The following is a 57671-nucleotide window of genomic DNA, read 5'->3' on the forward strand; positions in this document are numbered from 1 at the left end:
ATCTTCTTTGCTAACCGCAACTCTTTTTCTTTCTCGCTCAATTGATTCTGCAAGGCTGTCAATGCGACCTCTTTCTGTTCTTTATAAAAGTCGTAATTTCCACCATACAATGTAATCTTACTTCTTTCCAGTTCACAGGTGTAAGGCAGCAGGTTGAGCAGTGTCCTGTCATGGCTGACAATAAGCATGGTGGCACGGCTCGACTCGATAAAGCTATAAAGCTTCTTTCTGCTATTTACATCCAGATGGTTGGTCGGTTCGTCCATCAGGATGATCTCAGGAGAATGTATCTGAATACCGGCTAAATACACTTTCGTCTTTTCACCGCCGCTCAATGTACTCATCGATTGGTCCAGCCGGATATGTTCCAATCCCCAGGAGGAAAGGGCGGCCAGGCTTCGTTCTTCAATATTCCAGTCATCATCCAGAACAGTAAAATTATCGGCCGACGCATCTCCCGCTATAATGGCATGTAATGCATTGATTTTGGATTCGACCAACAAGGCCTGTACCACAGTCAACTGATCGTATTGACCGAAATGTTGCGGCACATAATAGGGCTTGGAAGAACAGACGACCTCCCCGGAGGAGGGTTTCAGACTTCCTTCAATAATACGTAACAAAGTTGATTTACCGGAACCGTTATTTCCCACTAATGATAATTGCTCCCCTTTGTTTACCGTCAAACTGATATCTTGAAATAGTGGTTCTTTATCCGCATGGATATAGCAAAGCTGTTGTACTGATATGCACATAGTCTATCTGCTTTAAAAATGTTAGAAACTAAAATCTGGAAATAAAAAATGCGCAGGATACAGCGCAGGACATAGCCGGAAGGTTATACAGAAACTTACTCCCATTCGGATCGGGAGCTACTCACAAATATGTTCTGAAACCGGCTTACTTGGATATTTTCATCGGTGTATTTATAAAATTATGGGGCAAAGATAGGTATTTTTTTCAGAATAACCAAATCAATTGTATAGCTATTCGGATTACTGACAAATATCTAAAAATAAAAAACTCAATCAAGTCGTTTTTTTTCAATTAAAATACAATTTTCTAAAATAAATAACTATTTTTATCACCAAGATTCGGGTAATAAATTGAAAAAACAGCTAATTACACCTTAAACACGCTAGTTATCAAAACTTTACTCAATTAGTAAATTTCATACACTGAAACAAATACCGTATATTATGAAAAAGATTAAGGCCAATGACTATTTGTATTCAAAGTGGATTAACCTCTTTTTATTAATAATCTGCTTTATTGTATATTATCCTATCTTGAGGAATAGTTTTCTGACAGGATGGGATGACCAATGGATGGTGTTCAGCCATTATACGGAAAATGGATGGACAATCGACAATCTATGGCATATTGGATGCGTTTTTTTAGTTTTTTACTATGACTACTATGTTATCTCCGTTATATCAAGGGTCAAAAGATCACATATGCAGGAGGTGGTGCCGTTATAATCTATAAAGGAAATACTTGGGAATGTAATGATGGTTGGAATCCATTTTGCACAAAAGACTGTAGAGCTAATTAAATGTAATTTCGAACAAATCAGAGGATGTACAAAAGGAGGATAATACTTTTAGCGCATCCTCTTAAAAATATAACAAATATGAAAAAATGGTATCTACAAAATATGATTTTAGGTTTAGGAATAGGCTTTTTGTGTTTTGGTTGTCAAGAAATCAGAATGAAAAACAGACCTTTCCCTACTGTCAGTTTAGATAGTATAACCGTAATTCCGGTAGAAGAAGATAAATTTGAAATTATAAAAGTAACAAATAACATCAAAGAACCGGTTCCATCGTCTGAATTGATTGAAGAATTCCATTATGTTCCGCTAGAAACAACAGATGAATCTCTATTTGCCTATTGCACCAACATTGGATTTTATGATAATAAAATCTATGCATTCGACAGACTTGGAACAGAGAAGCTTTATATTTTTGATAACAAAGGAAAGTTCTTAAAGGCCTTGGGAGAAAAAGGTGGTGCTCCTTTCGAATTCTATTTACCAAAAGCATTTGCAATCGACACAAAACAACAACAAATTGTCATTTATGACAATCAAAAAAGAAAATGGATGAAATTTTCCCTAGATGGAAATTATATAGCATCCCATGATGTTCCTTTTAGAATAGGACGCAATTTTCAAATTCTTCCTAATGGTGAATATGTAACAGCCACAGATAAAGGGGACCGGAACAACCATTTAGGGCAATATAGCGAATATAAAATTTTATATACTGACAGCTTAGGACACTTAAAAAAAGCAGCCTGTACTTATTCAGAAACAGTTCACTCATCTTTGGGATACGATCCTTTAAGTCGGAAAAGAGATGAAATTTTATATACCCCTATGTATCTCAATGAAGTATATACTGTAACAGATACGGCTTTATACATGAGGTATAAATTCGATTACAGTGATTTTACTCCTTTCGAAAAGAATAAAATGGGAACATTTGAAAGTTACGATGATTTTAACAATTATCTATTAGCTCATACTTATCTATTTATTTATGCTGAGAATGATACACATATTCTGTTTGTGACATGCGACAAACAAGACAGGCGTTTTGTTTCGTTTTACGACAAAAGAAGTAAAAAAACAGTAAATACTGCAGGATTTTACTATGATACGGATTTTTCCATGGAATTTTCAAGCGGCATATACAGTTATAATGATTATTTCGTAGCCTTAGTTCCTCCTACAACCCTGAAAGGATTGAAACAACATATAGATGAAATAACTCATTATTCAGCAAAAGAGGAAAATATGAGATTATTCGAGAATATAAAAGAGGATGATAATCTAGTTTTGGTATTCTTTAAAATCAAAAATTTATGAAAATAAGTTTGATCAATATAATTGTTTCAGTTATCACTTTGGCTATCGCCGCCGGCTTATTCTACAATAATCGACGGCCTTCTGATAATATTGATGATATGATGATGTTCACTCTCTTAAGAAATGCGGAAGCAAATGCCAATAATCAATGGAGAAACTTTGTTCCTGATAAAAAATTTCAAAACGACAGTTTATGTGCTTTCGTTGAAAAATTGAAAAAACCAATTTTAATGCTACGTATCAAAGAAACAAGCTGTCAAACATGCGTATCCAATGAATTAGATAAAATTAAAGAGTTAAAAGAAAATGGGATCAAATGTGCATTATTGGTAACTTATAGTCCATCCATAATAAAAAAATTACTGAGAGCAAAAAAGTGCAACAATATTACGATTTTTCATATACCGAATGATTGTTTATATGATAATTGGTATATAGAACAATATGAAGCTCCTTATTATTTTGTTTTACATCCAAACAAAATGGCTTCTGATTTCTTCCTTCCCGAAAAATCAAAGCCGGAACTTACAGATTTTTATATCAAAAGTGTAGCTCCACTATTTTATGCAGGGAACTCGTTAGCTAACAAAAAATATTTATAATTATGAAGAAGAAAGGCTCAATTATTCTTTGCATCATGTTATGTACAATAGTTTGGTGTTGTTCTCATTATCAATTTAATTTTTGTAGAAATGCAACTATTACTATTGGAGATAATAAAAACGATTCTCTCAATAATAGAATAATACTTATGTTCCCTGAATTGGATTCCATATGGAAACCTACGTATCAATACGCTGTTATTATACCGTCAGATACAACAATGAACATGTATTACCAACTGATACAACTTTTAAATAAGAATGAGTCATACACAAAAAACAATACATTCATAATCTGTCAAGAAGTTGATAAAGAGAGTATGGAAGAAGCTGTTCCGGGATATTCAGTCTTTGTCTCAGACTTTATAGCTGATAACAGATACTGCCAAGAGACTTGTTTTTATATGGTTTGGAAAGAGGATAAGAAATATCTGCTAACAAAGAAAGAGATTTGAACATGAAAATAGGAATATAGTCGTGTTCAATAGTCCGTCAAATCCACAACTGTTACTGGTCAAACGTATTGTACAAGTGATTGAAAAAGGTGATACATTGATAATTAATCGGAACACTCTACCTTTATATCGGTCATTAATCATTCGCGAAGACAATAAAGTTTCTGAATTAAAATCTCATATAATTATTAATGGGAAACATGTTTCCTTTTACACACCTAAACAATCTTTTTATTTCATGGAGGGGGATAATCACGACAATTCACATGACAGCCGTATCTTCGGTTTCATTCCGGAAGAAGCTATTATCGGAAAATCCGACTTCGTTCTATTTTCATTGACTCCCCAAAAAAGTTTTTGGAAATCAATTCGCTGGGAACGCATATTAGGACAATTGAGATAAAGAATAAAAAAACCGTAAAATACACGATATTATCAGCAGGATCAATGCGATTCCTGCTAATATATATCGAAGATTTTTATTTGTCACCGTTGCCCCTAAACAAGCCAATGCGTAGCACTATCGGATATTTTTTACATTCCTCATTACCCTTTCAATGGCATCATCCATCTGGGCGATCGACTCCAGACCAAGCGTCATACAGTGTAAATTGCTCCCGGTAACAGCAAAGCGGATCGAACGTTCGCGTTCATCATCTGCAACATGCTTTCCTTCACCGAATATTTTCATTCCCATGATACCTTTTCCATTCTCCCGGGCCTTCCCTAAAAGAGCATTCACTTCTTCGGGTGTTCCGTCCATATGGCTCTGGAAAGGATTCAGACGGGCCAGAATAATATCGCACCACGGATTATCGGCTGCTTCCTTCATGGCCTCCCAACTATGGCAGGATATTCCGACAGCCTTCACGATACCTTCTTCTTTTGCCTGGGCAAGACCGTCCATATAGAATTTACGTGTTTCAGGCCAGTCACCGCTGGTCATGCAATGCATCAGTAAGATATCGAAATATTCGGTACCGGCTTCCTGACGGAAACGGTCGAGGGTTTTCCTGACCGGTTCTCTTTTCTCCGATCCATCATCATACGTCCACATCTTTGTCATCAGAGTTACTTTTTCACGAGGCAGTTCTTTTAAGGCCTTACCCACGAAAGGCTGGGAACCGTACATATCGGCCATATCGAAGAAACGGATTCCCCTTTCATAGCCGTGATGAGCCAGTTTCAGGAAATTATCCATTCCGATACGGGTTTGGTTGGATTCATAATTCCATCCTTTCGTTCCGGTACCCAAAGCGATACGGGAAACTTCCAGTCCCGTTTTGCCTAACTCCACTTTATCGACCGTCACATCGGAAGGAAGTACCCGCTGCATATCAGCCCAACCAACCTGTGCCAGCGACAAACCGGCTACTCCGGCAACACCTGTCCGGATAAATTTTCTTCTGTTCATCATTTTTATGTTGCTCATGGTAAAAGAATATTGAGTATTATTTTCGTGAATACAGATTAAGGATTTCACAAAAATAATACTATTTACCTAATTACCCGAACTTTAACAGAAAAGAGTGAATAATCAAGATACATCAGGAAGGATTGTGATCAGGTCCTCATTTTCCTCTACCAAATAAAAGGCTGTAAAAACCAACAGTTCTGTCTCCGAAGCGTTATCAAAATGAAGTACCGGCTGATCCCTGGGTTCGAAGAAAGCTTCGCCTGTTTTTATTATCATCGGATCTCCTCCTTTCAACTGGTACAGAAGGGCCCCGGAAACGATACATCCTACCACCGGGCAACGATGTAAATGATAATCAGCTTTTCCTGCAGGAGGAAGAGTTACTTCTTTTATCTCAACTCTCGACACGGCCTGCTTTGAAAAACAGGCTGTCAACAAATCTCTTCTGAATACTTTTTCTTGTACCATCTTTCTATGTTTTTAATTATATGGCAAAGAAAGAGTGAAAGAGCGACTATTTCATTGACCTATGTTAAGAGATTTGATCCGGCTCAAAGATTCCGGTTTGATTCCCAGGTAAGAAGCGATATGATACTGTGCTACATGTTGTTCTATACCGGGATAGTTTTTTAATAACAATCGGTATCTTTCCAAGGCAGAATCCTTCAAAAGAGACGTTTCCTTGACACATTTCTTCACAAACAGGGTATCGGCAATGTGTTTTCCAAACTTAAACCATAAAGGAGATTCATTTGTCAAAAGTTCAAAATTCGCATACGAAAGACTGCTAAGCGTTGTATCTTCCAATGCCTGAATTGCTCCTACGCTCGGTTCTTTTCGCAGAAAACTCCGATAAGAGGTGACAAAAGACCCCGGGACATAAAAGTCACTTATAAACTCCTCTCCATCCTGTTCACGGAATGACCGTAACACACCTTCTTCCACTACTCCGATAAAAGTACAAACCTGTCCGGTCTTCAGAAGATATTCTTTTTGGGGAAGTTGTTTCTCTTCTAATAGGTCTGTCAGTCTATCATAATAGCCAGCCGGAAGAGCTAGTTCTTTTATGATGAGTTCCAATTGTTTCATTCTATACTAAATAGTTATATATATATTATATTATAATGTACACACGTAATCTATAGAGTGAAAAACGATTTGAGAGGATACAGATTATGGATTCGGTCCTAATCAGATTTGGATGTTGCTTTTCTCTTGAAAGAAATGTGACCAAAAGATCAAGACCTCAACTAATAAGCGTCCGCTTTGTCTTTCATTGGAACAGCGAAGCCGGTGCAGTCCTGATCTTTTGACCACTTTTCCATCAAATAAAAAGTAGTTTTATCTTAAAATAACCAAGACATTCATCGGTCCATGTGCACCGAACACCAATGCCTGTTCTATATCGGCTGTTTTGGACGGACCGGAGACAAAAAAGCCATACTTATAATCCGTACCTTCCACCCGCTTATAAGCTTCGTGCATATTATTAACCAAATCTTCCTTATTGATAAGGATCACCAATCCGGTCGAGATGAAATAAAGTGCTTTATGTTTTACTTGCTGCGTAATCCATACGGCACCATTCTCGGCAACCCCGAAACACCCCTCCACAATAGCAAGGTCTGTATTATTCAATTCCCTGGGGTCGGATACCGAATCAGGATCGAAAGTGGCACAAGTTATTTTAGACAGATTCGACGCAATACGTTTCGCATCAGGAAAATGTTTCCGGATCAGCTCATTGATATCTTCCCCCGCTTGCAGAACAACGGCCGCACCACCCGCAGCCTTTAACGATTCGGAAAACTGTCCGGTTTTATCTTCATAATGAATGGCATCCAATGTGATTTCCGGCTGCTCGTAACGAGTACCGGTATGACTACGGATACGGGATAATATAGATTCTTTACTACTCATTCTTTCCTATGTTTTTACAGGCAGGCAAACCCTACCCCTACGGTTTTTGTATCTTGTTTTTCTTCCACATATCATTGAACGATTCTTTGGCAAAGGTCGGTAACTCACGCCCCTTTCCCCAGGCATTCAATCCATTATAGATCATAAAACGAGGTAATTTATTTACCAGAGGAGCAAACTTCAATGCTGTATTGAACAGTGCCGGACGCTCCATCAGGAACTTCATACCGCCCGACATTACTTTCTTCTCCGAGCTGGCCTTTCCAATCTTGTCCAGATCCTGACGCCAACGGTAAATCTGTTCGCCCAGGTCTATCTTTACAGGACAGACATTTGAACAGGATAAACACAGGGAACAAGCCGAAACATTATCAGAATACTCTTCCGGATTTTTCAACATGCCTAAATTGATGCCGATCGGACCGGGTATAAAATAGGTATAGGAATAACCGCCAGTCCGACGATATACCGGGCAGGTGTTCATACATTCGCCGCAACGGATACAATTTAGCGTACGGATATGATCCGGCTTTGCCAGAATATCACTACGTCCGTTATCTACGATGATTAGATGAAACTCACCGCCATCCTGAGGTTTACGGTAATGAGAAGTATAAGAGGTTATCGGCTGTCCGGTACCGGAACGGGCAAGCAGGCGGGTAAAGACGCCCAAAGCCTCCTGGTTGGGAACGATCTTCTCCATCCCGAATGTAGCGATATGGACTTTAGGGAATGAAGTCCCCATATCTGCATTTCCCTCATTGGTACAAACCACAATTTCACCGGTCGAAGCAACAGCAAAGTTGGCTCCCGTCATAGCAACATCAGCCGTCAGGAATTTTTCACGCATATTCTTACGAACAGCATGTGTCAGATAAGTTGGATCTGAATTGCCTTTCTCCGTACCCAGGACACGTTCCATCATCTCGCCCACCTCCTGGCGTTTGATATGGATGGCAGGCATCACGATATGGCTCGGATGAAGGTGCATCCATTGAAGGATACGTTCACCGAGATCACTCTCGACGATGTCATACCCCTTACTGAACAGATACTCATTCATACCGCATTCTTCTGTCAGCATGGATTTACTCTTGATCAGCGTATGCGCATTATGCTGCTGAAGGATCTTTTCGACGATCTCATTGTGCTCCTTCGCATCTTTCGCCCAATGTACAATGGCTCCGTTGGCTATGGCGTTCTTTTCAAACTCTTCCAGCAACGTATCCAAATGGCTGTTGGAATACATTTTGATATCACAGGCCAACTCACGCAAACGCTCCCATTCGGGAAGCGAATGACTCATCTTATCTCTTTTGGCACGTACCATCCAAAGGGTCTCATCGTGCCAGGCTTCCTGTTTCCTGTTAGCTATGAAACGGGCAGCTGCTATTGAATGTTTCGTACTCATAATCCTGCGGCTAATATTTGAGTGATATGAATGGTCTTTATCGGCAGGTGTTCACGCTCGATGACACCCTGCATATGCATCAGACAGGAACTATCGGCTCCGGTGATATATTCGGCCCCGGTACTCATATGGTCTTTCACCTTGTCATGTCCCATACAAACAGAGACTTCCGGCTCTTCGACGGCAAACATTCCCCCGAAACCGCAACATTCGTCGATGCGCTTCGGTTCGAGTATCTCGATGCCTTTTACCAACTGCAACAGATCGCGCAGTTTGGAGAAGTACGGGATATTCATTTCGCTGGGGGATGACAGATGCAACTCGCGCACCCCGTGGCAACTGTTATGAATACTCACTTTATGGGGGAAAACAGAAGGTAGTTCTTCCGGTTTCACTACATCATGCAGAAACTCGCAGATATCGTATATCTTACTGCTGTTCTGACAAACATGTCCGGCCTTTTCCAGGATGCCGGGATGATTCTCTTTTACGAATGCAACACAACTGGCAGACGGTCCGACCACATAGTCGTACTGTTTAAATAAATCTTCCATACGGAGAGCCAGTTTCAGGGATTCGTTTTCAAAACCGGCATTTGCCATCGGCTGGCCGCAACAAGTCTGGTCTAAAGGATAATCGACGTCCAGGCCCAAATGCTTCAAGAGTTTGTAGGAGGCTACGCCAACCTCCGGATACACCGCGTTGATATAACACGGGATAAATAGTCCTATCTTCATATTGGTTGAATTATAACATAAGTATAACTGTTCTCTCTTAAGAGATGTTTTCCAACGAACTACAAAATTAAAATAACTTCTTAACTATTCTCCATATATTTGTGCAACTAAAGCTAATAAATTTAAATGGATATTTTAATTTTATGTGTAAACCCATATCATCGGTTTCCACACCATCCGAAAGGATGATTCAGCTTCCGTAAAGTTATATAAACCATTTGCTGTAATTCTGTTTTGATATCTCATGCAGTGTAAAATATTATACTTACATTTGTCGCATAGTATAAACAACTTAATCTATAATCTTTATGACAACAAAGCCTTACAAAAATGAGAATAAGCCATCCGACAAGGTTTCCGAACCTGTGGTAAGTTATGCCGTAACTGAAAAAATATCCCTTAACGATTTAGGAATATCTTCTAACACATTCAATAATCTGGTTGAAAGAGCAGAAACTGATTTTGCGAATGGACAGTATATCACAGCAACCGATCTGTTACATAAAATCAAACAACAACGAGAATGGTTGTAATTTGGTCTGCATTAGCGGAAGAATAACTTAACAATGAAATCGATTATTATCTTAAAGAAGTCAGTCTCTCCGCGGCTAAAACCTTACTGGAAACACTTATTTGCTCTACCAATCGCCTTACAACATTCCCCTATTTAGGCATACTAATTGTTGAGAATCCTCTATATCGTGTATTGGTAGAAGGTCATTACAAAATAATCTATTCTGTAGAAGAAGAATATATAAGGGTTGCTTTCTTATTCAATACCCGTCAAGATCCTGAGAAATTACAATCTTTTTTACGATAAGATTGTAGGATATAAAAATGGGGCCATAAAAGCCCCATTTTTATATCCTCATAATTATCTGTTACCTATATTCCTGCCAGCTCTTAATCTGTATATCATCTACCGTCAGCGTACAGAACGCTTCGATAAAGGCACTTGCCAGACGGGCATTTGTGATAAGTGTCGTATTCAGGTCGATAGCGGCACGGCGGATCTTATAGCCGTTATCCAACTCACCGGCGGAAAGGTCACGCGGGATATTTACTACCATGTCGATCTTTTTTTCGTGGAGCATGGTGAGTGCCTGCGGCTGTTTACCCTCCTCGCTCGGCCAGTAAACACGGGTACTCGGGATGCCATTCTCTTTCAGGAAACGATGTGTTCCGCCTGTTGCGAAGAGATTGTAACCCTTTGTCGCCAACATCTTGGCAGCATCCAGCATCGCCACCTTCTGTTTCGGCGTACCGGTCGAAAGCAGGATATTCTTTTCCGGGATACGCAGACCGACGGAAAGCATACTCTTCAGGATCGCTTCGGAGACATCATCGCCGATACACCCCACCTCACCGGTCGAAGCCATATCCACACCCAGTACAGGGTCAGCTTTCTGTAAGCGGTTGAAAGAGAACTGGGAAGCCTTGATACCTACATAATCGAGGTCGAACTCATTCTTATTCGGCTTTTCGACAGGCAAGCCCAACATGATACGGGTAGCCAGCTCGATAAAGTTTATCTTCAGGACCTTGCTCACGAACGGGAAGCTGCGCGAAGCACGGAGATTACACTCGATTACCTTGATCTCGTTGCCTTTAGCCAGATACTGGATATTGAACGGGCCGGAGATATTCAATTCCTTCGCAATCTGCTTGCTGATACGTTTGATACGGCGAACCGTTTCCACATACAACTTCTGCGCCGGGAACTGGATCGTTGCATCACCGGAGTGTACGCCCGCAAACTCGATATGCTCGCTGATCGCATACATCACGATCTCCCCATGATCGGCTACGGCATCCATCTCCACCTCCTTGGCATGTTCGATGAACTGGCTTACTACCACCGGATGCTTCTTGCTGACGTTAGCCGCCAATTGCAGGAAGCGTTCCAGTTCCTCCTTGTTGGAGCAGACATTCATGGCCGCACCACTCAGTACGTAACTCGGACGAACCAATACCGGAAAACCTACTTCCTCCACAAACTGATTGATATCTTCCATACTACTCAACTCTTTCCAGCGAGGCTGATCCACCCCGATACGGTCAAGCATGGCTGAGAACTTCTCACGGTCTTCCGCATTATCGATACTCTTGGCCGATGTTCCGAGGATATTGACATGCTGTTCATCCAAACGCATCGCCAGGTTATTCGGGATCTGGCCTCCGGTAGAGACAATCACACCGTGCGGATTCTCCAGTTCGAGAATATCCATTACACGTTCGAATGTCAGCTCGTCGAAGTAAAGGCGGTCGCACATATCGTAGTCGGTCGAAACCGTTTCAGGGTTGTAGTTGATCATAACAGAGCGCCAGCCCTCCTTGCGGATCGTGTTGAGCGCCTGCACACCGCACCAGTCGAACTCTACCGAACTACCGATACGGTAAGCACCCGAACCCAGCACCACGATAGAGCGTTTATCTCCCAGATAATGAACATCGCTTTCCGTTCCGCTGTAAGTCAGGTACAGATAGTTGGTCTGTGCCGGATATTCGGCAGCTAGCGTATCGATCTGTTTCACCACCGGAAGGATGCCGCGGTATTTACGGTCCTGACGAACCTGAAGGATCGCCTTTTCACCGTCTTCCATCTGATCTTTGAAGATAGCACGGGCAATCTGGAAATCAGAGAAACCTTGCTTCTTCGCCAAACGGAACAGATTGTCGGGGATATCGACTATCCGGCTGAAACTTTCCAAAGCTCCTGCGGTCTGGATAATATTATATAGTTTCTGAAGGAACCATTTGTCGATCTTTGTCAGGTCATGGATCTGGTCGATCGTATAACCGGCACGGAAAGCCTTGCTTATTACGAAGATACGATGGTCGGTCGGCTCATTCAGCGCCTTGTCGATATCCGGGATAAGCAGCTCTTTGTTTTCCACAAAGCCGTGCATACCCTGACCGATCATACGCAGACCTTTCTGAATAGCCTCTTCAAATGTGCGGCCGATAGCCATCACCTCTCCTACCGACTTCATGCTGGAACCCAGTTCGCGGGCAACGCCATGGAATTTACCCAGGTCCCAACGCGGTATCTTGCAGACCACATAATCGAGTGCCGGTTCAAAGAAGGCACTGGTCGTTTTCGTTACCGAGTTCTTCAGGTCGAACAAGCCGTAGCCTAAACCCAATTTAGCAGCGACAAAAGCCAGCGGATAACCTGTAGCCTTCGATGCCAATGCCGAGGAACGGCTCAGACGGGCATTCACCTCGATCACTCGGTAATCCTCGCTTTCAGGGTCGTAGGCATACTGCACGTTACATTCTCCCACAATTCCGATATGGTGGATGATGCGGATAGCCAGTTCGCGCAGTTTGTGATAATCCGTATTGCTCAGTGTCTGTGAAGGAGCGATCACGATCGATTCGCCGGTGTGGATTCCCAGCGGGTCGAAGTTCTCCATATTACAAACCGTGATACAGTTGTCGAAACGGTCGCGCACTACTTCGTATTCCACCTCTTTCCAACCTTTCAGGCTCTTCTCAACCAAGACCTGCGGAGAGAAAGAAAAGGCTTTTTCAACCAGCACATCCAGTTCTTCTTCATTATCACAGAAGCCCGATCCCAGACCACCCAGTGCATAAGCGGCACGCACGATCACCGGGTATCCCAGTTCGCGAGCAGCACGGCGTGCATCTACGATGTTTTCTACCGCTTCGCTCTTGATCGTCTTCACATCGATCTCGTCGAGCTTGCGAACGAACAGTTCACGGTCTTCCGTATCCATGATGGCCTGTACCGGAGTACCCAGCACACGCACGTTATATTTTTCAAGCACGCCGCTCTGATAGAGAGCCACCCCGCAGTTCAGCGCCGTCTGTCCGCCGAATGCCAGCAGGATCCCCTCGGGACGTTCCTTTTCGATAACCTTTTCTACAAAGAAAGGAGTAACGGGCAGGAAATAAACCGTGTCCGCAACCCCTTCTGAAGTCTGTACCGTTGCAATGTTCGGATTGATAAGCACCGTCCGGATGCCCTCTTCCTTGATGGCCTTCAACGCCTGGCTGCCTGAATAATCGAACTCGCCCGCCTCACCGATCTTGAGAGCGCCGGAACCTAATATCAGGACTTTTTTTATATCTTCTTTCATATTGACCTTATTTTTCTTGTTAACACTTTTTAGGCGCACCGACTAACCAACGTTGGTGAGCTTGCCTCACTGCCTTCGGAGAGACACTGTCGCTGCCCCCACTTAGGAGGTGTCGCTGCCGTTGGCGAAGATGCTTTGCTTGTTCACGCAAAGGGTCTTTGCCTTACCATGCAAAGATGCATCACCTGCATTCCTCTTTATAGTAACTCGACAAATTTATCGAACATAAACTCCGTATCCGTCGGCCCGCTACAAGCCTCGGGATGGAACTGCGACGAGAAGAATGGTTTCGTTTTATGCTTGATACCTTCGTTCGTACCGTCATTCATATTGATAAAAAGCGGTTCCCAATCGGCACCCAGCGTCGTGTTATCCACCGCGTATCCATGATTCTGCGAGGTGATGAAACATTTCTCCGTTCCAACCATCCGAACCGGCTGGTTGTGGCTGCGGTGTCCGTATTTCAGTTTATAGATGGAAGCACCTCCTGCTTTTGCCAGCAACTGGTTTCCCATACAGATACCACAAATAGGTTTGTCGCCTGCCAGCGCTTTGCGGATATTCTGAACGGCTGCGTCGCAGGTATCGGGGTCGCCGGGACCGTTGCTAATGAACAGGCCGTCATATTCCAGTGTATTGAAATCATAGTTCCAGGGAACCCGGATCACGGTCACATTCCGTTTCAGCAGGCTGCGGATAATGTTATGTTTCACGCCGCAATCCACCAGGACAACTCGTTTCTTTCCTTCACCTTCCCCATAAGTAATGACTTCTTTACAAGACACTTTGTCTACATAATTCACATTTCCGTATTGTCCGAAATCCGTAAGGTCGGTCTTTGCATCACCGATCACGATCTTTCCCATCATGACACCGTGCTCACGCAGTTTCTTGGTCAGCGCACGTGTATCGATTCCGTAAATTCCGGGAACACCCTCTTCTTTCAACCAGCTTCCCAGGCTTCCGACAGCATTCCAATGACTGTATTCATGACTGTAATCACTTACAATAATCGCCTCCGCATGGATCTTTTCACTTTCCATAAACGTGGCGATCCCGTCCGGACCGAATGTACGGGGAGGTACACCGTAGTTACCTACCAGCGGATAAGTCAGAACCATCAGCTGACCGGCATAAGAAGGATCGGTCAAACTCTCCGGATATCCCGTCATGGCCGTGTTGAACACTACTTCGCCGGTAACCTCCTTCTCGCAGCCGAAAGAAAGACCGCGAAAAACAGTCCCGTCGTCTAAGATCAATGTTGCTGTTTTTTCTGTTTGCATAAACTTATGTTTGAGTTGACAGTTGACAAGTGACAGTTGACAGTTAGAGCGAATCTGTCAACTGTCATCTGTCAACTGTTATCTGATTAAATATTCTTCTTCCATATAATTGATGAAAGCCTTGTTCACCATCCGTGCACCGCCCGGTGTCGGATAATCACCGGAGAAATACCAGTCTCCCGGATGATTCGGACAGGAAGCATGCAAGCCGTCCAATGTCTGGTAGACGATCTCTACCTTGGCACGTGTACCCGCCGGAGTAAGCAAATCGACCATCTTGGCCGAAATCTCCTCATCGGTGAACGGTGCGTAAATTTCCTTTACAAAATTCACAATCGTACCGTCCTCCTGTGCCTGTTGTTTCTTGGCTTTCCAATAAGCATCCGTTATCACCGACTCCATTCCCCGCTCTTTCAGCAAAGCCACCGCTGCCCTGAAAGCGATAAACTCGTTCATCCGCGACATATCGATCCCGTAATAATCCGGATAACGCACCTGCGGAGATGAAGATACGATCACGATCTTCCGCGGATGCAGACGGTCCAGGATACCGATGATACTTTGTTGCAGGGTCGTTCCGCGAACAATGCTATCATCTATTACAACCAGATTATCGACGAATGGTTCGATACTTCCGTAAGTAACATCGTACACATGGGCTGCCAGGTCGTTACGGCTGTTACCTTCGGCGATAAAGGTACGCAATTTTATATCTTTAATCGCTACTTTTTCAGCACGAACGCGCATGGAAAGTATCTGATCCAGTTCTTCTTCCTGCAAAAGATGGCTGCGGTCGGCGATCCATTCTTTTTTCAGTTTGTTCAGATAGTTGTTCAGTCCTTCCTGCATACCGAAATAGGCGACTTCCGCCGTATTGGGAATGAAAGAAAAGACAGTATGTTTGAGGTCGTAATCGACAGCTTTCAGTATCGGGTGAACCAGATTCTCCCCCAACTTCTTACGTTCGCGGTAAATATCCACGTCGCTGCCGCGGGAGAAATAGATACGCTCGAAAGAGCAGGCTTTATTCACCTTCGGCTCCACGATCTGCGAAGTGCGGAAACGGCCGTCTTTACTGATAAACATCGCTTCGCCGCGTTGCAATTCCTTTATATCTTCGGCCTGCACGTTCATCGCCGTCTGGATGACCGGACGCTCGGAAGCCAGTACCACGATCTCGTCATCCGCATAATAGAACGCCGGACGGATTCCCCAGGGGTCACGTACGCTGAACGATTCGCCGCTACCGGTCAGACCGCAGATCACAAATCCGCCGTCCCAGGTCGGTACACAACGCTTCAACACGTTCGACAGATCGACATGTGCCTCGATCGCATGGGTTATATCCATCCCCTTCATTCCTTCGTCTTCATACTTCTGGTACAAACGTTCGATCTCCCGGTCCAGACGGTGTCCCATCTGTTCGAGCATGATATACGTATCGGCAAACTTACGCGGATGCTGGCCGATCGCTGTAATTTCTTTAAAGATGTCGTTTACGTTTGTGAGATTGAAATTTCCGCAAAGAGCGAGGTTCTTGGCTCTCCAGTTGTTGCGGCGTAAAAAAGGATGGACGTAGGAAATACCGGACTTACCGGTCGTACTGTAACGGAGGTGACCCATATAAAGCTCTCCGGCGAAAGGAAGATTTGATTTTGCGAAAAGCGGATCATTCAATTTACCGGGCGGTAAATCTTTGTAATGTTCATGAACGGCGGCGAATATCTCGGTTATAGCTCCTGTTCCCAATGCTCTTTCCCGAAACATGTATTCTTCACCGGGGGTTGCTTCTAACTTCACGCAGGCTAAACCGGCTCCTTCCTGTCCCCTGTTATGCTGCTTCTCCATCAGTAAATAGAGTTTATTCAGCCCATACATCCAGGTACCATACTTTTGATGATAATATTCTAAAGGTTTCAGTAACCGGACCATGGCGACTCCACACTCATGTTTAAGTTGTTCCATCTGGTTCTATCTTGTTTATTTCGACCACAAAGATACGCACTTTATCAAACACAATGTTCATATTAATGCAAAATAATTGACACATTAATAGAAATAATCATTTTATCCGGCATTTGGTTAAAATATTATATATTCCCGTATTGTTTCGACAAAGTTACAATTACATAGCCGAAAACCACTCCCGACATAAAATTTGTAAGGAGAACGGGGATATACGATATAATTAATAACACTTATTTATAATAGTTCTTCCCAATCCTTATCTGTCAGCGACTTGAACGGGTCGTTTTCCGTAATAAATGTTTCAGCCAACTCACTCTTGGATTCCTGGAGGTTGCGGATCTTTTCCTCGATCGTATCGGCAGTGATGAAGCGGTAGGCAAAGACCTGTTTATCCTGCCCGATGCGATGGGCACGGCTTTCCGCCTGCATCTCAGCCGCCGGATTCCACCAGGGATCGATAATAAATACATAATCGGCATCCGTCAGGTTCAGTCCTACCCCACCCGCTTTCAGCGAGATGAAAAAGGCGGACACATCCTGGCGAGTTGAGAAACGGGCTATTTCGCCCTCCCGGTCCAATGTACTGCCGGTCAGCATTGCATACTGCCATCCATGTTGCGTAAAAGCATCCGCCAACAATTTCAGGTGTGTGACAAAAGAAGAAAAGATCAAAACTTTATGCCCTTCGCTCACCAGTGTTTCAAAAGCATCCAGCACCTGTTCCATCTTTCCCGAACCACCCGTATATTCCGGTAAAACCATCTGCGGATGATTAGCCAGCTGACGTAAACGGGTGATACCATTCAAAGCGACAAAAGAATTTTTGTAACGTTCCTGCAAGATCGTGTTCCGCAACGCATTCTTTTCTTTCTGATACACTTCGCGTTGCTCCGGTGTCATTTCGCAATATACGACCTCTTCCGTCAATGGCGGAAGTTCCGGTGCCACTTGCTGTTTGGTCCGTCGCAAAAAGAAAGGGCGAATGATTTGTTGCAAACGTTTACGGGCATTCTCATTCCCCTCCCTGGTAATCGGATGGATGAAATGTTTCCGGAAACCATCTGCCGATCCCAATAAACCGGGATTGATAAAATTGAATTGTGCCCATAGATCTTTCAGTGAGTTTTCGATAGGTGTTCCGGTCAGTACCAACCGGTGTTCACATTGCAGACGGACCACCGAATGATAGGTCATGGAAGCCGGATTCTTTATGTTTTGGCTTTCATCCAGTATCACATAAGTATAACGATACTTCTCCAGCAGCTCGATATCACGCCGCAACAGTCCATAAGTGACCAGCACGATATTATACCGGTTGAAGTTTTTACAGGGATCTTTCCTTTTCTGATCTCCGGTATAAGTATAGACACTCAATGTGCTGAACTTACGGATTTCCCGTTTCCAGTTAGGCAATAAAGAAGTAGGCACAACAATCAGGGAAGCGGGAATAGCCACTGATTCTTCCTGTCTGTCCTTCACTTCCTCATAGGGTTTGTCATCCGGCGAATCTGTTCCGAAAAAGGAAAGTTGCCCGCTTTGATCGACTGTAACATTCTCCGGAGCGGATGGAGAAATCGTGGCCTCTTTAGGTTCCTCCGGATCATATATCTGTTGCAGCAAGGTAATAGCCTGCAATGTCTTCCCCAATCCCATATCATCCGCCAGGCAACCACCGAAACCATTCGCCGCCAAATGGACCAACCAGGAAAAACCTTCCTGCTGATACGGACGTAACGTCGTCTTTATCTTTGGTGGAATAGCAACCGATTCTTTCTGCACATACTCCTTCGATACGGATTCATCCTGCTCCAAGGCAGAGACAATTCCCAAATGCATCTTACGGACTCTGATCTCCCCGGGCCGGTCATCGCCGAAAGCAAACAGATCGCTATATTTCTCAAACCAATCTTCTGGCAATAAGGCGACTTGCCCGTCCGGTAAAACAAACTCACGCTTCCCCTCCAGAATATGTTTTCTGAAGCGGATAAAAGGGAATTGAAAATCACCCATGCGAACTGTGATACGAATATCGAACCAATCGGGAGAAGGGGAAATTTCCTGTGTCAGCGAAATATCTCCCAGGTAGAACCGCAAAGAGGTATCGGTCTGCACAAAAGAGAAACAGGCTTCCAACTCACTTTTATGTTGTTGCAGCCAATCGATAAATGTATAACCACCCGCTTCTGTGGTCCGAACGAACTGTACATCGGTTATCTGCTTGAAATGCCATTGTTCAAGTAAGCTGATGTACGTTTGTTCCAATTGCAAATCACGTGTAAAATAATAAATGACCGGTTTCCCTTCGACATGTTCCAACCGGGGATAAGCGAACTGGTTTCTTTTTCCCGGCGTAAAAGAACGTTCTCCATACCTGAAACGCAGTTGAAGTGCCGGTTCATCATTGATAGAACGCTCCACAGATAATTCCGGGACACAAGTGCGGGGTTCATGGATCATATCAAACCCGGAAGAACTTGCCGGATAATCGCTGATCAAAGGAAGTGCCACCAGTTCCAGATATTTTTCAGTCTCAGCCAACGGAACTTCCACGTATTTCCGTGAAAGGAAAGGTGTAACTTTCGCCGCTTCTATACGTTTGAATGCTAACAACTGGTCATCTAGCAGGAATATAGCAGGCTTTGATGACAACAACAGAAACCGCCTCTTTTTCAATAAAGACACTTCCACTCCATTCATGTGACATAAGGCTGTGTACCGAAAAGAATGGTCTGTTATCTCGAAACGAAAAGAGATCTCGGCCTCCTCCCCGGAAAAGCGCACCCGGTCATGTTCATAAAGCAACTTACTTCCTGCTTCCTTTATATATACAGACAAATGGTTTACCTGTATCAACCGGACCATCTCCCTTATCTTCTTATCGATGAACGGTCGGAGTTGTTTCTTCAGCATCTCCGGCGTCACCGAATTCAGAAAGCCGGTAACTGTTTGTTGCCGGGAATACACCTGCATCAGTTTCTTTTCCGAGTAACTCTGTGCGATCGCGATTGCCCGTTTCTCCATATCAGACAACCCCGCTTCATTTCCGGCATGCGTGGCTTGCTCTTCCACGCTGATCACTTCCGGCGATACAGTTCTGGCAAAATAAGGAATAAGCAAAGGTCCCAAAACAGGATGGTTACTTAACGCAATGATCAATATCTGATTTTCGGGCATCAACGGTTCATTTTTATTAAAACTACAAAGTTACAAGAAAAACAATTATCTTTATCTCCCATAACAAACAAAACAGAATTTATGTCCTATTGCGAATACGTAAAAACATCTAAGGATTCAGCCGTCGAGCTTAATAAAGCCTATCATGATACAAGTTACGGTTTCCCTATCGAAGACGATAATGAGTTATTCGGCAGACTTCTCCTGGAAATCAACCAGGCGGGCCTAAGTTGGTCGACGATATTAAAGAAAGAACCGAGCTTCCGTTCTGCTTACGATAATTTCCATATTGAAAAGGTTGCAAATTACACGGAAACAGATGAAGCCAGACTTTTATCCGATTCCGGCATCATTCGGAATAAATTAAAAATAAAAGCAGCCATCCACAATGCCCAGGTCATTGTACAACTGCAAAACGAATACGGCTCATTCAAAAACTGGTTGGACCATCATCACCCTAAAACCAAAGAAGAATGGACCAAATTATTCAAAAAGACATTCAAATTCACCGGTGGTGAGATCGTCAACGAATTCCTGCTAAGTACCGGCTATCTTGAAGGAGCCCATACACCGGATTGTCCCATATATCAAAAGATTCTGGAAAAGAATCCGGCATGGAACAAACGGTAAAAATCAAACAAAGATTGTTTGATTTTCTTTGGAATCTATTGCAAATTCCATATTTTTGTATCTGTGAATTAATGTATTATCTAATTTATGGCATCAATCGACACCATATAGTTACTTCTTCCGGGCTTGTCAGGGAATATCTCCTTGACACAAGTTTTCATGCCCAAATTCCTCCAGAGCTTATTATAAAATGATGAATGTGTTTGCTTGTTAAAAAATGAAAGACATGAAATTTAATCAGATAGATATCGAAAAATGGAATCGTAAGGAATATTACATTCACTACATGAATGAATTACGCTGCACATATAGTTTGACCGTTAATATTGACATTACAAATTTAAAAGCAGTTGTAAGAAAAATGAATAAAAAGATATATCCTGTACAAATATATATGATTGCAAACATTGTAAATCAGTATAAGGAATTTCGAATGGATATTAATTCTTACGGAGAGTTAGGTTATTGGGATGAGGTACATCCAAGTTATACGGTGTTTAATAAGGATAATGAAACATTTTCCAGTATATGGACTAACTATAATCGCGTTTTCAGTCGATTTTATGACAGTTGTATTGCTGATATGGGTAACTATTCACAATCAACTTCCTTAAAACCGAAACAAAATGAGCCTCCTAATTCTTTTACGATTTCGAGTTTACCTTGGGTGAACTTTACAGGATTTAATGTGAATGTATTTAATGAGGGATGTTATTTTCCACCCATTTTTACAATAGGTAAATTTATTGAAACAGAAGATTCTGTTTTAATGCCGCTCTCGATACAAGTTCATCATGCTGTATGTGACGGATTTCACATTGGGAGATTCGTGCAATCATTACAAGATTTATCATCCAATCATAAGGAGTGGTTATTTTAAATCAGATATCCTTTTCAGAAACGCCTCAACTAAAGTCGGTGTCACATCTTAAGGCACAATCCCTTACCACCCGAGAAACATATAAAATGATTACGCACCGCCCGATACAGGTCAGCCGTACTTTCATCTCCGCAGGAACGTTTATCCTCTTCCTGCAACAGCATCTGTCCATAAAAATCTCTTTTCTTCATACTCTTCCTCCATTTTATTCGGATTAATCAAAAAGATAAAGATAAACATTCATCGCTTTCAGAATGTTCGATTTTTACTGATCAGGCTAACAACGGTTTTCACTCAAACAGCTGTTCCGAAAGAAAAGACCACCTTATCACCCTGTTTTCCTCTCTTCATAACCCCTCCTTTCGGAAATCATTGCAATGAATCTTCCTTATCATCACAATGTCCCGACAGAGTCATCACAATGACTTCACGCACTCATCACAATGAAGTGGGACAATCATTGTGATGAAAATTTTAACACTACAAAATATTGGGAAATTATCTTTGGGATTATACTCTAAAACCAGGTTTACGTGTCTTTCTGAAAGCTAGAAGCTCTTTCTGAACAGTTCATTTTCATTTGACAGATTGTAGCAGATTTTGCTTTTTCCCTATCACTAGCCCTGAAATCATCACGATGATTGTTTTATTGTCTTATCAAATTTCTTTTCTATCTCCTACAAAAATCTTTATAATAAACTTCAACCTCTGCTGAGGCTTCCAAAGAGCATTTCTCACCTACCATTCTCCATACAAAGCAAGAAAATGAAGGGATAATTATCAAAATGATAATCTGTAATGATTAGACGAATCGTTAGGACCTGAGATTACTTTAAATTATCTTTGCAGCCATAATCAGAAATAAAAATTTAGACATGATAAAACCTCTTACCTCGTTAAGGTTTATATTTGCATTGATGGTATTTGCCGCACATTGTTATGTGATCGATCCTCATTTCTCCCATTTTTTATATAAAGAAGGGTTTGTCGGGGTAAGTTTTTTCTTTGTATTAAGTGGTTTTATCATCGCATATAATTATCAACGAAAATTTGAATCTAAAAGTATATCTCATCGTGAATTTTGGATAGCCCGCTTCGCACGAGTTTATCCATTGCATATCGCCACTCTTATGTTGTATCCTCTGGTCGGAGGGGCTCTATTGGCTATGAACTGGGACACGGTATTAAAACTCGTGTCACAATTATTTTTGGTTCACCCGTTCATTCCGCAGACGGACTACTTCTTTGCTTTCAACTCTCCCTCCTGGAGTTTGGGATGCGAACAACTGTTTTATTTCTTATTTCCATTTTTAGCTTTATGGCTAAGCGATACCCGTAAGTTGTTTTGGATATTGATTGCAACAGGTTTAATAGTTGCCTGTGGTATGTATTTCACTCCTGAAGAGCAGATACGGGCTTACTGGTATGTGAATCCATTGACTCGGCTACCGGATTTCCTTGTGGGAATGTTGCTCTTCAAACTGTATGACAAGAGTACAGGAAATTGGAGTGTAAATCGGGCGACATGGTTTGAAATCGGAGCGGTAGCATTATTCATTGCGTTTTATTATTGTGGTTCAGCCGGTGTACTACCTAAAGTATATCGGTATTCGGTATATTATTGGTTACCCGTCTCTTTGCTCCTTTATGTCTTTGCAATGAACAAAGGAATGATTTCCCGCTTTCTGAGTAATAAATATCTTGTAATCGGTGGCGACATAAGTTACGCCATGTACCTTATCCACCTGTTTATTATAGAATTATACAAAAGCACCGGTTGGAATTATCCGTGGCAAATAGTAATCCCAATCTTACTCTTGATTACCATCTGTTGCAGCTTACTGTCGTACCGCTATTTTGAAAAACCGGTGAATAAGTATATTCGGAAGCATTTAAAATAAACAACTCCGCAGAAAGTAAAAAAGAGCAGAAGATATCTAAAAATACGCCCCTGATAAGGCAATTATATAAATCAAGGTAACCATCATAAAGAATAATATATGAGAAACAAAAAAGTACTATTATTTCTCGCACAAGGATTTGAAGAATACGAAGCGAGTGTATTTACAGATGTTTTTGGATGGAGCAGAGCGTTCGGAATTGAACCTGTTGATTTGATAACTACGGGACTTAGATCTGAGATTAAATGTAAATGGAATTTTATTGTTCACCCTGAGATTGAATTTAAGGAAATCAATATTGAAGACTATGACGCACTAGCAATTCCTGGTGGGTTTAAAGATTCAGGATATTATGAAGATGCCTTTGACCAACGGTTTCTCCACTTGATACGTGAGTTTGATAAATATAAAAAAGTAATTGCTGCTGTGTGTGCTGCTGCAATACCTGTGGGACAATCTGGTGTTTTAAAGGATAGAAACGCAACCACATACGATTTATCCGACATATATGGTAGAGAGTATCTTGCAAATTTGGGTGCAAATGTTCAAGATAAACACATAGTGATTGATAATAATATCATAACATCGACAGGACCAGCAACAGGTTTAGATGTTTCGTTTAAATTGCTGGAAATGCTAACTTCAACAGAAAATGTAGATGAAGTAAAGAAATATATGAGGTTTACTAACAAAGAATAAAGACCTGCCAACAGAGAAACGAGTATGACTATAATTTTAAATTAGACATCTGGTCGAATGATTATTTCGTTCGACTGTTGGTGTAAAATGAATTGCTTCGTAAAGAGGTTGAGTTTTTGGAACCCTTTATTTTGAGGACAATCCTTTCAACTTACAAAAATAAGGTTGTCCCAACCAAACCTTTCCATCACCTACGGCTACAAACCGTAATTTAGCACGTGTCAAAGCCACATTCAGCAAATTGGGTTTGGATGAAGCCCAAGCAGCAGCGCCTTTTGTCTTTTCATCAAGTCCCAGACATAAAATGACACCTGCAGCCTGTTTTCCCTGGAAAGTATGGACCGTTCCGATATGAGCATCCAGCCATTTCTTCAGTTCATCATCTCCGATCGGTTTAAAGGGGGCAAGTGCTTGCTTTATCGGTTGACGCAATTCTTTTTTCAGGACAGATGGTATTTCCAAAAATGGAGAGATGACAAACAAATCCGGTAAATCCTGTAATTGACGGATCTCATCCATAATCATCAGCTTGATGACAGTTCCTTGTTCCGGTACATAATGACGACCACACACCTGACCCTCAACCTGTACAAATCCGTTCTGCATAATCAAACCAGACGCACCTCCCTGAGTCGAATTATACATCATATTATTATATGCGATCTCATTAGCAATGGAAAACATCGGATCGATACAACGGCGGTGAACCCGTAAAGGTGAACCGGTCCAGGTATCATTAGTAATCCAGCCATACGGATTCGCCCGGTCAGCCATCGACTGAACGGAAAGTGAAGTATGTATCTGCGTCTTATCCAGTCCAAAATAATGGCTAAAATTATTGATGATCTGCTCCGGTATTGTTACGACAGGCTCTATCTGGAAAGGGTCACCTACAATAACGGCCCGTTTCGAACGCCAGATAGCTCCGGCTGCTGCCTGTGGAACGGCCTGTCCTGCCTCATCTACAAATAACCACGGAATAGAACCCGCACCCAACGTACTGGACATACGCTGGATAGATGCAAAGGTGGAAGAGACGACAGGAACAACCAACCAAAACGTATTCCACATCGCCTGTATCTCCTTCTCGGTAAGGTCGCCACCCGTTTTCAGGTAATTGAAGAAACCATCCAATGTCGTTTTTATCCGACTCGATGTTGCATTTGCCCGGAGTATAAACAGCTCGTTCACCTTCATCGCTTCGATGAACAATTCGGATTGCAACTGCTTCAGTTTCTGAGAATACCAGGGAGAGGTTTCTTGTGTTTCCTTCGATTCGATTTGTTTCCAAAACTCAGCATCAGCATAGGCTCCTTTTAACTCCTGACGAGCTTTTTCAGTAGAATCTACCAGCAGAGTATATAATGCATTTACTTTATCATAATCCTTTTTACTCTTCTCCTGTCTCTTTTTCAGCTTCTCTATTTCTGAATAAAGTTCCTGTAACCGAGCCTTCTGCTCTGCAATAGTCTCTGTCTGCCTATTGTATTCCGACAAAACAGAAGCCACAGCCTTTTTATATTGAGTTCGTACTTCCTTACTGAACCAATATGTAAAAAATCCGGGACGAGTAGACTGCAACAGTTGCATTTCACTCTTTATTTCATCCCTTCTTCGCGTACCCTCTTCTATTTCAGCAGACAACAGAGCAGATGCATTTTCCCGTTTATTCAATTCTTCCTTATCAAAAGTCAAACGGTTCTCTGCATCTTCACACTGAATCCGAATCTTCTCTCTGTTTTCCTCATCTTTCATAAAACCAGTCAGACGGGATTTCTCATCCCCGACTTCATGGAGCTTCTTTTTAAAAGACGATACAACATTTAACCATTCTTCTTCTGTGGGTTTATAATCGGCTAACTGTTGCTTTAACGTATAGGTTTCCTTCTCCGAATTCCCATTCCAGATGCTACCGATCAGTTTTCGTTGATTTTCTTTATTTCCTAATACAGCAGCGATTATTCCCCAATATTGTTCATCCAGACATTCCTCACTAACCTGCCGGAAATATCCAACCTGATCAGAATAACCTTTTACTTCTCCTTTTAAGGGTAGTTCTTTTGAGATATTTTCTACCGCTCCGTTATTCGAAGAAGCAACAACAATACCTCCATCACTGATGGAAGGATCCGGTGCATAAATAAACGGAGTATATTTATCACTGACCTGTACCTCACCTATTTTACGGAAAGCCTTTGCCGGATCAGTAAAACCAACCATCTTTTTAGCACGCTTCACCAGAATTGCAGCAATAATATCCCTTAGCAAGGTTGTCTTTCCTGTTCCGGGAGGTCCGTTTACAGAAAATAGTCCCTCTTGTTTCTCGCCGGCCAACTCTTTATTGACAGTATTTACAGCAAACTGTTGCATCAAACTTGCCCCATAAGGAGACGGCCAACAACCATCCGGGTAATTTTCTGGAATCAGACTTTCTTTCAGAATCTCAGGATGCAGGGATAGGTCCGAATGAGCGAAATCTTCATTCAAACAGGCACTCAAATAATTCTTAAATGCTGTATTATAACCTTCTTTTTCATAAGAAGCAATTATCCGCTCCAAATCGTCGATATAGAAACTGTTCAATATATCAGCATTCGATTCATCCGGATCTGAAGGGTTATTTTTCTTGAAAACTTCTTCTGTCCGGATGTATATTTCCGTTTCAGGAGAAGTACTCCACTTCAGTTTCCGTATGATTAATGATTGAATTTCTTGTAGATTTTCGAGTGTCTGGGTATCTGACAAATAACTCAGAAAGTCTTCAACCAGTTCTTTCCGGTTCTCGGTTAATTGCTCAAACATATTAGATTTTAACTGATTAAAATCCTCCGACCAGGTATCGGTTTCCACCTTATCTTCTTCCAACTGTTTCAATGCCCAAGGCATCGTAGAAAGGCCAAATGTATTTTGTATGTATATACCCTGACAATCCAGTTTAAAAGAAGCATAACAAACCTTGGCATTAACCGGATTTGGGTTGATACTTTCATCCTTAAAGAATTTTTTTACAAAATCGGAAACAGATGTCAGAGAAAAGACACCCAGATAAATAGTGTATTGAATCGTCTTTCTCGGATCTTTTGCTTCCAACGGACGCATCCATGGAAGCTCCTCTCCCAATCGTTTTACACTATTATCTTTCGGAAGAAGAGCCGGAGAAAAATGTTCCAGTTTGTGCCAACAGGAAAGTATATGTTTATAATCTGGCATTGTATTATTTGTTAGCTGTTTCAATTAACCACCAACAAAATTACTAAATCATTTTAAATACAATGCATAGAGGTTTATACAATATCAAAATTTCTTTATTCCATCCTGGCTTTTACCTTTCCCCAGGCATGCGTATCAAACAAACAGCTACTCCGCATTGTATCGTACATTTCCCTGAAACGTGACATCGGTATCATAAAACTTAAAATATCCGGTTCAAAATAAGGACGCACGGAAGGGTCGAAGAATCCGATAAAAGTGCGCTTTCCCCCTCTCGCATTCTCAATAACAGCTTGTGTGACTACAGAGCAACAACCGGAGCCAAATAAAGAAGTAACGGCATCCTGTGAATTATTATCGAAAAATGCCCAGGTAGCCAAGCCGGAAAGCATATCGGGTGTTGCCAGGAACAGAATTCCTTCCAGATTATCGAAGTTCTCAACTTTATCCATTCGGGCAAAATTCAGATAATCCATCTTTGCTCTCGGAACTTGCAATTCCTCCAAAAACTCAGAAACGCCTTCAGGGGTTTGTTTGTATTTTTCTTTTAAAGACACAAATCCGGGAATCCGTTCGGGCATCTCTGTAAAACCAGTATAGAATTTTCCACCGCCACAACCGATATTTTCCACACTCAAAGTAACCGTTTGCCCATCCCTGACATCCTTCATACATTTGAATAAACATCCTCCGATTTTATCAACAGAGTTTACCGGTTGCTCTGAATACCAAAAGACGATTGGAAGATCCACTTTTTCACCAAATGCTTCACGATAATTATTGAGAAATACATTTATGTCCATGATCTGATTATTTATTGGTTTTGTCAAATATACGAAAAATTCAATTCTATTATAGTATATTTGAGCAATCATTACAATATAAATCAAAAGCTATGTATGAACTTCAACAAGCAGGAGAACAAAGCTACTATATAAACTCACCGGCAAAGATCGGTATCTATCGGCAAAACGATACGGATATTTATCTGATCGATAGCGGAAACGATAAAGAAGCGGCCAAAAAAATCATTAAGATTGCTGCTGCACAAAACTGGAAAATAAAAGGGATTATCAATACCCATTCCAATGCAGATCATATTGGAGGAAATGCTTATTTACAAACACAAATCGGCTGTCCGGTTTTTGCTAACGGGATAGAAGCAGCTTTTACACAATACCCCATATTAGAACCGTCATTCTTATATGGAGGATATCCCTGTAAAGAGTTACGGAATAAATTCCTGTTAGCGAAAGAAAGCCAAACGTTGCCTTTTGCCGATAAGGATTTCCCTCGTGAACTGGAGATCATTCCCCTACCCGGCCATTTTTTTGATATGGTAGGTTTTCGTACTCCTGATGATACCGTTTTCCTGGCAGATTGCATCAGTAGTGAATCAACTCTGAATAAATACCAGGTCTCTTTCATTTACGATGTTGCCCGTTACCTGGAAACACTGGATTTTGTTGAAAAGATGCAGGCTGCACGATTTATTCCTTCGCATGCAGAAATGACAACTGACATAAAAGAACTGGTATCTGTCAACCGGAATAAGATTTACGAGATAGCCGACACCCTGCTCGAAATCTGCTCCATCCCTCAAAATAGCGAAAACATTCTTCAGATGCTTTTCGACAAATACGGATTATCGATGAACTTTGAACAATACGTACTGGTAGGCAGCACGATCCGCTCCTATCTTTCCTGGCTCAAAGATCTGGGTAAATTATCCGTCAGCTTTGAGAACAATACGCTTCAATGGAAAAGCGTTCATTCACCCCATTAAATACAACCTCATGAAAATTATATCGGTAAAAGAAAATCCGGCATACAAAGACATAGCGATCAACTATCTGCAAAGTAAATGGCCTTCTGTATATCCCGTCATGTATGAGGATAGTATTAATCATTGTATAGATTCTCCGAGTTCTTTTCCACAATGGTATTTGTTGGAAAAAGATGATCAGATCATCGGCTGTGCAGGACTGATCACGAACGATTTTATCAGCCGGATGGATTTGTATCCATGGGTTTGCGCTGTGTATATAGACGAAACTCAACGAGGAAATTTTTATAGCAGCCTTTTATTGGAGAAAGCCAAAGAAGATACGGTTAAAGCAGGTTTTAACAAACTATACCTCAGCACCGAGCATATAGGCTTCTATGAAAAGCTGGGATTCAAATATATAGGACAAGGATACCATCCCTGGGAAGACGAATCACGGATATACGAAATAGAAATAAAAGCATAATTTCTCCGAATAACAGAGATTATGCTGTAACTTTTTCAACCTAATTCATGCTTTGATTTTGAATAAATACATATATTTGCTTCTAATAAAAATAAAGTTTATGAGAATCACGTATTTTATTATCACCCTCGCAATTTGTTTTTGTACTTCGCTTTTTGCGGAGAACAAAGCAAACGATTTAATGAAACAGGCACAGAACAGCCTGGAACAAAAGGACTTTACCAAAGCCCGTTATCTTTATATCCAAGCTTACAAAGCCTTCTCGAATGAAGGAGACTATACGCAAGCCATTGATTGTGGAACAAAAGCGACATATCTTTATTACCGCGAAAACTACTATCAGGAAGCGTTTGAGCTTTGCCGGCAAATGACCCAGTTTCTGTTGACCGAAGAACAAAAAGCACAGAAAACATTCTACGACCAGCGTTTCCAACTGACAAAAGAACGGCTACAAATGTACATCAAGCTCAAAAATGCAGTGCAAGCCCAACTTCAGTTGAATACTCTGGATAACCTGGTCAGTCAAGCCGGTAGCGACAAGCTCGCCGAAGATTTATTATATACCCAGGCAAGCTATTATTATACCTTCGGACAAAACGATCAGGGAGACGCCAGTTTTAACAAACTGATCAACCAGTTCAAAGACAAAAAAGAATACGACAAAGTGAGTGAATGTTACAGACATCTGATCTCCATTGCCCGTACGGCAAATAATGCTCCGTTAATGGAACGTACCTATGAAAAGTATATCGTCTGGACCGATTCAGTAAAGGCACTCAATGCACAGGATGAACTGGGAGCATTGCAACTGAAATATGATGAAAGCCAGAAAACCATACAGGAAAAAGATGACAAACTATCGGGCAAACAATACATGATAGTAGGTCTCTGCACATTGGTGGTTATTCTTATCGCGGCTTTGGCTTTACTTGCCTTCCTGTTGTTACGTTTCATTGTACTCAACAAAAAGCTGAAAAACATTATCCAGACAACCAACGAGCATAGTGAACAGCAAACCAAATTTATTCAAAGTATTTCCGAACAAATGGAGCCTACACTCAATATGCTTGATATGTCGGCAGGAGAATTACGTAATACAGCTCCCCAACAAGCGGCTTCTATCCAGAAACGTGTAGATGCTTTGAAACAATTCAGCCTGAACATTCAGGAACTTTCTTCTCTTGAAAGTTCTTTAATGGAGACTTACGAGACACAATCCTTCAACATGGGAAGTTTCTGCAAAAAAGCGATGGATAAAGTAAAGGATAAGATACATCCTGACGTAGAAGTGATCGTAGATGCTCCTCAATTGGAAGTAAAATCAAATCCGGAACAGCTGGAACGTGTCTTATTACATTTGTTGAATAATGCTGCTTCATACACGACATCCGGCAAAATATGGCTGGAATTCAAGAGAAAAGGAGCTCATCTTTGCCATCTTATCGTAACAGATAACGGTACAGGAATTCCTGATGAACAAAAAGAGAACCTGTTCAAACCATTCAACGAAGTCAAAGACCTGGCAGATGGCGACGGACTCGGATTGCCAATCTGTGCTCTGATCGCCAATAAACTGAATGGAAACCTGTCGATCGATAAAGACTACAAAAAAGGATGCAGGTTTATTCTGGTATTACAGATCTAAGAGAAACATTAATCACTTTATTTTCTATATAAAAGCCTTTCAGGAAAACTGGAAGGCTTTTTTGTTATTTATTTGACCATTTCAAAAAGAACATCTTTCAGATTGAAAGCAAAAAGAAGTATATATATTTCATATTGATACCAAAACAACAACTATCACATTAAATAGAAACCATCCATTCAGATAAAGCAAAAAAACGTCACACTTTAACATCACGACATATATCACAATGAAAGAAATATCCTATATTTGTCAAGCAATTTGATAACAAAATAGGCATTATACAAACATAAGGTCAACGAACAATGAAAGAACAGATCTATTTAAACAGAAAACAGGGATTATATGATCCAGCGAATGAACATGACGCCTGCGGTGTAGGAATGTTGGTAAACATTCACGGAGGAAAGTCGCACGACATTGTAGAGTCAGCCCTTAAAGTATTGGAAAATATGCGTCACCGTGGTGCAGAAGGTGCAGATAACAAGACGGGGGACGGTGCAGGTATTCTATTGCAGATTCCTCACGAATTTATTCTGTTGCAAGGGATTCCCGTACCGGAAAAAGGGAAATACGGTACAGGTCTGGTCTTTCTTCCTAAAGACGAAGCACAGCGATCCGCTATCCTCAGTATTATGATCGAAGAGATTGAAAAGGAAGGACTTACCCTGATGCACCTGCGGAAAGTTCCGGTCAACAGCGATATATTGGGGAAGGATGCCCTGGCAACAGAACCGGATATCAAGCAGCTCTTCGTGACCGGATGCGATAACCAACAAGAGCTGGAATTGAAGTTGTACGTTATCCGTAAACGTATTGAGAATAAAGTAGCAACCTCTGACCTGCCAGGCAGAAATGACTTCTATGTGACCTCGTTATCCACTAAAAATATTGTATATAAGGGAATGCTGGAGTCGATGCAACTTCGTCATTATTTTCCCGACCTGACAAATAATTATTTCACAAGCGGACTGGCATTGGTTCACTCCCGCTTCAGTACGAATACGTTCCCGACATGGAGCCTGGCCCAACCATTCCGTCTGCTGGCACATAACGGGGAGATCAATACGATCCGTGGAAACAGGGGATGGATGGAAGCACGGGAAAGCGTACTCACCTCACCTACGATCGGGAATATAGAAAGTATCCGTCCGATCATTCAGCCCGGGATGAGCGATAGTGCCTCACTGGACAATGTGCTGGAGTTTCTGGTCGCTTCCGGATTGAGTCTGCCTCATGCCATGGCGATGCTGGTACCGGAAAGTACAAATGAGAAGAATCCGATATCGGATGACCTGAAAGCGTTTTATGAATATCATTCTATCCTGATGGAACCGTGGGACGGACCGGCAGCTCTGTTATTCAGCGACGGACGGTTTGCCGGAGGTATGCTGGATCGTAATGGTTTGCGTCCGGCACGTTACCTGATCACGAAAAACGACATGATGCTGGTAGCTTCCGAAGTGGGCGTAATGGATTTTGAAGCAAACGAGATCAAAGAGAAAGGCCGTCTGCAACCGGGAAAAATATTGATGGTCGATACAGAGAAAGGCGAAATATATTATGACGGCGAACTGAAAAAACAACTCGCCGAAGCCAAACCTTATAAGACATGGCTGTCAAACAACCGCGTGGAACTGGACGAACTGAAATCAGGACGTAAAGTACCCCATACAGTCGAAAACTACAGTAAAATGTTACGCACCTTCGGGTACAGCCGCGAAGATGTGGAAAAGATCATCATGCCGATGTGTACCGGAGGTGCCGAACCGGTCGGCTCTATGGGGAATGATACGCCATTGGCCGTTCTATCCGATCGTCCGCAGTTATTGTTCAATTATTTCCGTCAGCAATTTGCCCAGGTGACCAATCCTCCGATCGACCCGATCCGCGAAGAACTGGTCATGAGTCTGGAAGAATATATAGGAGCCGTAGGTAATAATATCCTTGTGCCGAGTGAAAGCCATTGTAAAATGGTACGGCTGAATCATCCGATCCTGACCAACACGCAATTAGATTTGCTCTGCAACATCCGCTATAAAGGATTCAATGCAGTCAAACTGCCTATGTTGTTTGAAGTGGAAAAAGGACGGGAAGGCTTGAAAGCAGCCCTCGACGAGCTGTGCAAACAAGCGGAACAATCCGTTACCGACGGTGTAAACTACATCATCCTGAGTGATAAGAACGTAGATGAAAAGAGGGCACCTATCCCGTCGCTGCTTGCCGTCAGTGCCGTACATCATCACCTGATCTCCGTACAAAAACGTGTACAGACAGCTCTGGTCGTTGAAACCGGCGAGATGCGCGAGGTTATGCATGCCGCCCTCCTGCTGGGGTACGGAGCAAGTGCCATCAATCCGTATATGGTTTTTGCCATCCTGAAAGAGCTGGAGGGGAAACATGAAATCCAGCTGAACTACGAAACGGCACGCAAGAATTATGTAAAATCCATTTGCAAAGGGCTTTTCAAAGTGATGAGTAAAATGGGGATCAGTACTATCCGCAGTTATCGCGGAGCCAAACTGTTCGAAGCCGTCGGTTTGGATGCCGGACTGGCGCGCACCTATTTCGGCGGTACGACCAGCAACGTCGGCGGTATACGCCTGGATGAGATCGCCCGTGATGCGATCGTTCTGCATCAGCAGGCTTTTAACCTTCCAATTGATGATATGCTGGAACATAAAGGGATATACAGCTTCCGGAAAGACGGGGAGAAACATGCCTGGAACCCGGAAACCATTTCTACCCTGCAACTGGCTACACGCCTGGGCAGTTACAAGAAGTTCAAAGAATATACCCATATGGTGGACGAAAAAGAATCGCCCATCTTCCTGCGTGACTTCCTTACTTTCAAGAAACAAAAATCTATTCCGGTCGAACAGGTGGAACCCGCCTCCGAAATTATGAAGCGTTTCGTCACAGGCGCCATGAGCTTCGGCTCCATCAGCAAAGAAGCACATGAGACGATGGCTATGGCGATGAACAAGATACATGGCCGGAGCAATACCGGTGAAGGAGGTGAAGACCCGGTACGCTTCACGCCACGTAAAGATGGTTCGTCACTCCGCTCCGCGATCAAACAGGTGGCATCCGGACGTTTTGGCGTTACTACGGAATATCTGGTCAACGCGGATGAGATACAGATTAAGGTTGCCCAGGGTGCCAAACCGGGAGAAGGCGGTCAGTTACCGGGATATAAGGTCAATGATATCATTGCCAGGACTCGTCATTCCATACCGGGTATTTCGTTGATCTCCCCTCCTCCCCACCATGATATTTATTCGATCGAAGATCTGGCACAACTGATCTTCGACCTGAAGAATGTCAATCCGAAAGCAGAGATCAGTGTCAAACTGGTATCGGAAAGCGGCGTCGGAACGATCGCCGCCGGAGTTGCCAAGGCGAAGGCCGACCGTATTGTCATCTCCGGGGCAGAGGGAGGAACAGGTGCGTCACCGATCAGTTCGATCCGTTATGCGGGATTACCCCCCGAACTGGGTTTGTCGGAGACGCAGCAGACATTGGTTATGAACAATCTGCGCGGACAAGTCCGCCTGCAAACCGACGGGCAACTGAAGACCGGACGCGACATCGTCCTGATGGCAATGCTGGGAGCCGAAGAATTTGGTTTTGCCACCTCTGCCCTGATCGTCCTGGGTTGTGTCATGATGCGCAAATGTCATATGAATACCTGCCCTGTCGGCGTTGCGACACAAGATGAAGAGCTGCGGAAACGTTTCCACGGACGGCATGAGTACCTGGTAAACTTCTTTACTTTCCTGGCGGAAGAGGTACGCGAATATCTGGCGGAAATGGGCTACAGCAAACTGGATGATATTATCGGACGGACAGATTTTATAATTAGAATTAGAAAGGGGACGCAGATGACGCAGAATACGCAGACAGACGCAGAACTGAAAAATTTTAATCTGCGAAAGTCTGCGTTCTCTGCGTCATCTGCGTCCCCTTTCAAATACGATCTTTTAGATTTTTCTCATCTATTGCACCTCCCGGAACAAGCTGCTCACACAGCTATCCATCATCTGACCAACCAGGTACATCAAATAGAGAATGTGAAAGATGTGGACATCATCCGTCATGCACAGGCAGCCATCGAACAGCAGCAGGAAGTATCGCTCGATTATGCCATCGCCAACACAGACCGCAGCGTCGGCGCCATGCTTTCCGGTGAAATAGCCAAACGTTACGGAAATGCCGGACTGCCGGAACATACGCTCAATATAAAATTCAAAGGTTCGGCCGGACAGAGCTTCGGTGCCTTTCTTGCCCACGGCGTTCATTTCCGCCTGGAAGGAGAAGCGAACGATTATCTCGGAAAAGGTCTTAGCGGCGGACGTATCAGCCTGATGCCACCGGTACGCTCCACCTTCGTTGCCGAGGACAATACGATTGCCGGCAATACCTTATTATACGGGGCAACCGGTGGAGAAGTCTACATCAATGGTCGTGTCGGCGAACGTTTCTGCGTACGTAACAGCGGAGCCATAGCCGTAGTGGAAGGTGTAGGCGACCATTGCTGCGAATACATGACGGGAGGCCGTGTTGTCGTCCTCGGTCGCACAGGCCGCAACTTTGCTGCCGGAATGAGCGGCGGTGTGGCCTACGTATGGAACAAGACCGGCGATTTCGATTATTACTGCAATATGGAAATGGTCGAACTCTCCCTGATCGAAGACAGTGCCACCCGTAAGGAACTGCATGAACTGATCCGTAAGCACTACCACTACACAGGCAGCCATCTGGCCGGAAAGATGCTGGACAACTGGGATAAACAGGTAGATGAATTCATCCGTATCGTCCCGATCGAATATAAGAAAGTCCTGCAGGAAGAACAGATGAAAAAGTTGCAGCAGAAGATTGCGGAGATGCAGCGAGATTATTAAACTGATTTTTTTGACATTAGACATTTAAACATCATGGGAAATCCAAGAGCATTCCTCACCATACATAGACAAGAAGCAGGCTATCGTCCTGTAGAAGACCGTATCGACGATTTCAGCGAAGTAGAACAAACACTCAACAGCAGCGATCGCCGCCGTCAGGCTTCCCGTTGCATGGACTGCGGCGTTCCTTTCTGCCATTGGGCTTGCCCACTCGGAAACAAACAACCGGAATGGCAAGACTTCCTTTATAAAGGACAATGGCGTGAAGCCTATCACGTACTGGAACAGACCTGCGACTTTCCGGAGTTTACCGGTCGCATCTGCCCTGCCCTCTGCGAAAAAAGCTGCGTGCTGAAACTGAGTTGCGATGAACCCGTCACCATCCGTGAAAATGAAGTCGCCATCATCGAAGCTGCCTTCCGTGAAGGTTTTGTACAGCCGGTCTCCCCCGTACGTAACGGAAAACGCGTCGCCGTCATAGGCAGCGGTCCGGCAGGACTGACTGTTGCCAATCAGTTAAACCGCAGAGGATACGAAATCACAGTCTTTGAAAAAGACGAACTACCGGGTGGTCTGCTCCGTTTCGGCATTCCGAACTTCAAACTGAGCAAAAACATCATCGACCGGCGTATCCGCCTGATGGAAAAGGAAGGTATCCGGTTCCGGGTCAACACCATGGTAGGAAAAGAAATCCTTGCCAAGGATATAGTAAAGGAATACGATGCCGTCTGTGTCGCCATCGGAGCTGAAACACCCCGTGACCTGCCGATCGAAGGCCGTAACCTGAAAGGCGTCCATTTCGCCCTCGAACTGCTGGGACAACAAAACCGTCTTTTGGAAGGTATCGTCATCCCTCCCAAAAGTATCATCAACTGTAAAGGCAAGAAAGTTCTCGTCATCGGCGGCGGCGATACCGGAAGCGACTGCGTAGGAACAGCCAATCGTCACGGTGCAGCAAGTGTGACACAAATCGAGATTATGCCGAAACCGCCTATCGGTCATAACCCTGAAACTCCCTGGCCCATGTATCCACAGGTACTAAAGACCAGCAGCAGCCATGAAGAAGGTTGCCTTCGCCGGTGGAATCTCGCTTCCTGCCGTTTCATCGGAGATAAAAATACGTTGAAAGGCGTAGAAGTAGAGGAAGTAGAATGGCATTCATCTGCAAACGGAGGCCGTCCCGAAATGAAACTGACGGGAAAGAAAGAGATCATCGAAGCCGACCTCGTATTCCTGGCCATGGGTTTTGTCCATCCCGAACAGGAAGGTCTTGTCAAAGAGCTTTCACTGGCAGTAGATACCCGTAAAAACATTGTCGTCGACCATAAGCACCAGATAGCCGACAGCAAACTATTCGCCTGCGGCGATGCCGTCAGTGGTGCCAGCCTGGTCGTTCGCGCCATGGCTTCGGGCAGGGAAACGGCAAAAGCAATAGACAACTATCTAACAAAATAAAACAATAACGATTATGTGTGGCATTACAGCAATCTTCAACATCCGTGAAGACGCCTCCGCCCTCCGTGGCCAGGCATTGGAAATGAGTAAACGAATCCGTCACCGCGGACCGGACTGGAGCGGCATCTACCAGGGACGCACTGCCATCCTTGCCCACGAACGCCTCTCCATCGTCGACCCGGCCTCCGGTGGTCAGCCTCTGAAAAGTAAAGACGGCAAACTGATCCTGACCGTAAACGGTGAAATCTATAACCACCGTGAAATCCGTGAAGAGCTAAAAGACGAATACGAATTTCTGACCGGTTCCGACTGCGAAGTCATCCTCGCCCTCTACCGCAAATACGGTACCGGTTGCGTCGAACGGCTCAGCGGCATCTTTGCCTTCGCCCTCTACGACGAAGAAAACGATACCTACCTGATCGCCCGCGACCCTATCGGTGTCATCCCCCTTTATATGGGTTACGACGACCACGGCCATCTTCTCATCTCTTCCGAACTGAAAGGTCTGGAAGGTTTCGCTACCATGTACGACCAGTTCAAACCCGGCCATTATTTCTATAGCAAAGATATCGACCTCACCCGATGGTACGTCCGTGACTGGATGGATTATGAAAATGTAAAAGAGAACCCCGCCCGTGCAGAAGAATTACATGATGCCCTCGAATCCGCCGTCCAACGCCAACTGATGAGCGATGTTCCCTACGGTGTCCTCCTTTCCGGCGGCCTGGACTCTTCCATCATTTCAGCCATTGCCAGGAAATACGCTGCCAAACGTATCGAAACCGATAACAAAGCCGATGCCTGGTGGCCGCAACTCCACTCTTTCGCTATCGGCCTGAAAGGTGCCCCTGACCTGGCCGCAGCCAGGAAGGTAGCCGACTACATCGGCACCGTCCACCACGAAATCAACTATACGGTACAGGAAGGGCTCGATGCCATCCGCGACGTAATCTATTATATTGAGACGTACGATGTAACGACCGTACGCGCCTCCACTCCGATGTATCTCTTGTCCCGCGTGATCAAAAGTATGGGTATCAAGATGGTGTTGAGCGGTGAAGGAGCCGATGAAGTTTTCGGTGGTTATCTCTATTTCCACAAGGCACCCGATGCCAAAGCATTCCACGAGGAGACCTTACGTAAACTAAGTAAATTATACATGTATGATTGCCTGCGTGCCAACAAAAGCCTTTGTGCCTGGGGTGTGGAAGGCCGTGTCCCCTTCCTCGACAAAGAATTTCTGGATGTAGCAATGCGCCTGAACCCAGCAGCCAAAATGTGCCAGGGCAAGACCATCGAAAAGAAAATCCTCCGCGAAGCCTTTGCCGGCATGTTACCGGAAGAAATCGCCTGGCGTCAGAAAGAACAGTTCTCCGACGGTGTAGGCTATAGCTGGATTGACAACTTAAAGAAGATCACATCCGAACTGATCACCGACGAAGAGATGAAACATGCGGCAGAACGTTTCCCGATCAATACGCCTCAAAACAAAGAGGAGTATTATTACCGTACTATCTTCGAAGAACATTTCCCCAGCGAAAGTGCCGCACGCAGCGTTCCTTCCGTTCCGAGCGTCGCCTGCTCCACAGCTGAAGCATTGGCGTGGGATGCTACTTTCAGTAATATGAACGAACCGAGCGGACGTTCTATCAAAGGAGTACATGAAGCGGCTTACTGACCGTGACATAAACCGAGTCAACCCTTTTTATTGATTAGGCAGAAAGTAGTCAACTAAAATCGTTAAACTACACAATAAAAGTGTTTCAACGTAATGGAACAACTGTTTCATTACGTTGAAACAACTGTTCCATTAGGGTGAAACACTTTCAAGGTTATAGTCGTCCGGATAACATTCCGGCAGTTATAAAAAATCTTCCCTAACCGGACTAAACGTATCGATCAACACACCGGCTTCCACACATTCGCATCCATGTAAAACACCTGGTTTCATATAAACGCCATCTCCTGTCCTGACGATCTTTGTTTCCCCGTCCGTCATAAAATTAAACACGCCACTGGCCACATAAGTAGTCTGTGTATGCGGATGTGTATGAGGTGCCCCGACTGCTCCGGTCTCAAACTTCACCTTTACCATCATCAAATCATCATTATATCCCATGATCTGACGCTGCACACCTCCACCGAGGTCTTGCCATTCTATCTTTTCTTCAAATTGAAAATTAGCACTTTCCTGATTCATAACCTATTATTTTACATTTTAATAGAATGTAAAGATAAACGATAATACATATTCTTCAAATATTGATATAATATTTTCATGCAGTCAGGATTGATGATTCATCTATAAGATCGCTTTATCTTTTCTTTAAATTAAAAAAAACAGGAATATAGTAAGATAAGAAAAAAGAATTCACACCCTAGTTCTTGAAGAACTTATGCATTTCAAGGGTACAAATATAATTTATTTTACTATTCGTGGTTGTTAATTGTGTAATAATCAGAGTTCATTTTTTGTGTGTTAATAATAACATATACATCCATAATAGTGGTTAATAAACTTTTGACTATATCTAACAGGCATATTATAAGCAAATTACCGTATTCGTTTATTCATAGTTCTTCAAGAACTACACACAATAGTAAAGGAGAAAGAGTTCTATTGCGATGGACAATACAAAGGAAAAGGAGATTAATATAATTGATAATTTATTTTGGAAAATTGCTATTAAAGATGACGAAACTGCATTCCGTACTCTTTTTTTTCAATTTTTCTCCCCTTTGTGTGTCTTTGCCCACCGATACATAGATAATTGGGAAACCTGTGAAGATATTGTACAGGATACTTTTTTTAAAATATGGAAAAACAGGAAAAACATAGAAATAAACACCTCTAGTCGAAACTTTCTTATTACCAGTGTCAGAAATGGCTGTATAGACAATCTAAGAAAAAAAGAATCGGAACTGGACTGGCAACAAAAAGAGTCGATCTCTGTCCAAAGCTATTCATCCGAAGATATATACACAACCATTGAGCTGGAGCAAATGCTAAATGCCGCATTGTCCAAACTCCCGGAAAATATCCGGAGCGTTTTTGAAAAGAATAGATTCGGAGGAAAAACATACAACGAAATCGCTATCGAACACAATATTTCCATAAAAACAGTAGAAGCTCATATGACGAAAGCTCTAAAACACCTGAGGGTGGAACTGAAGGATTATCTGCCATTGCTACTACTCTTTATCCATTAACACATTTTAATATAGGGTAATTGATGGACCTATACGTCTAATACAAAAATCATAAAAGTGGAAATAAACACAGAACATATTATAGCGTATCTGGAAAATCGTTTATCAGCAGAAGAAAAGGAGATTTTCGATCATTTAATACAGGATTCCCCTGAATTAAAAAAAGAAGTCGATGATTTACGTTTTATCCTTCAAAGGGCTGATGATCTGAATCTCCAAAGACAAATCGATCCGACCGCACACTGGAAAAAAGTATCCAGACGGATCGCTTTTGAAAGTTATAAAAATAAAGCCTGGAGACTACTCCGTTCCAGTGCTGCTGTTTTATTAATCCCTGCATTGATTACGAGTTATATCCTATATAACACATTAAATGAATGGAATAACAAGCCTATAGAACAATTAGAGGTCACATCTGCCTACGGATTAGTATCAAAAGTAACATTATCTGACGGATCTGAAGTCTGGTTGAACTCCGGTTCCCGTCTCTCCTTCCCGGAAAGATTTACCGGAAAAGAGAGAAATGTTTCATTATCCGGAGAAGCCTATTTTAAAGTTTCCTCCGATAAAGAAAACCGGTTTAACGTTACTATCCCGGGCAACCTGGTAGTCAGTGCCTACGGTACAGAGTTCAATATCAACGCATACGAAGAAGACAAAAATATTGAAACAACTTTAGCCAAGGGCCATGTCGATGTATCGGAAATCGATCAACCCTCCTTCAGGACATTGCATCCGGGGCAACAGGTAACCTTTAATAAAGAAACCAACAAGATGGATGTTGCTGATGCCAACCTATTGGTCACCACTTCATGGAAAGACGGAAAAATGATTTTCCGCCGGGCTAGTATGGCTGAAATCATCCGGCGTTTATCCCGCCATTTCAACGTTGATATAAAACTGGAAGGAAAAGAAATATACAATTATGAATATTCCGCAACTTTCACGACTGAATCATTAAGCAATATACTACAACTATTAGAAAAGACAGCACCTATCAAATGCCGGATCATAGAGCCTGAACAAAGTGATGACTATTCATATTCAAGGCGAACAGTCATTATACGATCATTAAAATAAAAAAAATCACTTTTTTCATAGGGGGTTTGAAAGGTAGTACGTCTAATATACAAAAGCGAACTGGTATTAATTATTTGTTAACTTAAAAAATAAATTATGACATGAAAACGTAAAGACAAAAACGGGAAAATGCTGACTACATTTCCCCGCTTATTCCAAATTCATTACCTATCCGAAAATCTCACCTGACGAATGGTAATCGTTTAATTAAGTTATTTATAAACCTAATCAATTTAGACAATGTGAAATTATGAAGAATTTGTCAAAACAAAAAGGTTTTAAGTCTAATTTTGACTTATTACCAAAAATTCCAATGCGTATGCGGATCGCTTCTCTTTTTCTCGCAGGCTTTTTATTTCAAGCCAACGCTGAAGCTTTATATTCCCAATCTGCACTTGTATCCCTGAAAATGGAAAATGCAACAGTGGAAGAAGTATTGAATAAGATTGAAGAAAAGTCTGATTTCTATTTCTTATACAATAGCAAACTGGTAAACGTTGACCGTAAAGTATCTGTTTCTGTTAACGGAAATAGTATAGAAACTATCCTACATTATTTATTCGATGGGACTGATGTCGATTATAAGGTAAGTAACAGACAGATCATATTAAGCCGAAAAGAAGATACAACAAATACTATTACAGGCCAACATGGAAAAATCATTACAGGAACGGTTATCGATGCCACCGGTTACCCCGTGATCGGAGCCAATGTGGTGATCAAAGGTACTACCAACGGAACCGTTACCGATGCGGATGGTAAATTCTCCTTACAGGTCTCGGAAGGAGATATCCTTGAGGTTTCTTTTATCGGATATTTATCGTTTGAGACAAAGGTAAGTAGTGCCAACCAATACTCAGTGACATTAAAAGAAGACAGCCAGAAACTGGACGAAATCGTTGTCGTAAGTTATGGTACCCAGAAAAAAAGAGAATTGACGGGAGCCGTAAGTACGATGAAAGCAGATGATTTTGCCGATGTACCGGTAGCACAGCTTTCACAGAAAGTTCAGGGACAGATCCCTGGCGTACAAGTCGTTCAGCAGTCGGGTATTCCCGGTCAGGGAATGGCATTCAGAATCCGTGGTGCAGCATCCATCAACAACTCCAGCCAACCGCTGATTGTAGTCGACGGAATGCCTATATCAACAGGCCTGAATAATCTGAACCCCGATGATATCGAAAGCTTCACCGTCCTGAAGGATGCGGCAGCTTCCTCTCTTTATGGCTCCAGAGCAGCTAACGGTGTTGTTCTTATTACGACCAAAAAAGCCAAACAAGGACGTACTGAAGTTACTTTAAACACCTATTTCGGAGTTCAGACACTTAAAGGGCTGAGTGATTTTGATAATTTCGATATGATGGATGCCAGAGAATTCGCACAATATAAGAAAGAATGGTACGAAGATAAAGCCAAATACGAAGGCTATACCGACGGAGTTCCGGAAATGTACCAGCATCCCGAACAATATGGAAAAGGCACAAACTGGTATGAAGAAGTGACACGCTCGGCAGCTACAATACAAAATTACACGTTGAACGTAAGTGGCAGCAAAGATAAATTCAATACGAATATATCTCTCGGCTATTTCAAACAGGAAGGTTTGGTAGTTAATTCCAATTTTGAACGTTTCACTTTCAGAGCGAATAATGACTATCAGGTAAATGATAAGATCCGTTTAGGATTGAATATATCTCCGATGGTTCAGAATTATACTAATGCGAATACGGACGGTCAACGACAAATATTAAGTGCCTCTCTTTCGGCTGACCCTTGCGTAAGTCCTTATGATGAAAACGGAGACCTTACTATCGCGATCAACTCGCCGGGAATGTTCGGACAGCCGAACTGGAAACGTTATGCAAATGAAAGACTTAATAATTACAGGATATATACAATCCTGGCTAATGCTTTTGCCGACGTGGATATTTACGCCGGAATAAAATATAAATTCCAGATCAGTGCAGACTTAGGTTCCCGCCGCTTCAGAGAATGGACTCCGTCGACTTCACAAGGGTCGTGGGTACAGGCACCGCCTAATAAAGCTTATAGTCAGCATAACTCGGAACAATATTATACATGGACAGCTGAAAACCTGCTGACATATGCTAAAGAGATCGCAGATCATAAGTTTGACCTTATGGCTGGTTATTCCGCTCAGAAATTTGTTTCCGAGTACGGTAATCTGAACGGAACTGATTTCGGAGACGATGATATCCCCTGGATAAGTGCCGCTGCTACTAAAGGAGGAAGTGCCGGTATCGATGAATGGGCTCTGGCTTCAATAATCGGACGTGTCAATTACAGCTTTAAAGACAGATATTTCTTACAGGCCAATATCCGTCGTGACGGTTGTTCCCGTTTTGGTGTAAACAATCGGTGGGCTACATTCCCTTCTGTTTCCGCAGGTTGGGTTTTCTCGGATGAATCTTTCATGAGTCATGTAAATAATGTAATGAATTATGCGAAGGTCAAAGCAAGCTACGGTGTCACTGGTAACTACAATATCGGTAACTATGACCATTGGTCTACAGTAGGAGTCGGCAACTATATTTTAGGAAATACATTGGTACCCGGTAAAGGTCTTACAGCTATAGGTAACAGCGGTTTGACCTGGGAAGAAACGGATCAATGGGATATTGGTTTGGAATTGGGTTTCCTGAATGACCGTATCTTTATGACATACGACTTCTATAACAAATTCACAGACGGAATGCTTTACCAAATAGATATGCCCTGGTCTACCGGCTTTGACAATATCAAAGCAAATATCGGTAAATTCCGTGCATGGGGTCATGAACTATCTATCGAGTCCAGAAACCTTATCGGCAATTTCAAATGGAAAACAAATCTGAATCTGACCATTCCCAGAAATGAGGTGAAAGCCCTCGGCCCCAACAACGTGCCAATCGGTGGATACGATGTTGCTGAAGACTGGAACCGTCTGGAAGTAGGCCAACCTATCGGTATAATCATGGGATATGTTTTCGACGGCGTTTATATGACACAGGAAGAATTTAATTCGCAGCCCAAACACGTAACATCCGTTGTCGGATCGGCACGCATGAAAGATACAAACAATGATGGTGTGATCGATATCTATGACCGTGTTAAAATTGCAGATCCTAATCCGAGTGTATTATTTGGTATTACCAACGAATTTTCATGGAAGGATTTTGACTTAAGCATTTTCTTACAAGGACAAATCGGAGGTGATGTTGTTGCCGGTATATATGAAAACTGTTGGAATCTCGATGGTGTATTCAATGTATCGAAAGATGTAAAAGATCGTTGGAGATCTGAAGAAAATCCGGGTAACGGTAAAATCCCCCGTACTTACGGTCCTTCAACAGAACTTTTCCGTAGTTATCATACGGGAATGGTCTATGACGCATCTTATATATCGCTCCGCAATGTAACACTCGGATATAATATACCTATTAAAAAGAATGCATACATATCAAAAATACGGCCTTATATTTCCGGACAGAATCTGGCTATAATAAAAGCCTATCCGGGAACCAACCCAGAGGCTAGCAGTAGCAGTAGTCTAAGTTGGAGAGGATTAGGTATAGACAGAACAAACTATCCGATACCAAGAACATTTACTATTGGCTGTAATATTACATTTTAAGTTGTATCGTATAAAAAGTATCAGACATGAAAAAAATATTTATAATATGTTTTGCAGCAGCGCTGTTAAATACTGCATGTTCCAGTAGTTTTTTAGATATTCCGCCACAAAGCTCTTCGACAGAAGGGAGTTTCTTTAAAACAGAGGATCATTTCACACAAGCCATAAATAACACCTACGCAAGTTTGCGTGAACTTTATAATGATAAAGGTTGGTCTATGTCGGAAATGAGATCCGATAATACTCATTATACCAGATATGAAGCAGGAAGAGGATATCCCACAACCGATAAAGAGAATATCGCCGACTTCCTGGTTGCTATAGAAAATACGTATGTACGTGACATGTGGAAATCTTGCTACACAAGCATATCTAAAGCAAATACAGTGATAGACAGAATTGAAACAAAGAATTTCTCTGAAGATTTCACAAAGAAAACATTGGGACAAGCTAAATTCATCAGAGCATTCGTCTATTTCCAATTAGTTCAGTACTTCGGAGGTGTGCCGTTGCAATTGCATGAAGTAACGAGCGCTGAAAATAATGATTTGCCACGTTCTTCTGTCGAGGATGTATATGCACAGATAATTACAGATGTCAAAGAGGCTATCGACTATTTAAAACCTGTAAGCTTTCCTCAGGACGGGTCTGCAACTCAGGGAGCCGCCAAGACGTTATACGCCTATGTCTTGATGACCAAACCTGATCGTGATTATGCTGAAGCAGAAAGACAATTGCTGGACGTTACAAAAATGGGATATGATCTTGAAACTGAATTTGCAGATGTATTCGATACCGGTAAGAAAAACGGAAAAGAACATATTTTCTCTATCCAATATCAGCAGGGAGATCAGGGACAACAAAGTAGTTGGCTGTACATTTTCTTACCGAGAACAGCTAATGCTGATGTTGCAACAGGAGTACAAGGAAGTAACTTAGTAGAAAATTCCGGCTGGAATGTTCCTACATCTGAAACGATCAATCTTTTCTCTGATAAAGACAAGCGTCGTGATGTGTCTATAGGAATAGCTGTCTGCAACGATAACGACATGTACACTAAAATCGATAATTGGTTCTATGTCGGAGATCCGGAGATAGCAAACTATAAGTTAGCCCTTCCTTTTATCCGGAAATATCAACATGCACATGCCAAACTGCGTAATATGGATGATAACTGGCCAGTATACCGGTATTCAGATGTATTGTTACTGTTAGCAGAATGCGCTGTAGAACAAGGGAAACCGAATGAAGCCAATAAATACTTAAACCGTGTACGTGAAAGAGCAGGTTTAGAAGCATACAATGGTGTTGTTACAGCAGATATAGTTGCTAATGAGAGAAGAATGGAGCTTGCTTTTGAAAACCACCGTTGGTTTGACCTGATCAGAACAGGCAAAGCGCTTGAAGTTATGAAAGCGTATGGTGAATATATCAAAAAAGAAGACGTTGGTTTACCGGCTAACACTTATAATATCAAACCCGGGTATCTGTTATACCCCATTCCTTTCCAGGAAATGGAACGTAATAAGAATCTGACACAAAATGAAGGCTATCTGAAGTAGTTCTTTCTAATAAACAACTTAAATTCCGGAATATAGATCTACTTTATATTTCGGAATTTATTTTTAATCACAAACATTAAAATGATCAGAATGAAGAATGTATTTTTTATTTTGCTGATATTATCGACGAATATCCTGTTCAATGCGTGTAAAGAGGAAAGCGATACCGTCTTTGAAGAAGCATTCGACAATCCGCCCGAATCAACGAAACCCTGGGTCTATTGGTACTGGATCAGTGATAATATATCGAAAGAGGGCATTACACGCGATTTGGAAACGATGGCCAAAGTCGGCATCGGTGAAGCCCTTATCGGCAACGTTGTCGACCCGGGGAATCCCTGGGGGAAAGTGAAAGTTCTCAGCGAGGAATGGTGGAGTTGCGTAGAGCACGCCATCAAAGAAGCAGACAGGCTCGGTATCAAAGTCGGTATGTTCAACGGCCCCGGATGGAGCATGTCCGGAGGTCCCTGGGTACAACCTGAAGAAGCGATGCGTTATCTCACTTCGTCTGAAGCCAGGGTTACAGGCGGAAAGAAGATAGAGATTCAATTGGAACAACCGGCAGACTTCTTCCAACAGGTTTCCGTACAGGCTTTTCCTGCTCCCAAGGATGATCAGGGGCACATAACTGCCGCCATGGCAGAGATACATGCTGACCAGCCAGGAGTAAAAGCCATGTTCGACGGAAACAGGAAAACCGCATTCAAAGCCGATAAATATCCTGTCATCATCGATATCCATACCAAAGAACCTTATACGGCACGAAGCATCGAATTCGTTCCCGTGGAAAGCGGTATCGGAGCAAACTTCAAATTGCAGATCAAACAAAGCGAAGGCGATTACAAAACCATTGCCTACCGTGATGTTGCCCGCACAAGATTGGATGCCAATATGGGCGGTATGACATTCGGACCTGCTACAGAAAGTTTCGACGCTGTTACGGCTTCCGATTTCCGGATAATCATAGACGGCTATTATGGCGGACATATCGGAGAAATTGAAATATCAGGAGCCGCCAGATTATCCCATTTTGTAGAAAAACAGTTAGGGCGGTTAAGCGATATCCCGCAGGTGAAAGCCGATACTTATATGTGGAACAAATCGGCCGAACCGGAAAATGATGAGCTGAAAATAAGTGCCGGTGCAATCATCGATATCACCGGTAATGTGGATGAAAAAGGTGTCTTAAGATGGGAGGCTCCGGAAGGGGAATGGATCGTTTTAAGAACGGGAATGGCACTTACCGGAACACAGAACGCACCGGCTTCTCCCGAAAGTACAGGTTATGAAATAGATAAAATGAGTAAAGCCACAGCGACCAAACATTTCGATGCTTATGTCGGTGAGATCATACGCCGCATTCCGGCTGAACAGCGCAAAGGTTTCAGGCACGTTGTGGCGGACAGCTACGAACAAGGTTCAGATACATGGACGGAAGGTTTCGGCGAACTGTTTGAGAAAGAATACGGATACAGTCCATATCCATGGATGCCCGTATTAACCGGGCGTATCGTAGAGAGCGCCGAACGTTCCGACCGCTTTTTGTGGGATCTGCGGCGGTTGGTTGCCGATCGCATAGCAATTGATTATGTCGGAGGACTCCATGATAAATGCGAAGAGAACGGATTACGCCTTTGGCTGGAGAATTACGGACACTGGGGATTCCCTGCCGAGTTTCTGAATTATGGCGGTGCAAGCCATGACGTCGGCGGAGAGTTCTGGATAAGCGATCCAAGCCTGGGAGCCGTTGAATGCCGTTGTGCCTCATCGGCTGCCAATACATACGGGAAACCGTTCACCTCTGCCGAAGCCTTTACCTCTTCCTGGTCGTTCAACCTGACTCCGCGGGATATGAAGAAGATGGGAGACTGGTCCTGGACAGAAGGGATAAACCATTTTGTATTGCATGTGTATATCCACCAGGCCTATGAAGAGAAGCCGGGTATTAATGCCTGGTTCGGTATGGACTTTAACCGGCACAGCAACTGGTTCCCGCACTCCGGCTCCTATTTCGATTATGTACGCAGGTCGACTGCCATTTTACAAACCGGAAAGCATGTGGCGGATGTTGCGTATTTTATCGGGGAAGATGCCCCCAAAATGACAGGTGAGAAAAACCCGTCTCTGCCTCGTGGCTATGACTATGACTTCATTAACAGTGAAGTTCTACATAAATATGCGGATGTTAAGGATGGCAAACTGGTACTGAAATCCGGCATGTCTTACAGGTTGCTTGTTTTACCCAACCAACAGACCATGCGTCCTGAAATGTTGGAAAAGATAGCGGAACTCGTTAAAAACGGATTGGTTGTCTTAGGTCCCAAACCCCTATCCTCTCCCAGCGGCAAAGATTATCCTTCCGCAGATAACAGGGTTGCTTCCCTGGCAAACGAATTATGGGGGAACGGCGAACATGCACACAAGTATGGCAAAGGAATGGTTCTTTCCAATATGGATATCAATGAAGCGGCAGAATTATTGGATATGAAACCGGATATGGTCATGCCGGAAGGTTTCTTATTCACGCACAGAAGTACTGGTAATTCGGATGCCTACTTTATTACCAATCAGAAAGATGACAAGAACAAGGGTGAGTTCGGTTTCAGGGTTACAGGAAAACAGCCTGAACTATGGAATGCTGTTACCGGAGAAAAGCACGACCTATACGAATTCAGGGAAGAGAACGGTTTTACCTATATCCCTCTTGAGTTCGACCAGTCAGACTCCTGGTTTATCGTATTCCGTAAAGGGATAGAAAAGAAGAAAGACAGACCGAACTTCCCTGAAAAAACGACTGTGCAAACACTAAAAGGGGATTGGAAAGTCAAATTTGAAGCAGCAAATGACACCATCGAAAGTATCATCCTGCCGGAATTAAAAGACCTGACAACCTTCGATGATCCTTCCATCAAATATTTCACGGGAGTTGCAACCTATTCAAATGAATTTGAATATGCCGAAGAGCCGACTTCTCCTGTATGGATTGATCTGGGAAAGGTTGAAGCGATGGCACAGGTCACGATCAACGGACATGAACTGCCTTATCTCTGGAGATATCCTTACTCCATAGAAATCTCCGATTTTCTTGTGAAAGGCACCAACAGGATTGAAGTGGATGTCGTGAACACATGGTGGAACCGTCTTGTCGGTGACAAGCAACCCAACAGCAAGCAACATGCTTCTGCAACAGTCTGCAGATGGAATGCTGAAAGTAAATTGTTGCCGGCTGGATTGGTAGGACCCGTTACTATAAAAAAGGAATAAGCAAACTTTTCCAGTAAAGATTCGGATAAATTGCCGAATCTCATTTTACAAAAAGACGCCATTTTGAACGATTCACTTACTTTTCGTTCAGAATGGCGTCTCTTTTATCTCCTTTCATTGACAAATAGTCATACTTACCAGGAATAACAAGTCTCCTTTTAACGATATTTCAGCAAGTTTTCACTTGCGTCAACTTACAATATACTCCTATTCACTGTTATATAGTTATAATTCATAACAAACAAAGGGGATTATTAAAACAATTTATCACCACACATAGTTTTATAGAACATTTAGATGCACTTATCGCACATAAAATATCAAAACGTCGTATATTTGCATTACAACAAAACAAAAAGAAATACCAAAAGGAGTAAAACAATCGAAATGACAAATCCAATTAGATTCACAAAGATGCACGGGGCCGGTAACGACTACATATACATAAACTCGATGGCTTATCCGCTGGAAAATCCGGAAGAGCTAGCCATTAAGTTGAGTGCACTGCATACAGGTATCGGATCAGATGGATTGGTTTTAATCGGTTCATCGGAAAAAGCCGATTTCAGCATGCGGATATTCAATGCCGACGGCTCCGAAGCCATGATGTGCGGAAACGCTTCCCGTTGTATAGGTAAATATGTTTACGAAGCAGGACTAACCGACAAAGAGACAGTCACACTGGAAACATTATCAGGCATCAAGATTCTGCAACTAACAGTTTCCAACGGCACCGTAACCGAAGTAACGGTCGATATGGGAACCCCGGAAATAATTGAACCAGCCATTGAACTGAAAGCCGACGGGCAAACCTATACCGGCACTATCCTGTCGATGGGAAACCCTCACCTGGTTATTTTTGTTACTAATATAAACGATATCGACTTGCCGGCTATCGGACCTAAGCTGGAATGTCATCCCCTCTTCCCCGACCGGATAAATGTTGAGTTTGTACAGGTTTTGAAAGACGATGAAGTCCGGATGAGGGTATGGGAACGGGGATCAGGGATTACCCAGGCTTGCGGAACAGGTGCTTGTGCAACCGCCGTCGCTGGAGTCGTATGCGGTAAGACCCAACGTAAAACAAAAGTGATCATGGACGGTGGACCGCTCACCATCCACTGGGATAAAGACAATGGAAAAGTCTATATGACCGGAGGAGCAGTCACCGTATTTGAAGGGACAATAGAAGTATAACAAAAAGACAGGCGCCCCCTGTCTCCACAAGACAACAACATAAAACAACAGAACGAATATGGCACTGATTAACGAACATTTCCTGAAACTACAGAACAGTTACTTATTTTCCGACATTGCGAAAAAAGTAAATAGTTTCAAGATAACGCACCCTAAAGACAAAATAATCCGCATGGGAATCGGTGATGTAACACAACCGCTGGCACCAGCCGTTATCGAAGCGATGCACAAAGCCGTTGACGACCTGGCAACCCAGGAGAATTTCCACGGCTATGGTCCCGAACAGGGTTATCCTTTCCTGATCGACGCTATCATCAAGAATGATTATGCCAGCCGAGGGATATTTCTGGAGCCGGGCGAAGTTTTCGTCAGTGACGGTGCCAAAAGCGATTGCGGAAATATAGGCGATATTCTCCGCCACGATAATAGTATCGGAGTACTCGATCCGGTCTACCCCGTCTATATAGATTCCAACGTCATGAGCGGACGTACCGGAGTATTGGAAAACGGAAAATGGAGCGATGTCGTTTATATTCCCTGCACGGAAGAAAACGATTTCATTCCCGAACTTCCGAGCCGCCGGGTAGATATCCTCTATCTCTGCTACCCCAACAACCCGACAGGCACAAGCCTGACAAAAGACGAGTTGAAGAAATGGGTAAACTACGCGCTGGCAAACGATGTACTGATCATGTACGATTCAGCTTACGAAGCTTACATACAGGACCCGAACATCCCTCACTCGATCTATGAAATCAAAGGGGCGAAAAAGGTTGCTATCGAATTTCGTAGCTTCTCGAAGACCGCCGGTTTCACCGGAGTACGTTGCGGATATACGGTTGTGCCGAAAGAACTGAACGGCTTTACGTTGGGAGGCGAAAAGGTACAATTGAACAAGCTGTGGAACCGCCGTCAAACGACCAAATTCAACGGGACCAGCTACATCACCCAGCGGGGTGCCGAAGCGGTCTACTCTCCGGAAGGAAAAGAACAAGTGAAGGCTACGATCAACTATTATATGACTAACGCACGTATTATGAAAGAGGGTCTCCAGGGTTGCGGTCTGAAGGTATGGGGTGGTGAAAATGCTCCTTATCTCTGGGTAAAAGCTCCGAAAGGTCTCTCCTCCTGGAAATTCTTTGATAAGTTGCTTTACGAAGTCAATATCGTAGGGACACCGGGCGTAGGATTCGGCCCGAGTGGCGAAGGCTATCTGAGACTCACCGCCTTTGGCGACCGGGACGACACTTTGGAGGCAATGGCCAGGCTGAAGAAGTGGCTCTGAATAATTGAAAATTGAGAATTGAAAATACAGGAAGCAGGATGAAACAAAAGAGTAAACAACGTATCAATTCAGGTTATCTCATGAAAAGGACCGTATAGAGAAGCCGGCCGCTGCTTTTCGATTTTATAGAATGTTATACCGCAATGCCAAGCCCCAACTATGGCAGGTAACTCTATACTCCTTTTTATAGGGCAGCAATCCCTCCACATATGTGATTACTGCATCAGGATGTGGAAAGGAAGGTTCCTCCTACCTTCCCGGAAGATAAATAATAACAAACACTTACTTTAAAATCAAATAGTATGTCAAAGTTAAGATTCAGAGTTGTAGAATCGGCCTTCAAGAAAAGAGCCACCGAAGTAGCCACCCCGGCAGAACGTCCGTCCGAATATTTCGGAAAGAACGTATTCAACCGTGAGAAGATGTTCAAATATCTTCCGGAAAAGGCTTATGCCAAACTAGTCGATTCTATCGACAACGGCACTCCTCTCGACCGGGAAACGGCCGATGCCGTAGCCGCCGGTATGAAAAAATGGGCGATCGAAATGGGAGCAACCCATTATACCCACTGGTTTCATCCTCTGACCGAAGGAACCGCCGAAAAACATGACGCTTTCGTAGAGCACGACGGTAAAGGCGGAATGGTTGAAGAATTTTCAGGAAAACTCCTGATCCAACAGGAACCGGATGCTTCCAGTTTTCCGAACGGCGGTATCCGAAATACCTTCGAGGCACGCGGCTATTCGGCCTGGGATCCTTCATCCCCAGCTTTCATCGTTGGCGATACCTTGTGCATACCGACCATCTTCATTGCTTATACCGGCGAATCGCTGGACTATAAGGCTCCCTTGCTGAAAGCATTGGAAGCTGTCAATAAAGCAGCCGTCGACGTATGCCACTATTTCAATCCGGATGTAAAGAAAGTATACGCTTATCTAGGATGGGAACAGGAATATTTCCTGGTAGACGAAGGTCTGTATGCCGCCCGTCCTGACCTGTTGCTTAGCGGTCGTACGCTGATGGGCCACGAAAGTAGCAAGAACCAGCAACTGGAAGATCACTACTTCGGTGCCATTCCTACCCGCGTCATGGAATTTATGAAAGAGTTGGAAATTGAATCCCTCAAATTGGGTATCCCATTGAAGACCCGCCACAACGAAGTAGCTCCTAACCAATTCGAACTGGCTCCTATCTTTGAAGAATGCAACCTGGCAAACGACCATAACCTGCTCGTCATGGCACTGATGCGTAAGATCAGCCGCAAGCATGGTTTCCGTGTCCTGTTGCATGAAAAGCCATTCAAAGGAGTGAACGGATCAGGTAAGCACAACAACTGGTCACTGGGTACCGACACAGGCATCGGCTTGATGGGCCCGGGGAAGACTCCGGAGGACAACCTGCGCTTCATCACTTTCGTTGTAAATGTTTTGATGGCCGTTTATCGTCACAACGGATTACTGAAAGCGAGTATCTCCAGTGCAACCAACGCCCACCGCCTGGGAGCCAACGAAGCACCTCCCGCAATTATCTCCAGCTTCCTGGGGACCCAGTTATCACAGGTTTTAGACCATCTGGAAAAGAGTGAACCGGAGGATCTCATGCTGGCCGGTAAACAAGGAATGAAACTGGATATCGCCCGTATCCCCGAATTACTGATCGATAACACCGACCGTAACCGTACCTCCCCTTTCGCTTTCACCGGAAACCGTTTCGAATTTCGCGCCGTAGGTTCCGAAGCCAATTGTGCCTCGGCGATGCTGGCTCTGAATGCCGCAGTTGCCGAACAATTGAAGTTATTTAAAGCAGAGGTAGACGGAAAGATCGCAACCGGCAAAGACAAGTTTGCAGCCATTCTGGAAGTACTCCGCAAAGACATCAAAGAATGCAAAGCCATCCATTTCGACGGCAACGGTTATAGCGATGAATGGAAAGAAGAGGCCAAACGCCGCGGCCTGGATTGTGAAACCAGTGTTCCGGTCATTTTCGACAATTACCTGAAAGAAAGTAGCATCAAGATGTTCGAGTCGACAGGTGTCATGACCCGCAAAGAGCTGGAAGCCCGTAACGAAGTGAAATGGGAAACATACACAAAGAAGATACAGATCGAAGCCCGTGTATTAGGCGACCTGACGATGAACCATATCATCCCTATCGCCACCCGCTATCAGACTTCGCTGGTCGATAACGTTTATAAAATGAAAGATCTTTTTCCGGCAGACAAGGCATCCGTCCTTTCCGCCCGCAACCTGGAGATCATCGAAGACATCGCTTGCCGCACCAACTTCATCAAGGAAAAGGTCGACGAAATGATCGAAGCCCGTAAGGTTGCCAACAAGATCGAGAGCGAACGCGAAAAGGCCATTGCCTACCACGACACCATCGTCCCGATGCTGGAAGAGATCCGCTACCACATCGACAAACTGGAACTGGTTGTAGACGACCAGATGTGGACATTACCAAAATATCGCGAATTATTATTTATCAGATAGTTTTTTGTTGATTGTTTTGTGTTTTAAAGGGAAGCATGCTACGAAGTATGGCTTCCCTTCTTTCATATTCCCGGAGAAATACATACCTTTGGATCATCATTATATAAGAAAGGAGTTTACGTTATGACGGCAATGGAATTACAACAATGGAGAGAAAACTTCATCAAGGAATATCTCAACAAGATGGATAGCCTCGAAACAATGGCTAAACTGGAAAAGTATGCGAAGCGGATAATGACGAAAAAGACTATTACTTTGTCTCCTATCGCATATAGCCTTGAAGAAGCCAACCAAGAAATCGACCAAGCAGAAAAAGAGCTTCACGAAGGAAAAGGAATTAATGAAACAGGAATGCTTCAATTCTTTGCCAAGAAAGAGAATCCTCGTCCTTGCGTCGTTCATTCGCAAGAAGAAATGATTGCGGCAATCAGGGAATCGGAAGAAGCAATCGAGCGCGGAGAATATATCACCGATGAAGAACTTTCTGAAGAAATAAAAACATGGTGGAAATAGCGTATCGTCTTATTTGGTCCCGACCTGCCCAAAAAGAATTAAAAGCCATAGCCTTATACTATAAAAAAGAGGTCTCTTTAAGAGTTGCCCAAAGTATAATTGAAGCTATTCAAGCAGAAGCAAGACGGCTTATACACATGCCTTTCATAGGACAAATAGAGCCATCTTTAGCCGATGATCCTCGCGAGTATCGTTATTTGATTAGTGGTCATTATAAGATCGTTTATCACATCAATAAAGATAAGATACGTATAAATAATATCTTCGATTGCCGGCAAGCCCCCGATAAACTCAAACAAACAATACGATAAACAAATAGAATATGAACTACGGATTTATAAAAGTAGCAGCAGCCGTCCCTCACGTACAGGTGGCAGACTGTTCTTATAATATAGGGCAGATAGAAAGCCTGATACGTCAGGCATCGGAAAAGGGAGTCCAACTGATCGCTTTTCCTGAATTATCGGTGACGGCCTATACCTGCCTGGACTTGTTTGCCCAGCAAACTTTACTGAAGAATGCAGAACAGGCCCTATTAAAACTCGTCAACGACACCGCCGACCTGAACCTGCTCACCATCGTAGGTGCCCCGCTCGTAACGGACAACCGACTGATCAATGCCGCTATCGCTTTTCAAAGCGGAAAGATAATAGGCGTAGTTCCCAAAACATATCTGCCGAACTACAAAGAATTTCAGGAACAGCGCTGGTTTACTTCCGCTACCGAGCTATGGGATAAAACCATCTCGATCGGAAACAACGCATACCCGATGAATAGTCACCTATTATTCACCTCCGGACAGGTAAAAATCGGTATCGAGATATGTGAAGACTTATGGGTTCCCGTTCCCCCTAGTTCCCTACTGGCGATGGAAGGAGCCAATATCCTGGTAAATATATCCGCCAGTAACGAACTGATCGGTAAACACCATTACCTCCGTTCACTGATCTGCCAGCAATCTGCCCGTTGTATGGCAGGATATGTCTACGCCTCCGCCGGTTTCGGAGAATCCAGTACAGACCTTGTTTTTGCGGGTAACGGCATCATTGCCGAAAACGGAAATCTCCTGGAAGAATCGCCGCGCTTCACCATGCAGGAACAACTCATCATCAGTGAGATCGACGTTGAAAACCTGCAAAACGACCGTCGCGTGAACACCAGCTTCATGCACGGAGCCTCCACTTTATTACCGGAGGAAACGATCGTAGTCCCGTTCGCCCTGTCCGAAACTTCCGGAGATCCGGTACTGACGCGCCCGATCGACCCGCATCCTTTCACTCCTTCCGGCGATGCTTTAAAAGAGCGTTGCGAAGAAATCTTCCAGATTCAGGTGGCCGGACTAGCCAAACGCATGGTCCATACCCACTCTAAAACGGCGGTTGTCGGTATTTCGGGTGGACTGGATTCCACATTAGCCCTGTTGGTAACCGTGATGACCTTCGATGCGCTCGGTATCCCCCGGGGTCAGATACTCGGTATCACCATGCCCGGCTTCGGAACCACCGACCGCACCTATACCAATGCTTGCGACCTGATCCGTTCATTGGGTGTCACACTAAAAGAAATTTCGATCAAAGATGCCTGCCTCCAACACTTCAAAGACATCAACCACGATCCGTCTGTCCATGATGTTACTTACGAGAACAGCCAGGCACGCGAACGTACCCAAATCCTGATGGACGTTGCCAACCAGGAAAACGGTATGGTGATCGGAACCGGCGACCTGTCGGAACTGGCACTGGGTTGGGCGACCTACAACGGCGATCATATGTCGATGTACGGTGTTAACGGAAGCATCCCTAAAACATTAGTCAAATACCTAGTGGAATGGGTTGCCCACAACCGGGTGGATGAAGCCTCCCGCGCTACCTTGCTGGATATCGTCGATACCCCTATCAGCCCCGAACTGATCCCGG

General features: G+C 43.3%; 42 protein-coding genes (2 of these 42 running past the window's edge). 27 read left to right on the forward strand and 15 right to left on the reverse strand.

The window, feature by feature from the left end; genetic code table 11:
• Window positions 1-755, reverse strand: the 5' portion of a protein-coding gene (locus DWX23_RS11345; protein WP_122374558.1) for an ABC-F family ATP-binding cassette domain-containing protein. 862 nt of this gene lie to the left of the window's left edge; 755 of the gene's 1617 nt are visible here — the first part of the coding sequence; its start codon is at window positions 753-755; its stop codon lies off the left edge, out of view.
• 878 nt (window positions 756-1633) lie between these two features.
• On the opposite strand from DWX23_RS11345, the gene DWX23_RS11355 reads away from it, so the two are divergent.
• Genes DWX23_RS11355 through lepB form a run of 4 tightly spaced genes read left to right on the forward strand, consistent with a single transcriptional unit; the run spans window position 1634 to window position 4332 of the window.
• Window positions 1634-2872, forward strand: coding sequence for a 6-bladed beta-propeller (locus DWX23_RS11355; protein WP_122374560.1), 1239 nt, complete (start codon window positions 1634-1636; stop codon window positions 2870-2872).
• On the forward strand, window positions 2869-3474 hold the full coding sequence (locus tag DWX23_RS11360) for a hypothetical protein (RefSeq protein WP_122374561.1): 606 nt from the start codon (window positions 2869-2871) through the stop codon (window positions 3472-3474). Before DWX23_RS11355 ends, DWX23_RS11360 begins: the two co-directional genes overlap by 4 nt.
• Window positions 3475-3476: 2 nt before the next feature.
• Window positions 3477-3929, forward strand: coding sequence for a hypothetical protein (locus DWX23_RS11365; RefSeq protein WP_122374562.1), 453 nt, complete (start codon window positions 3477-3479; stop codon window positions 3927-3929).
• 16 nt (window positions 3930-3945) lie between these two features.
• Window positions 3946-4332 (forward strand): signal peptidase I, encoded by a 387-nt coding sequence (gene lepB / locus DWX23_RS11370; protein WP_122374563.1) that lies wholly within the window; start codon window positions 3946-3948, stop codon window positions 4330-4332.
• A gap of 117 nt (window positions 4333-4449) precedes the next feature.
• Here lepB and DWX23_RS11375 read toward each other — a convergent pair whose 3' ends face one another.
• From DWX23_RS11375 to DWX23_RS11400, 6 genes are all read right to left on the reverse strand, one after another.
• On the reverse strand, window positions 4450-5343 hold the full coding sequence (locus DWX23_RS11375; protein ID WP_122374618.1) for an aldo/keto reductase: 894 nt from the start codon (window positions 5341-5343) through the stop codon (window positions 4450-4452).
• A 123-nt stretch (window positions 5344-5466) separates the two neighbouring features.
• Window positions 5467-5814: a cupin domain-containing protein gene (locus DWX23_RS11380; protein WP_122374564.1), complete on the reverse strand. Its 348-nt coding sequence runs from the start codon at window positions 5812-5814 to the stop codon at window positions 5467-5469.
• A gap of 51 nt (window positions 5815-5865) precedes the next feature.
• Entirely contained in the window at window positions 5866-6435 is a 570-nt protein-coding gene (locus DWX23_RS11385; protein WP_122374565.1) for a Crp/Fnr family transcriptional regulator, read from the reverse strand.
• 252 nt (window positions 6436-6687) lie between these two features.
• Window positions 6688-7266 (reverse strand): LUD domain-containing protein, encoded by a 579-nt coding sequence (locus tag DWX23_RS11390; RefSeq protein WP_122374566.1) that lies wholly within the window; start codon window positions 7264-7266, stop codon window positions 6688-6690.
• 37 nt (window positions 7267-7303) lie between these two features.
• A complete protein-coding gene (locus DWX23_RS11395) occupies window positions 7304-8677 on the reverse strand; it encodes a lactate utilization protein B (RefSeq protein WP_122374567.1) in 1374 nt (457 codons plus the stop codon).
• A complete protein-coding gene (locus DWX23_RS11400) occupies window positions 8674-9414 on the reverse strand; it encodes a (Fe-S)-binding protein (protein WP_122362582.1) in 741 nt (246 codons plus the stop codon). The genes DWX23_RS11395 and DWX23_RS11400 overlap by 4 nt, the downstream gene beginning before the upstream one ends.
• A 308-nt stretch (window positions 9415-9722) precedes the next feature.
• On the opposite strand from DWX23_RS11400, the gene DWX23_RS11405 reads away from it, so the two are divergent.
• Both DWX23_RS11405 and DWX23_RS25305 read left to right on the forward strand, forming a co-directional pair.
• Complete coding sequence (locus DWX23_RS11405; protein WP_122374568.1) at window positions 9723-9947, forward strand: hypothetical protein; 225 nt, start codon at window positions 9723-9725, stop codon at window positions 9945-9947.
• A 38-nt stretch (window positions 9948-9985) separates the two neighbouring features.
• Window positions 9986-10234, forward strand: coding sequence for a type II toxin-antitoxin system RelE/ParE family toxin (locus DWX23_RS25305; RefSeq protein ID WP_370450086.1), 249 nt, complete (start codon window positions 9986-9988; stop codon window positions 10232-10234).
• A gap of 61 nt (window positions 10235-10295) precedes the next feature.
• On the opposite strand, the gene carB is transcribed toward DWX23_RS25305, so the two are convergent.
• From carB to DWX23_RS11425, 4 genes are all read right to left on the reverse strand, one after another.
• A complete protein-coding gene (gene carB, locus DWX23_RS11410) occupies window positions 10296-13520 on the reverse strand; it encodes a carbamoyl-phosphate synthase (glutamine-hydrolyzing) large subunit (RefSeq protein ID WP_122374569.1) in 3225 nt (1074 codons plus the stop codon).
• A 197-nt stretch (window positions 13521-13717) separates the two neighbouring features.
• Window positions 13718-14803, reverse strand: a complete 1086-nt coding sequence (carA, locus tag DWX23_RS11415; protein WP_122374570.1) for a glutamine-hydrolyzing carbamoyl-phosphate synthase small subunit — start codon at window positions 14801-14803, stop codon at window positions 13718-13720.
• Between the two features lie 78 nt (window positions 14804-14881).
• Window positions 14882-16768: an amidophosphoribosyltransferase gene (locus tag DWX23_RS11420; protein WP_122374571.1), complete on the reverse strand. Its 1887-nt coding sequence runs from the start codon at window positions 16766-16768 to the stop codon at window positions 14882-14884.
• 237 nt (window positions 16769-17005) lie between these two features.
• The gene (locus DWX23_RS11425) at window positions 17006-19945 is read right to left on the reverse strand and encodes a DEAD/DEAH box helicase (protein ID WP_122374572.1); all 2940 of its coding nucleotides are present in this window, start codon (window positions 19943-19945) and stop codon (window positions 17006-17008) included.
• Between the two features lie 81 nt (window positions 19946-20026).
• Here DWX23_RS11425 and DWX23_RS11430 point away from each other — a divergent pair, with 81 nt between their 5' ends.
• Together DWX23_RS11430 and catA are read left to right on the forward strand one after the other, a co-directional pair.
• A complete protein-coding gene (locus DWX23_RS11430; RefSeq protein ID WP_122374573.1) occupies window positions 20027-20575 on the forward strand; it encodes a DNA-3-methyladenine glycosylase I in 549 nt (182 codons plus the stop codon).
• A 226-nt stretch (window positions 20576-20801) separates the two neighbouring features.
• A complete protein-coding gene (catA, locus tag DWX23_RS11440; RefSeq protein ID WP_122374575.1) occupies window positions 20802-21455 on the forward strand; it encodes a type A chloramphenicol O-acetyltransferase in 654 nt (217 codons plus the stop codon).
• Between the two features lie 41 nt (window positions 21456-21496).
• On the opposite strand, the gene DWX23_RS24870 is transcribed toward catA, so the two are convergent.
• Window positions 21497-21646 (reverse strand): hypothetical protein, encoded by a 150-nt coding sequence (locus DWX23_RS24870; RefSeq protein WP_158607071.1) that lies wholly within the window; start codon window positions 21644-21646, stop codon window positions 21497-21499.
• A gap of 684 nt (window positions 21647-22330) precedes the next feature.
• On the opposite strand from DWX23_RS24870, the gene DWX23_RS11445 reads away from it, so the two are divergent.
• Both DWX23_RS11445 and DWX23_RS11450 read left to right on the forward strand, forming a co-directional pair.
• Window positions 22331-23356: an acyltransferase gene (locus tag DWX23_RS11445; protein WP_122374576.1), complete on the forward strand. Its 1026-nt coding sequence runs from the start codon at window positions 22331-22333 to the stop codon at window positions 23354-23356.
• Between the two features lie 99 nt (window positions 23357-23455).
• On the forward strand, window positions 23456-24055 hold the full coding sequence (locus tag DWX23_RS11450; RefSeq protein WP_122374577.1) for a DJ-1/PfpI family protein: 600 nt from the start codon (window positions 23456-23458) through the stop codon (window positions 24053-24055).
• 126 nt (window positions 24056-24181) lie between these two features.
• Here the strand turns inward: DWX23_RS11450 and DWX23_RS11455 are convergent, their stop codons facing one another.
• Both DWX23_RS11455 and DWX23_RS11460 read right to left on the reverse strand, forming a co-directional pair.
• Window positions 24182-27265 (reverse strand): ATP-binding protein, encoded by a 3084-nt coding sequence (locus DWX23_RS11455; protein ID WP_122374578.1) that lies wholly within the window; start codon window positions 27263-27265, stop codon window positions 24182-24184.
• 95 nt (window positions 27266-27360) lie between these two features.
• Window positions 27361-28068, reverse strand: coding sequence for a DUF169 domain-containing protein (locus tag DWX23_RS11460; protein ID WP_122374579.1), 708 nt, complete (start codon window positions 28066-28068; stop codon window positions 27361-27363).
• Window positions 28069-28160: 92 nt separating this feature from the next.
• Here DWX23_RS11460 and DWX23_RS11465 point away from each other — a divergent pair, with 92 nt between their 5' ends.
• From DWX23_RS11465 to asnB, 6 genes are all read left to right on the forward strand, one after another.
• Window positions 28161-29051: an MBL fold metallo-hydrolase gene (locus tag DWX23_RS11465; RefSeq protein WP_122374580.1), complete on the forward strand. Its 891-nt coding sequence runs from the start codon at window positions 28161-28163 to the stop codon at window positions 29049-29051.
• 10 nt (window positions 29052-29061) lie between these two features.
• Window positions 29062-29517, forward strand: coding sequence for a GNAT family N-acetyltransferase (locus DWX23_RS11470; protein WP_122374581.1), 456 nt, complete (start codon window positions 29062-29064; stop codon window positions 29515-29517).
• A 100-nt stretch (window positions 29518-29617) separates the two neighbouring features.
• Complete coding sequence (locus DWX23_RS11475) at window positions 29618-31162, forward strand: HAMP domain-containing sensor histidine kinase (protein ID WP_122374582.1); 1545 nt, start codon at window positions 29618-29620, stop codon at window positions 31160-31162.
• 305 nt (window positions 31163-31467) lie between these two features.
• Window positions 31468-36066: a glutamate synthase large subunit gene (gene gltB, locus DWX23_RS11480; RefSeq protein ID WP_122374583.1), complete on the forward strand. Its 4599-nt coding sequence runs from the start codon at window positions 31468-31470 to the stop codon at window positions 36064-36066.
• A gap of 33 nt (window positions 36067-36099) precedes the next feature.
• Window positions 36100-37521: a glutamate synthase subunit beta gene (locus DWX23_RS11485; RefSeq protein ID WP_122374584.1), complete on the forward strand. Its 1422-nt coding sequence runs from the start codon at window positions 36100-36102 to the stop codon at window positions 37519-37521.
• 13 nt (window positions 37522-37534) lie between these two features.
• Entirely contained in the window at window positions 37535-39199 is a 1665-nt protein-coding gene (gene asnB, locus DWX23_RS11490) for an asparagine synthase B (RefSeq protein WP_122374585.1), read from the forward strand.
• Between the two features lie 183 nt (window positions 39200-39382).
• On the opposite strand, the gene DWX23_RS11495 is transcribed toward asnB, so the two are convergent.
• Window positions 39383-39721, reverse strand: coding sequence for a cupin domain-containing protein (locus DWX23_RS11495; RefSeq protein ID WP_122374586.1), 339 nt, complete (start codon window positions 39719-39721; stop codon window positions 39383-39385).
• Window positions 39722-40146: 425 nt separating this feature from the next.
• Here DWX23_RS11495 and DWX23_RS11500 point away from each other — a divergent pair, with 425 nt between their 5' ends.
• From DWX23_RS11500 to DWX23_RS11550, 11 genes are all read left to right on the forward strand, one after another.
• A complete protein-coding gene (locus tag DWX23_RS11500; protein ID WP_122357242.1) occupies window positions 40147-40731 on the forward strand; it encodes an RNA polymerase sigma-70 factor in 585 nt (194 codons plus the stop codon).
• A gap of 57 nt (window positions 40732-40788) precedes the next feature.
• On the forward strand, window positions 40789-41811 hold the full coding sequence (locus DWX23_RS11505; protein WP_122357241.1) for a FecR family protein: 1023 nt from the start codon (window positions 40789-40791) through the stop codon (window positions 41809-41811).
• A gap of 250 nt (window positions 41812-42061) precedes the next feature.
• Complete coding sequence (locus DWX23_RS11510; RefSeq protein WP_233587582.1) at window positions 42062-45445, forward strand: TonB-dependent receptor; 3384 nt, start codon at window positions 42062-42064, stop codon at window positions 45443-45445.
• A 26-nt stretch (window positions 45446-45471) separates the two neighbouring features.
• Window positions 45472-47007 carry a RagB/SusD family nutrient uptake outer membrane protein gene (locus DWX23_RS11515; protein WP_122357240.1) on the forward strand — a complete coding sequence of 512 codons (1536 nt, stop codon included), beginning with the start codon at window positions 45472-45474 and terminating at the stop codon, window positions 47005-47007.
• Between the two features lie 90 nt (window positions 47008-47097).
• Window positions 47098-50271, forward strand: a complete 3174-nt coding sequence (locus DWX23_RS11520) for a glycosyl hydrolase (RefSeq protein WP_158607072.1) — start codon at window positions 47098-47100, stop codon at window positions 50269-50271.
• A 387-nt stretch (window positions 50272-50658) separates the two neighbouring features.
• Entirely contained in the window at window positions 50659-51468 is an 810-nt protein-coding gene (gene dapF / locus DWX23_RS11525; RefSeq protein WP_122374588.1) for a diaminopimelate epimerase, read from the forward strand.
• 58 nt (window positions 51469-51526) lie between these two features.
• A complete protein-coding gene (locus DWX23_RS11530) occupies window positions 51527-52753 on the forward strand; it encodes an LL-diaminopimelate aminotransferase (RefSeq protein WP_122357238.1) in 1227 nt (408 codons plus the stop codon).
• 302 nt (window positions 52754-53055) lie between these two features.
• The gene (locus DWX23_RS11535) at window positions 53056-55242 is read left to right on the forward strand and encodes a glutamine synthetase III (RefSeq protein WP_122357237.1); all 2187 of its coding nucleotides are present in this window, start codon (window positions 53056-53058) and stop codon (window positions 55240-55242) included.
• A 123-nt stretch (window positions 55243-55365) separates the two neighbouring features.
• Window positions 55366-55755 carry a hypothetical protein gene (locus DWX23_RS25140; protein ID WP_122374589.1) on the forward strand — a complete coding sequence of 130 codons (390 nt, stop codon included), beginning with the start codon at window positions 55366-55368 and terminating at the stop codon, window positions 55753-55755.
• Entirely contained in the window at window positions 55743-56066 is a 324-nt protein-coding gene (locus tag DWX23_RS11545) for a type II toxin-antitoxin system RelE/ParE family toxin (RefSeq protein ID WP_122374590.1), read from the forward strand. Before DWX23_RS25140 ends, DWX23_RS11545 begins: the two co-directional genes overlap by 13 nt.
• A gap of 11 nt (window positions 56067-56077) precedes the next feature.
• On the forward strand, window positions 56078-57671 hold the 5' portion of the coding sequence (locus DWX23_RS11550; RefSeq protein ID WP_122374591.1) for an NAD(+) synthase. The gene runs 338 nt beyond the window's last position; the window shows 1594 of its 1932 coding nt (coding positions 1-1594); its start codon is at window positions 56078-56080; its stop codon lies beyond the right edge, outside the window.

The sequence above is a fragment of the Parabacteroides sp. AF18-52 genome, from assembly GCF_003479145.1.
Classification (GTDB): domain Bacteria; phylum Bacteroidota; class Bacteroidia; order Bacteroidales; family Tannerellaceae; genus Parabacteroides; species Parabacteroides faecis.

Excerpts from the sequence above, each read along its gene's own strand:
- DWX23_RS11355 (WP_122374560.1), top strand. The coding sequence starts at position 1,634 with ATGAAAAAATGGTATCTACAAAATATGATTTTAGGTTTAGGAATAGGC.
- DWX23_RS11360 (WP_122374561.1), top strand. The coding sequence starts at position 2,869 with ATGAAAATAAGTTTGATCAATATAATTGTTTCAGTTATCACTTTGGCT.
- DWX23_RS11365 (WP_122374562.1), top strand. The coding sequence starts at position 3,477 with ATGAAGAAGAAAGGCTCAATTATTCTTTGCATCATGTTATGTACAATA.
- DWX23_RS11375 (WP_122374618.1), bottom strand. The coding sequence starts at position 5,343 with ATGAACAGAAGAAAATTTATCCGGACAGGTGTTGCCGGAGTAGCCGGT.
- DWX23_RS11380 (WP_122374564.1), bottom strand. The coding sequence starts at position 5,814 with ATGGTACAAGAAAAAGTATTCAGAAGAGATTTGTTGACAGCCTGTTTT.
- DWX23_RS11385 (WP_122374565.1), bottom strand. The coding sequence starts at position 6,435 with ATGAAACAATTGGAACTCATCATAAAAGAACTAGCTCTTCCGGCTGGC.
- DWX23_RS11390 (WP_122374566.1), bottom strand. The coding sequence starts at position 7,266 with ATGAGTAGTAAAGAATCTATATTATCCCGTATCCGTAGTCATACCGGT.
- DWX23_RS11395 (WP_122374567.1), bottom strand. The coding sequence starts at position 8,677 with ATGAGTACGAAACATTCAATAGCAGCTGCCCGTTTCATAGCTAACAGG.
- DWX23_RS11400 (WP_122362582.1), bottom strand. The coding sequence starts at position 9,414 with ATGAAGATAGGACTATTTATCCCGTGTTATATCAACGCGGTGTATCCG.
- DWX23_RS11405 (WP_122374568.1), top strand. The coding sequence starts at position 9,723 with ATGACAACAAAGCCTTACAAAAATGAGAATAAGCCATCCGACAAGGTT.
- carB (WP_122374569.1), bottom strand. The coding sequence starts at position 13,520 with ATGAAAGAAGATATAAAAAAAGTCCTGATATTAGGTTCCGGCGCTCTC.
- carA (WP_122374570.1), bottom strand. The coding sequence starts at position 14,803 with ATGCAAACAGAAAAAACAGCAACATTGATCTTAGACGACGGGACTGTT.
- DWX23_RS11420 (WP_122374571.1), bottom strand. The coding sequence starts at position 16,768 with ATGGAACAACTTAAACATGAGTGTGGAGTCGCCATGGTCCGGTTACTG.
- DWX23_RS11425 (WP_122374572.1), bottom strand. The coding sequence starts at position 19,945 with ATGCCCGAAAATCAGATATTGATCATTGCGTTAAGTAACCATCCTGTT.
- DWX23_RS11430 (WP_122374573.1), top strand. The coding sequence starts at position 20,027 with ATGTCCTATTGCGAATACGTAAAAACATCTAAGGATTCAGCCGTCGAG.
- catA (WP_122374575.1), top strand. The coding sequence starts at position 20,802 with ATGAAATTTAATCAGATAGATATCGAAAAATGGAATCGTAAGGAATAT.
- DWX23_RS24870 (WP_158607071.1), bottom strand. The coding sequence starts at position 21,646 with ATGAAGAAAAGAGATTTTTATGGACAGATGCTGTTGCAGGAAGAGGAT.
- DWX23_RS11445 (WP_122374576.1), top strand. The coding sequence starts at position 22,331 with ATGATAAAACCTCTTACCTCGTTAAGGTTTATATTTGCATTGATGGTA.
- DWX23_RS11450 (WP_122374577.1), top strand. The coding sequence starts at position 23,456 with ATGAGAAACAAAAAAGTACTATTATTTCTCGCACAAGGATTTGAAGAA.
- DWX23_RS11455 (WP_122374578.1), bottom strand. The coding sequence starts at position 27,265 with ATGCCAGATTATAAACATATACTTTCCTGTTGGCACAAACTGGAACAT.
- DWX23_RS11460 (WP_122374579.1), bottom strand. The coding sequence starts at position 28,068 with ATGGACATAAATGTATTTCTCAATAATTATCGTGAAGCATTTGGTGAA.
- DWX23_RS11465 (WP_122374580.1), top strand. The coding sequence starts at position 28,161 with ATGTATGAACTTCAACAAGCAGGAGAACAAAGCTACTATATAAACTCA.
- DWX23_RS11470 (WP_122374581.1), top strand. The coding sequence starts at position 29,062 with ATGAAAATTATATCGGTAAAAGAAAATCCGGCATACAAAGACATAGCG.
- DWX23_RS11475 (WP_122374582.1), top strand. The coding sequence starts at position 29,618 with ATGAGAATCACGTATTTTATTATCACCCTCGCAATTTGTTTTTGTACT.
- gltB (WP_122374583.1), top strand. The coding sequence starts at position 31,468 with ATGAAAGAACAGATCTATTTAAACAGAAAACAGGGATTATATGATCCA.
- DWX23_RS11485 (WP_122374584.1), top strand. The coding sequence starts at position 36,100 with ATGGGAAATCCAAGAGCATTCCTCACCATACATAGACAAGAAGCAGGC.
- asnB (WP_122374585.1), top strand. The coding sequence starts at position 37,535 with ATGTGTGGCATTACAGCAATCTTCAACATCCGTGAAGACGCCTCCGCC.
- DWX23_RS11495 (WP_122374586.1), bottom strand. The coding sequence starts at position 39,721 with ATGAATCAGGAAAGTGCTAATTTTCAATTTGAAGAAAAGATAGAATGG.
- DWX23_RS11500 (WP_122357242.1), top strand. The coding sequence starts at position 40,147 with ATGGACAATACAAAGGAAAAGGAGATTAATATAATTGATAATTTATTT.
- DWX23_RS11510 (WP_233587582.1), top strand. The coding sequence starts at position 42,062 with ATGAAGAATTTGTCAAAACAAAAAGGTTTTAAGTCTAATTTTGACTTA.
- DWX23_RS11515 (WP_122357240.1), top strand. The coding sequence starts at position 45,472 with ATGAAAAAAATATTTATAATATGTTTTGCAGCAGCGCTGTTAAATACT.
- DWX23_RS11520 (WP_158607072.1), top strand. The coding sequence starts at position 47,098 with ATGAAGAATGTATTTTTTATTTTGCTGATATTATCGACGAATATCCTG.
- dapF (WP_122374588.1), top strand. The coding sequence starts at position 50,659 with ATGACAAATCCAATTAGATTCACAAAGATGCACGGGGCCGGTAACGAC.
- DWX23_RS11530 (WP_122357238.1), top strand. The coding sequence starts at position 51,527 with ATGGCACTGATTAACGAACATTTCCTGAAACTACAGAACAGTTACTTA.
- DWX23_RS11535 (WP_122357237.1), top strand. The coding sequence starts at position 53,056 with ATGTCAAAGTTAAGATTCAGAGTTGTAGAATCGGCCTTCAAGAAAAGA.
- DWX23_RS25140 (WP_122374589.1), top strand. The coding sequence starts at position 55,366 with ATGACGGCAATGGAATTACAACAATGGAGAGAAAACTTCATCAAGGAA.
- DWX23_RS11545 (WP_122374590.1), top strand. The coding sequence starts at position 55,743 with ATGGTGGAAATAGCGTATCGTCTTATTTGGTCCCGACCTGCCCAAAAA.